Source organism: Gordonia sp. SL306 (assembly GCF_026625785.1).
Taxonomy (GTDB): domain Bacteria; phylum Actinomycetota; class Actinomycetes; order Mycobacteriales; family Mycobacteriaceae; genus Gordonia.
On record NZ_CP113063.1, the window covers coordinates 3,898,761 to 3,955,289 of the forward strand.

The 56,529-nt window shown below is 66.5% G+C and carries 53 protein-coding genes (2 of these 53 running past the window's edge); 29 read left to right on the forward strand and 24 right to left on the reverse strand.

The genetic code is table 11. From position 1 onward, the window contains the following. Together rsmA and OVA31_RS17885 are read left to right on the forward strand one after the other, a co-directional pair. Window positions 1–500, forward strand: partial view of a 16S rRNA (adenine(1518)-N(6)/adenine(1519)-N(6))-dimethyltransferase RsmA gene (gene rsmA / locus OVA31_RS17880; RefSeq protein ID WP_420714068.1) — the 3' portion only. The gene continues 400 nt to the left of window position 1, outside the view; 500 of the gene's 900 nt are visible here — the last part of the coding sequence; its start codon lies off the left edge, out of view; the stop codon is at window positions 498–500. Window positions 501–696: 196 nt separating this feature from the next. Continuing rightward, complete coding sequence (locus OVA31_RS17885) at window positions 697–1,632, forward strand: 4-(cytidine 5'-diphospho)-2-C-methyl-D-erythritol kinase (RefSeq protein ID WP_267627955.1); 936 nt, start codon at window positions 697–699, stop codon at window positions 1,630–1,632. A 32-nt stretch (window positions 1,633–1,664) separates the two neighbouring features. Here OVA31_RS17885 and OVA31_RS17890 read toward each other — a convergent pair whose 3' ends face one another. Further along, window positions 1,665–2,384, reverse strand: a complete 720-nt coding sequence (locus tag OVA31_RS17890; RefSeq protein ID WP_267627956.1) for a glycoside hydrolase family 25 protein — start codon at window positions 2,382–2,384, stop codon at window positions 1,665–1,667. A 102-nt stretch (window positions 2,385–2,486) separates the two neighbouring features. Here OVA31_RS17890 and OVA31_RS17895 point away from each other — a divergent pair, with 102 nt between their 5' ends. Both OVA31_RS17895 and OVA31_RS17900 read left to right on the forward strand, forming a co-directional pair. Beyond that, on the forward strand, window positions 2,487–2,975 hold the full coding sequence (locus OVA31_RS17895; protein WP_267627957.1) for a hypothetical protein: 489 nt from the start codon (window positions 2,487–2,489) through the stop codon (window positions 2,973–2,975). 5 nt (window positions 2,976–2,980) lie between these two features. Then, entirely contained in the window at window positions 2,981–3,649 is a 669-nt protein-coding gene (locus tag OVA31_RS17900) for a lipase family protein (protein WP_267631590.1), read from the forward strand. A gap of 77 nt (window positions 3,650–3,726) precedes the next feature. Here OVA31_RS17900 and OVA31_RS17905 read toward each other — a convergent pair whose 3' ends face one another. Then, a complete protein-coding gene (locus OVA31_RS17905; protein ID WP_267627958.1) occupies window positions 3,727–4,173 on the reverse strand; it encodes an endonuclease domain-containing protein in 447 nt (148 codons plus the stop codon). A 616-nt stretch (window positions 4,174–4,789) separates the two neighbouring features. After that, the gene (locus tag OVA31_RS17910; protein WP_267627959.1) at window positions 4,790–5,998 is read right to left on the reverse strand and encodes an IS30 family transposase; all 1,209 of its coding nucleotides are present in this window, start codon (window positions 5,996–5,998) and stop codon (window positions 4,790–4,792) included. A 155-nt stretch (window positions 5,999–6,153) separates the two neighbouring features. On the opposite strand from OVA31_RS17910, the gene OVA31_RS17915 reads away from it, so the two are divergent. After that, window positions 6,154–7,956 carry an ABC-F family ATP-binding cassette domain-containing protein gene (locus tag OVA31_RS17915; RefSeq protein WP_267627960.1) on the forward strand — a complete coding sequence of 601 codons (1,803 nt, stop codon included), beginning with the start codon at window positions 6,154–6,156 and terminating at the stop codon, window positions 7,954–7,956. Next, window positions 7,956–8,744 carry an aldose 1-epimerase gene (locus OVA31_RS17920; protein ID WP_267627961.1) on the forward strand — a complete coding sequence of 263 codons (789 nt, stop codon included), beginning with the start codon at window positions 7,956–7,958 and terminating at the stop codon, window positions 8,742–8,744. Before OVA31_RS17915 ends, OVA31_RS17920 begins: the two co-directional genes overlap by 1 nt. 9 nt (window positions 8,745–8,753) lie before the next feature. Here the strand turns inward: OVA31_RS17920 and galK are convergent, their stop codons facing one another. From galK to OVA31_RS17935, 3 genes are read right to left on the reverse strand one after another with little or no spacing between them, the layout of a single operon-like run. Further along, the gene (galK, locus tag OVA31_RS17925) at window positions 8,754–9,827 is read right to left on the reverse strand and encodes a galactokinase (protein ID WP_267627962.1); all 1,074 of its coding nucleotides are present in this window, start codon (window positions 9,825–9,827) and stop codon (window positions 8,754–8,756) included. A gap of 5 nt (window positions 9,828–9,832) precedes the next feature. After that, window positions 9,833–10,984 (reverse strand): galactose-1-phosphate uridylyltransferase, encoded by a 1,152-nt coding sequence (gene galT / locus OVA31_RS17930; protein WP_267627963.1) that lies wholly within the window; start codon window positions 10,982–10,984, stop codon window positions 9,833–9,835. After that, window positions 10,981–11,775: a DeoR/GlpR family DNA-binding transcription regulator gene (locus OVA31_RS17935; protein ID WP_267627964.1), complete on the reverse strand. Its 795-nt coding sequence runs from the start codon at window positions 11,773–11,775 to the stop codon at window positions 10,981–10,983. Before OVA31_RS17935 ends, galT begins: the two co-directional genes overlap by 4 nt. 122 nt (window positions 11,776–11,897) lie before the next feature. Between OVA31_RS17935 and OVA31_RS17940 the strand changes: the two genes are divergently transcribed. Continuing rightward, window positions 11,898–13,601, forward strand: a complete 1,704-nt coding sequence (locus OVA31_RS17940; protein WP_267627965.1) for a sodium:solute symporter family protein — start codon at window positions 11,898–11,900, stop codon at window positions 13,599–13,601. Window positions 13,602–13,625: 24 nt separating this feature from the next. Then, the gene (locus tag OVA31_RS17945) at window positions 13,626–13,889 is read left to right on the forward strand and encodes a hypothetical protein (RefSeq protein WP_267627966.1); all 264 of its coding nucleotides are present in this window, start codon (window positions 13,626–13,628) and stop codon (window positions 13,887–13,889) included. Between the two features lie 58 nt (window positions 13,890–13,947). Here OVA31_RS17945 and OVA31_RS17950 read toward each other — a convergent pair whose 3' ends face one another. The 3 genes from OVA31_RS17950 to OVA31_RS17960 form a co-directional block, all read right to left on the reverse strand. Then, complete coding sequence (locus tag OVA31_RS17950) at window positions 13,948–14,790, reverse strand: SGNH/GDSL hydrolase family protein (protein WP_267627967.1); 843 nt, start codon at window positions 14,788–14,790, stop codon at window positions 13,948–13,950. A gap of 158 nt (window positions 14,791–14,948) precedes the next feature. Beyond that, window positions 14,949–15,683, reverse strand: coding sequence for an alpha/beta fold hydrolase (locus tag OVA31_RS17955; RefSeq protein ID WP_267627968.1), 735 nt, complete (start codon window positions 15,681–15,683; stop codon window positions 14,949–14,951). Window positions 15,684–15,750: 67 nt separating this feature from the next. Next, complete coding sequence (locus OVA31_RS17960) at window positions 15,751–17,304, reverse strand: ABC-F family ATP-binding cassette domain-containing protein (protein ID WP_267627969.1); 1,554 nt, start codon at window positions 17,302–17,304, stop codon at window positions 15,751–15,753. 234 nt (window positions 17,305–17,538) lie between these two features. Here OVA31_RS17960 and OVA31_RS17965 point away from each other — a divergent pair, with 234 nt between their 5' ends. Further along, window positions 17,539–18,543, forward strand: coding sequence for an enoyl-CoA hydratase/isomerase family protein (locus OVA31_RS17965; protein ID WP_267627970.1), 1,005 nt, complete (start codon window positions 17,539–17,541; stop codon window positions 18,541–18,543). 9 nt (window positions 18,544–18,552) lie between these two features. Here the strand turns inward: OVA31_RS17965 and OVA31_RS17970 are convergent, their stop codons facing one another. Beyond that, entirely contained in the window at window positions 18,553–19,341 is a 789-nt protein-coding gene (locus tag OVA31_RS17970) for a hypothetical protein (RefSeq protein WP_267627971.1), read from the reverse strand. 4 nt (window positions 19,342–19,345) lie between these two features. Further along, window positions 19,346–20,953 carry a peptide chain release factor 3 gene (locus OVA31_RS17975; RefSeq protein WP_267627972.1) on the reverse strand — a complete coding sequence of 536 codons (1,608 nt, stop codon included), beginning with the start codon at window positions 20,951–20,953 and terminating at the stop codon, window positions 19,346–19,348. A 127-nt stretch (window positions 20,954–21,080) separates the two neighbouring features. Here OVA31_RS17975 and OVA31_RS17980 point away from each other — a divergent pair, with 127 nt between their 5' ends. Continuing rightward, window positions 21,081–22,058 carry a type IV toxin-antitoxin system AbiEi family antitoxin domain-containing protein gene (locus OVA31_RS17980; RefSeq protein WP_324290124.1) on the forward strand — a complete coding sequence of 326 codons (978 nt, stop codon included), beginning with the start codon at window positions 21,081–21,083 and terminating at the stop codon, window positions 22,056–22,058. Here OVA31_RS17980 and OVA31_RS17985 read toward each other — a convergent pair. Then, window positions 22,013–23,029, reverse strand: coding sequence for a beta-ketoacyl-ACP synthase III (locus OVA31_RS17985; RefSeq protein ID WP_267627974.1), 1,017 nt, complete (start codon window positions 23,027–23,029; stop codon window positions 22,013–22,015). The two genes, OVA31_RS17980 and OVA31_RS17985, sit on opposite strands and share 46 nt — an antisense overlap. 52 nt (window positions 23,030–23,081) lie before the next feature. Further along, entirely contained in the window at window positions 23,082–23,750 is a 669-nt protein-coding gene (locus tag OVA31_RS17990) for a PadR family transcriptional regulator (protein ID WP_267627975.1), read from the reverse strand. 226 nt (window positions 23,751–23,976) lie between these two features. Between OVA31_RS17990 and OVA31_RS17995 the strand changes: the two genes are divergently transcribed. Next, window positions 23,977–25,014, forward strand: coding sequence for an ATP-binding cassette domain-containing protein (locus tag OVA31_RS17995; protein ID WP_267627976.1), 1,038 nt, complete (start codon window positions 23,977–23,979; stop codon window positions 25,012–25,014). Then, a complete protein-coding gene (locus tag OVA31_RS18000; RefSeq protein WP_267627977.1) occupies window positions 25,011–25,772 on the forward strand; it encodes an ABC transporter permease in 762 nt (253 codons plus the stop codon). Before OVA31_RS17995 ends, OVA31_RS18000 begins: the two co-directional genes overlap by 4 nt. A 136-nt stretch (window positions 25,773–25,908) precedes the next feature. Here OVA31_RS18000 and OVA31_RS18005 read toward each other — a convergent pair whose 3' ends face one another. The 3 genes from OVA31_RS18005 to OVA31_RS18015 form a co-directional block, all read right to left on the reverse strand. Next, window positions 25,909–26,928, reverse strand: a complete 1,020-nt coding sequence (locus OVA31_RS18005) for a beta-ketoacyl-ACP synthase 3 (protein ID WP_267631591.1) — start codon at window positions 26,926–26,928, stop codon at window positions 25,909–25,911. Between the two features lie 205 nt (window positions 26,929–27,133). Then, a complete protein-coding gene (pth, locus tag OVA31_RS18010) occupies window positions 27,134–27,700 on the reverse strand; it encodes an aminoacyl-tRNA hydrolase (RefSeq protein WP_267627978.1) in 567 nt (188 codons plus the stop codon). 20 nt (window positions 27,701–27,720) lie between these two features. Then, a complete protein-coding gene (locus OVA31_RS18015) occupies window positions 27,721–28,365 on the reverse strand; it encodes a 50S ribosomal protein L25/general stress protein Ctc (protein WP_267627979.1) in 645 nt (214 codons plus the stop codon). A gap of 273 nt (window positions 28,366–28,638) precedes the next feature. On the opposite strand from OVA31_RS18015, the gene OVA31_RS18020 reads away from it, so the two are divergent. Next, entirely contained in the window at window positions 28,639–29,082 is a 444-nt protein-coding gene (locus OVA31_RS18020; protein ID WP_267627980.1) for a limonene-1,2-epoxide hydrolase family protein, read from the forward strand. 9 nt (window positions 29,083–29,091) lie between these two features. On the opposite strand, the gene asnB is transcribed toward OVA31_RS18020, so the two are convergent. Both asnB and arsC read right to left on the reverse strand, forming a co-directional pair. Further along, a complete protein-coding gene (asnB, locus tag OVA31_RS18025) occupies window positions 29,092–30,933 on the reverse strand; it encodes an asparagine synthase (glutamine-hydrolyzing) (RefSeq protein ID WP_267627981.1) in 1,842 nt (613 codons plus the stop codon). Window positions 30,934–31,065: 132 nt separating this feature from the next. Then, window positions 31,066–31,407, reverse strand: a complete 342-nt coding sequence (gene arsC / locus OVA31_RS18030; RefSeq protein WP_267627982.1) for an arsenate reductase (glutaredoxin) — start codon at window positions 31,405–31,407, stop codon at window positions 31,066–31,068. Between the two features lie 160 nt (window positions 31,408–31,567). Here arsC and OVA31_RS18035 point away from each other — a divergent pair, with 160 nt between their 5' ends. From OVA31_RS18035 to OVA31_RS18065, 7 genes are all read left to right on the forward strand, one after another. After that, window positions 31,568–32,350 carry a crotonase/enoyl-CoA hydratase family protein gene (locus OVA31_RS18035; protein ID WP_267627983.1) on the forward strand — a complete coding sequence of 261 codons (783 nt, stop codon included), beginning with the start codon at window positions 31,568–31,570 and terminating at the stop codon, window positions 32,348–32,350. Beyond that, window positions 32,347–34,329, forward strand: a complete 1,983-nt coding sequence (locus OVA31_RS18040) for an acetoacetate--CoA ligase (protein WP_267627984.1) — start codon at window positions 32,347–32,349, stop codon at window positions 34,327–34,329. The genes OVA31_RS18035 and OVA31_RS18040 overlap by 4 nt, the downstream gene beginning before the upstream one ends. Beyond that, a complete protein-coding gene (locus OVA31_RS18045) occupies window positions 34,326–35,288 on the forward strand; it encodes a 3-hydroxyacyl-CoA dehydrogenase NAD-binding domain-containing protein (RefSeq protein ID WP_267627985.1) in 963 nt (320 codons plus the stop codon). The genes OVA31_RS18040 and OVA31_RS18045 overlap by 4 nt, the downstream gene beginning before the upstream one ends. Beyond that, entirely contained in the window at window positions 35,285–36,781 is a 1,497-nt protein-coding gene (locus OVA31_RS18050) for an acyl-CoA synthetase (protein WP_267627986.1), read from the forward strand. Before OVA31_RS18045 ends, OVA31_RS18050 begins: the two co-directional genes overlap by 4 nt. After that, on the forward strand, window positions 36,781–37,668 hold the full coding sequence (locus OVA31_RS18055) for an amidohydrolase family protein (RefSeq protein WP_267627987.1): 888 nt from the start codon (window positions 36,781–36,783) through the stop codon (window positions 37,666–37,668). Before OVA31_RS18050 ends, OVA31_RS18055 begins: the two co-directional genes overlap by 1 nt. A 5-nt stretch (window positions 37,669–37,673) precedes the next feature. Then, a complete protein-coding gene (locus tag OVA31_RS18060; RefSeq protein ID WP_267627988.1) occupies window positions 37,674–38,099 on the forward strand; it encodes a MarR family winged helix-turn-helix transcriptional regulator in 426 nt (141 codons plus the stop codon). 70 nt (window positions 38,100–38,169) lie between these two features. Then, window positions 38,170–39,876 carry an MFS transporter gene (locus tag OVA31_RS18065; RefSeq protein ID WP_267627989.1) on the forward strand — a complete coding sequence of 569 codons (1,707 nt, stop codon included), beginning with the start codon at window positions 38,170–38,172 and terminating at the stop codon, window positions 39,874–39,876. Between the two features lie 89 nt (window positions 39,877–39,965). On the opposite strand, the gene OVA31_RS18070 is transcribed toward OVA31_RS18065, so the two are convergent. Further along, window positions 39,966–40,769: a FadR/GntR family transcriptional regulator gene (locus tag OVA31_RS18070; protein WP_267627990.1), complete on the reverse strand. Its 804-nt coding sequence runs from the start codon at window positions 40,767–40,769 to the stop codon at window positions 39,966–39,968. A 102-nt stretch (window positions 40,770–40,871) separates the two neighbouring features. On the opposite strand from OVA31_RS18070, the gene OVA31_RS18075 reads away from it, so the two are divergent. Genes OVA31_RS18075 through OVA31_RS18095 form a run of 5 tightly spaced genes read left to right on the forward strand, consistent with a single transcriptional unit; the run spans window position 40,872 to window position 46,045 of the window. Continuing rightward, complete coding sequence (locus OVA31_RS18075; RefSeq protein ID WP_267627991.1) at window positions 40,872–42,017, forward strand: acyl-CoA dehydrogenase family protein; 1,146 nt, start codon at window positions 40,872–40,874, stop codon at window positions 42,015–42,017. Further along, window positions 42,014–42,985, forward strand: coding sequence for an acyl-CoA dehydrogenase family protein (locus OVA31_RS18080; protein ID WP_267627992.1), 972 nt, complete (start codon window positions 42,014–42,016; stop codon window positions 42,983–42,985). The genes OVA31_RS18075 and OVA31_RS18080 overlap by 4 nt, the downstream gene beginning before the upstream one ends. Further along, on the forward strand, window positions 42,982–43,764 hold the full coding sequence (locus OVA31_RS18085; protein WP_267627993.1) for an enoyl-CoA hydratase/isomerase family protein: 783 nt from the start codon (window positions 42,982–42,984) through the stop codon (window positions 43,762–43,764). The genes OVA31_RS18080 and OVA31_RS18085 overlap by 4 nt, the downstream gene beginning before the upstream one ends. After that, the gene (locus OVA31_RS18090) at window positions 43,761–44,966 is read left to right on the forward strand and encodes an acyl-CoA dehydrogenase family protein (RefSeq protein WP_267627994.1); all 1,206 of its coding nucleotides are present in this window, start codon (window positions 43,761–43,763) and stop codon (window positions 44,964–44,966) included. The genes OVA31_RS18085 and OVA31_RS18090 overlap by 4 nt, the downstream gene beginning before the upstream one ends. After that, a complete protein-coding gene (locus tag OVA31_RS18095; RefSeq protein ID WP_267627995.1) occupies window positions 44,966–46,045 on the forward strand; it encodes an acyl-CoA dehydrogenase family protein in 1,080 nt (359 codons plus the stop codon). Before OVA31_RS18090 ends, OVA31_RS18095 begins: the two co-directional genes overlap by 1 nt. A 32-nt stretch (window positions 46,046–46,077) precedes the next feature. Here the strand turns inward: OVA31_RS18095 and OVA31_RS18100 are convergent, their stop codons facing one another. The 5 genes from OVA31_RS18100 to OVA31_RS18120 all read right to left on the reverse strand — a co-directional run bounded on the left by OVA31_RS18100 (window position 46,078) and on the right by OVA31_RS18120 (window position 52,387). Continuing rightward, window positions 46,078–47,775 carry a class I adenylate-forming enzyme family protein gene (locus OVA31_RS18100; protein WP_267627996.1) on the reverse strand — a complete coding sequence of 566 codons (1,698 nt, stop codon included), beginning with the start codon at window positions 47,773–47,775 and terminating at the stop codon, window positions 46,078–46,080. A 36-nt stretch (window positions 47,776–47,811) separates the two neighbouring features. Beyond that, complete coding sequence (locus OVA31_RS18105; protein ID WP_267627997.1) at window positions 47,812–49,011, reverse strand: FAS1-like dehydratase domain-containing protein; 1,200 nt, start codon at window positions 49,009–49,011, stop codon at window positions 47,812–47,814. A 14-nt stretch (window positions 49,012–49,025) separates the two neighbouring features. Beyond that, entirely contained in the window at window positions 49,026–50,015 is a 990-nt protein-coding gene (locus tag OVA31_RS18110) for an MDR family oxidoreductase (RefSeq protein WP_267627998.1), read from the reverse strand. Between the two features lie 93 nt (window positions 50,016–50,108). After that, complete coding sequence (locus OVA31_RS18115) at window positions 50,109–50,888, reverse strand: SDR family NAD(P)-dependent oxidoreductase (RefSeq protein WP_267627999.1); 780 nt, start codon at window positions 50,886–50,888, stop codon at window positions 50,109–50,111. Then, window positions 50,885–52,387 (reverse strand): class I adenylate-forming enzyme family protein, encoded by a 1,503-nt coding sequence (locus OVA31_RS18120; protein WP_267628001.1) that lies wholly within the window; start codon window positions 52,385–52,387, stop codon window positions 50,885–50,887. Before OVA31_RS18120 ends, OVA31_RS18115 begins: the two co-directional genes overlap by 4 nt. 55 nt (window positions 52,388–52,442) lie before the next feature. Between OVA31_RS18120 and OVA31_RS18125 the strand changes: the two genes are divergently transcribed. The 4 genes in view from OVA31_RS18125 to OVA31_RS18140 are tightly spaced (at most 17 nt apart) and all read left to right on the forward strand, a layout consistent with a single transcriptional unit that may run on beyond the window. Further along, entirely contained in the window at window positions 52,443–53,645 is a 1,203-nt protein-coding gene (locus OVA31_RS18125; RefSeq protein ID WP_267628002.1) for a CaiB/BaiF CoA transferase family protein, read from the forward strand. Beyond that, the gene (locus tag OVA31_RS18130) at window positions 53,638–54,531 is read left to right on the forward strand and encodes an HpcH/HpaI aldolase/citrate lyase family protein (protein ID WP_267628003.1); all 894 of its coding nucleotides are present in this window, start codon (window positions 53,638–53,640) and stop codon (window positions 54,529–54,531) included. The genes OVA31_RS18125 and OVA31_RS18130 overlap by 8 nt, the downstream gene beginning before the upstream one ends. Continuing rightward, a complete protein-coding gene (locus OVA31_RS18135; protein ID WP_267628004.1) occupies window positions 54,528–55,799 on the forward strand; it encodes an acetyl-CoA hydrolase/transferase family protein in 1,272 nt (423 codons plus the stop codon). The genes OVA31_RS18130 and OVA31_RS18135 overlap by 4 nt, the downstream gene beginning before the upstream one ends. Window positions 55,800–55,816: 17 nt before the next feature. Beyond that, window positions 55,817–56,529: the 5' portion of an enoyl-CoA hydratase/isomerase family protein gene (locus tag OVA31_RS18140; RefSeq protein WP_267628006.1), read on the forward strand. It continues 49 nt past the right edge of the window; the window shows 713 of its 762 coding nt (coding positions 1–713); it begins with the start codon at window positions 55,817–55,819; its stop codon lies off the right edge, out of view.

The following is a 56,529-nucleotide window of genomic DNA, read 5'->3' on the forward strand; positions in this document are numbered from 1 at the left end:
CGGTCGCCCCGACGGCGCTCGTCGCGAATCTGCCCTACAACGTCGCGGTGCCCGTGCTGCTCCACCTGCTCGCCGAATTTCCCAGTATCGCAACGGCTTTGGTGATGGTTCAGGCCGAGGTGGCGGATCGTCTCGCGGCCGGCCCCGGCAGTCGGGTGTATGGGGTACCGAGCGTCAAAGCGCGCTACTACGGCACGGTGGCCCGCGCCGGCGCGGTCGGGCGCAATGTGTTCTGGCCGGAACCGAAGGTCGAGTCCGGCCTGGTACGCGTCGAGCGCACCGACACCTACGCCGACGATGCGGCGATCCGCCTGAAGGTGTTCGCGGTCATCGATGCCGCCTTCGCGCAGCGCCGCAAGACCTTGCGATCGGCGCTGGCGACCTGGGCGGGCAGCGCTCCCGAGGCCGAGCGGCGGTTGCGTGCGGCCGGGATCGACCCCGGTCTGCGTGGCGAACGGCTCGATGTGGACGACTTCGTCCGACTCGCGTCGATCGACTGACCTGGCGACCCAGCCAGACCCCCCGATCCCGCCGACAGCAACCGGAATCCCGCCGACAGCAACCCCGATCCTGCCGACAGCAACCGGAATCTCGCCGACAGCAACCGGAATCTCGCCGACAGCAACGCCGATCTCGCCGACAGCATCACGAGTCGCGTCCACCCGACTGCCCGCGCGTCCATTAGGCTCGTTACCTGTGTCTCGAGCCTCGTTGTCGGTGGTGTCCGACGCGGTCACCGTGCGTGTACCGGCCAAGGTGAATCTGTACCTCGGCGTGGGTCCGCTCCGCGATGACGGTTACCACGATCTCGTCACCGTCTTCCAGGCGCTGTCGCTCTACGACGACGTGCGGCTGAGTCCGGCCACCGAACTCCGTGTCGCCACCACCGGCGAAGGCGCCACCGACGTACCGGCCGACGGCACCAACCTCGCCGCGTTGGCGGTCACGGAGGTGGCGCGGCGGGCCGGACGCACCCCGAAGGTCGCCATCGACGTGACGAAGCGGATCCCGGTCGCAGGTGGGATGGCCGGCGGCAGCGCCGACGCGGCGGGCGCACTGGTCGGCGCCGACAAGCTGTGGGGTCTCGAACTCGAGCGTCCGGAATTGTCGGAGATCGCGGCCGGGTTGGGCAGCGACGTACCCTTCGCCCTGCACGGCGGCACGGCGCTCGGTACCGGTCGCGGCGAGCAACTGATGCCGATCCTGGCACGCGGTCAGTTCCATTGGGTGCTGGCGATGTCGAAGTCGGGGTTGTCGACGCCTGCCGTCTATCGGGAGCTGGATCGGTTGCGGGAGAGCCGGTCTGATTCCGACATCGTCGCCGAGCGTCCGGATGCGTTGATGGCGGCGCTGACCTCCGGCGATCCGAGCGTGGTCGCGCCGTTGCTGCGCAACGATCTTCAGCCCGCGGCGCTGAGTCTGCAACCGGCCCTGCGTCGTACCCTGCGAGCGGGCGTCGATGCCGGCGCACTCAACGGGATCGTCTCAGGGTCCGGGCCGACGTGCGTGTTCCTCTGCGCCGATGAGGCCTCGGCGGTCGACGTCGCCGCCGAACTGTCGGGTGCCGGGGTTGCACGGGCTGTGCGGACCGCCAACGGTCCGGTGCCCGGTGCACGAGTTGTCACCGAGTAGCGCCCCGGCAGGTCGCCCGTCGACTGATCGGGTCAGCTCCCGAAGACGTTGATCGCGTTGCCGTACGCGCGCAATGACGCGATGGAGCCGTTGTACCGGTTGAGGTCGACCCGGGTCGGCACGCCCGGCAGCCTCCCGGAGTCGGTGAACTGCCAGAACCTCCATGTCCGCCAGCCACCCCGCGGCATCTCCGGTGCGCCGCGTCCGTTGTACGACGCGATCCAGAGCGGGTGGTCGCCGAACTCGCGGGTGGCGCCCATGGCGGTGTTCCAGAATCGCGGGTACGTGTAGAGGATCGTCTTTCGGCCGGTCAGGGGTTCGAGGACCGCGAAGAACTCCCTGACCCAGGCAGCGAGCGCACGAGGACCGAGACCCCCGGAATGTTCGAGATCGAGTACCGGCGGGAGGTCGAGGATGCCGTTCTGGCCGAGCACGACCGTTGCGTAGAACGCCGCCTGCTGAGCCGCGGAACGGGTCGGGTCGGCATAGTGATATGTCCCCCGGACCAGGCCGGCGGCCCGCATCGCCAGGCTGTCCTGGACGAAATACGGATTGACGTACCAGGTGGATTCGGTCGCCTTCACCATCGCCAGCTGCTGACCAGACGCGCGAACCGCGAACCAGTTGATGGATGCGCCACCCGGATGCTGATGGCTGGAGACGTCCGGGCCGACCTGCGGAGCCCCGACCGCCACCGGCGCAGAACCCATCGCGCCGGCGAGACCGACGGCACCGGCGATGATTGTGGTCATGATCGATCGTCGAAGGATCACGGCTTCACGCTAGGGGAGATGCGCTGACCTCGCAGTCCGATTGGGTACTTCGATCGTGATCGGATGGGTAATGTCCCAGTCGTGCGAGCACACAAGAGAGCCGGTCGGACGCTGGCGGCGGCGGTCATGGTGGTCTCGATCGTCGCGACGATGATCGTCGGAACAGCGTCGGCCGCGCCGGCTCCGGGTGCGCGGATCGGTTCGGTGCTCCAGGATTCCGCGCTGTCGTCGGGGCAGTTGCCGAGCGGTGCGGCACGCGGACATCGGCTGTTGTACGTCACACGCGATCAGCATGGGAAGCCGGTCAGCAGCACGGGCGCCCTGTATCTACCCGGCGGGCGCCCGCCTGCCGGGGGTTGGCCCGTCTTCTCCTGGGCGCACGGCACCAGCGGCATCTCCGACAACTGCTCGCCCAGCGTGTCGTCGGGGGCGCGGCGCGACACGCTGGAGCCGACGATCAGCAAAGCTCTCCGGTCGGGTTATGCGGTGACCGCCACCGACTATCCCGGTGTGGGTAGCGGGGGAGTCGCGGAGTACCCCTCGGCGGCCGCGCCGAGGGGTACTCGGTGATCGACATGATCCGCGCCTCCCGGGCAGTGGACCCGTCGGTGTCGCGAAGGTGGGTGTCAAGCGGCCATTCGCAGGGTGGACACTCGGCGCTCTGGGCCGCACAGCTGGCACCGCGGTACGCGCCGGATCTGCCGTTGCTCGGCACCGTCGCCTTTGCGCCGGCGTCGAACATCGAAGGCGTCGTACCACTGATGGCGCCGGGGGTCGGTGACCTCGGCAGGTTCAACGCCTTCAGCGGACTGATCCTCTACATCTTGTCCGGACTCGACCACGCACGGCCCGATCTGCACGTCACGGGATATCTGACGCAGGCGGGACGGACGTGGCTCGGACGGGCGCAGCACATGTGTGTGGGTGAACTCGGCAAGGCTCTCGTCGGTGTCCCGCCCGGCACTCTGGTGGCCAAGCCGTTCACCGATCCGACGTTCACCGCTGCGCTCGCCGACTATCTCGCGGTGCCACCCGGTGGTTATCGCACTCCTGTGCGGATCGAGCACGGCGTGTCCGACACCACCGTCCCGTTTCCGCTCAGTCTCGCCCTGACATCGCAGATGCGTTCGGCCGGAACGGATGTGACACTCATCCCGTATCCCGGTGTCAACCACATGCAGGTGGTGACGGCAGGCATCCCGGATGCGTTCCGGACGATCAACGGATATTTCGGCCGGTCGTAGGCGAGTCTCCACCCGCCGATCGTGCGCAGTTTCCCGTCGATCGTGCACGAATTCCCGTCGATTGTGCACCCCAGCCGTCAGAAGTAGGCCCCGCGCGATCGGAGTGCTGTCTCGATCTCGTTGACGACGCTCCAGGGCCTGGTCCGTAGGCGTTCGGCATCGACCCTGATGATGATCCACCCGAGTTCCCGGAGTCTGGCATCCCGTGCGGCATCGTGGGCACGCTGTTCCGGGGATGAGTGAAAGTCCACACCGTCGAACTCGATGCCGATCTTGGGTACCCCGTAGCCGAGGTCCAAGCGTGCAAAGACGTGCTCGTTCTCGTCCGCCACCTCTATCTGGGTTTCGGGAGTGGGGAGGTCGGCCCGGATGATGACCAGGCGGACCCAGCTCTCGGGCGGCGACTCCGCCTTGCCGTCGATCAGCGGGATCAGTCCCCGTAGTTGACGGATGCCGCGCCGGCCATCCCGGCCGTCGGCGTAGGCGGGCGAGCTCGTCCAGTGAGAACCCGGTGGCCCGGGCAAGGTCGTCGAGATGGCCGAGCGCGCGCCAGTCGGGTGGGATTCGGCCCAGGTCGAACGCAGTACGGACCGGTGACGTGACCGCGATGTCATCGATCGTGGTGACGTCGGAGGGCTCGAGATCGGTTCGATGACTGTGGCTGCCCCGGCCCCGTCTGCCCGATCCGGACCGGTGTCGAATGAGCTGAACAACGAAATCCTCGTCGTACCAGCGACTTCCGTGCATGATTGCCGCTGCCGTGCCGCCGACGACGGGATTCCCGTCCGCGCTGCGAGCCGTGACCCGAATACGCTCGCACGCGGTCAGGATCGCAGATCTCTCGAGGTAGTGGTCACCATGGAGGCAGGTGAACGCGGCGTCGAACTGTTCGGCCGACATCCCGCTGCGTTCGAGCGCGGCGCGGCGGCGTAGTAGGCGCTTGTCTTCGCTGATCTGTTTCTGCATAGAGGTTCGACGCAGCGCGCGCCGAATCGGTTGCACCGTCCGCCTGATGTCCGGAACCCGTGGGCAACGCGCACGATGGGCGGGAATCTGTGCCCGCTCGACGAGGAACTGTGCCCGCTCGGCGAGGAACTGTGCACGATGGGCGAGGGCGGATTCCAGCGGTCGTCGCAACACCTATGGCTGGTTGTGGGAGGCTAGCAGGTCGGTGAAGGCTTCGGCTGGGGTGCGAAATCCCAGGGCTGCGCGTGGCCGGTTGTTGAGTGCGGTCGCGATCTGGTTGAGGTGGTCGCTGCTGTGGACGGACAGGTCGGTCCCTTTCGGGAAGTACTGCCGGAGAAGGCCGTTGGTGTTCTCATTGGTGCCACGCTGCCACGGCGAGTGCGGGTCACAGAACCACACTTGCAGATTGTGATCGACCGCGATGTTGGTGTGTACGCCACGCATCTCTGACCCCTGATCCCAGGTGATCGACCGCCGCAGATGGGCGGGTAGATCACCGATCCCGATGGCCAGTGCGGTGCGCAGGTCCTGCCCGGTCCGAGTCGTGGGCAGGTGGAGCAGGATCGTGAATCGGGTAGTGCGCTCGACCAGGGTGCCGATCTGCGAGTGCCCCTCGCGGCCCAGAATGCAATCACCTTCCCAGTCGCCAGGAACCGCCCGATCCTCGACCGCGGCCGGGCGGTTAGCGATCAGCAACTCCCGCGGCACGATGGTCGACCCCGTCCGGGCCGTCCGCGGCTTACGCACGCTACGCCCCGACCTCAATGATGCTGTGACCTGCTGTTTCATCTCACCGCGAGGAAAAACGAACAACGTTCGATAGATCGCCTCAGGACTGATACGCATCCTCACATCATCCGCGAACTCCGTTACCAGCCGAGCACTGATCTGTGCCGGGGACCAATGCTCGAGGCCACTGAGCTTGTCCCAGACATAGGCGCGCAGCACATCGTTGGACTCGAGCTTGCGCAGCTTAGGTCTGGCCCGTCGATGCTGCGCTCGCCGCTGGGCATAGCCCGCGGCGTAGGTGCGATGCTGCGGCCGATTCCGCCGTAACTCGCGGCTGATCGTCGACGGAGCCCGCGCCAGATCACGCGCGATCTGGCGCACCGAAAGTCCCACAGCGTTCTTATTCGCAATCAGGTCACGCTCATCAGCCGACAGATACCGCGACTGCGGCCCCGACCCATGCTCATCACACGCGGCCGGCCTGCTCACAGTAGGAATCACCCCACCATGCTTGGCCATCAACTTATGCCCCAACCGCACCGAGATCCCCGCGTGTCGCGCCGCGGCCGCCGTGCTCATCCCACCCGCCCGCCCCTGCCAGAACTCCCACACCGGCAACGCCGGCATCGACTGCCCACGCTTCAACCGCCCCATCACAACTCCCTTCACTCAGGGTGTTGCGACGATCCCTTGAGGCCATCGAGGAACTGTGCCCGCTCGGCGAGGAACTGTGCACGATGGGCGGGGGGCGGTGGGCTCGAGGGGCCGCACCGAGGGGTGCCCGACGACCCGTTGCTAGGGTCTACAGAGTGGCACCTTCGAACCCGTCTGCGCTGATCAACGCGGACCGCATCAGCAAGAGTTTCGGCATCAAACCCTTGCTCGAATCCGTGTCCCTCGGGGTTCACGAAGGCCAGCGGATCGGTGTCGTCGGCCTCAACGGCGGCGGTAAGACGACCCTTCTCGAGATCCTGGGCGGCATCACCGAGCCCGACAGCGGTCGGGTGTCCCGGGCGGGCGACGTCCGGGTGTCGACGGTGACCCAGCGTGGCGAACTGCCTGCGGGTGCGACCGTCGCCGAAGTCGTGGTCGGCGGGCCGGAGGTGGCGGTTCACGAGTGGGCAGGTGACCCGCGAATCCGTGGCATCCTCAATGGCATCGGTATCGATGGTCTGCTGGATGCGCGGGTCGACGAACTCTCCGGTGGACAGCGACGACGTGTCGGGCTCGCAACGGCTCTGGTGTCCGAGTCGGATCTGCTGATCCTCGACGAGCCGACCAACCATCTCGACGTCGAGGGCGTGCAGTGGCTGGCCGACCACCTCGTCGCCCGCCGGAGCGCGCTGATCGTCGTCACGCACGACCGGTGGTTCCTGGACACGGTCGCGACTCGCACCTGGGAGGTCCACTCCGGGCGCGTCGACGAGTACGAGGGTGGCTACAACGACTGGATCTTCGCCCGCGCCGAGCGCACCCGGCTCGCCGACACGATGGAGGAGCGTCGTCGCAATCTGGCACGCAAGGAACTGGCCTGGCTGCGCCGCGGCCCGCCGGCCCGGACCTCCAAGCCGCGCTACCGGATCGAGGCCGCCGAGAAGCTGATCGCCGACGTCCCGCCGCCGCGCGACAGCGTGTCGCTGTCCGCCTTCGCCAAACGCCGCCTGGGCCGGGTGGTCGTCGAACTCGAAGACGCTCGGGTGGCGACGCCCGCGGGCGACGTGCTGCTCGACGACCTGACCTGGCGGTTGACGCCCGGCGAACGCGTCGGCCTCGTCGGCGTCAACGGCTCCGGCAAGACGACCCTGTTGCGCGCCCTCGCCGGCGAGATCGACGTCGCCCCGGGGCGTCGCAAAGAGGGCACGACGGTCTCGATCGGCTGGCTGCGGCAGGAACTCGACGATCTCGACGAGGATCAACGCGTACTCGACGCGGTTGAGGCAGTGGCGACGCGGATCATGCTGGGGGACAAGGAGATCTCCGCGAGTCAGCTTGCCGAGCGCCTCGGCTTCACCCCGGCGCGCCAGCGCACGCCTGTCGGCGACCTGTCGGGCGGCGAACGCCGACGGCTGCAGATGACCCGGGTACTGATGGCCGAACCCAACGTGTTGTTGCTCGACGAGCCGACCAACGATCTCGACATCGACACCCTGCAGCAACTCGAGGATCTCCTCGACGGCTGGGCGGGCACGCTGGTGGTGATCAGTCACGACCGGTACCTGATCGAACGGATCTGCGACAGCACCTGGGCTCTGTTCGGCGATGGGAACCTGACCAACCTGCCGGGCGGCATCGAGCAATATCTGCAGCGACGACGTGAGATCACCTCCGCCGCACCGCGTCGCACGTCCATGTCGAGCGTATCGACCGCCGCACCCGCACCCGCCCCCGCGATCAGTGCTTCTGAACATCGGGACGCGCGTAAGGCGATGAATCGGCTGGAACGCCAGATCCAGCAGCTGGACACGCGCGAGAGGCGCCTGCACGACCAATTGCTCGATGCAGCAACCGATCCCGAGAAGCTGATGGAACTCAACGCGGAACTGAAAGACGTCGTGGAGGCCAAGGAGACCGCGGAGGCGGAGTGGCTCGAGGTCGCCGAAAAGGTCGAGTGATGGTCGCCGGCGGAGAACTACTGCTACGGACATCCGGCGCCGAAGCGCGGGTCAACCCACAAGGTGGACGACTCACCTCCCTGCGTATCGCGGAGGTCGAGCTCCTCCAGCAGGGCGAGCCGTACGGATGCTTCCCGATGGCCCCGTGGTGTGGACGCATGCGGGGCGGCATCCTCGACTTCGACGGCAGGCGTCATCAATTCGAACTCAACGATCCGCCGCATGCCCTCCACGGGCTCGCACGCGACCACCGGTGGGAGACCGAAGCGTCCGGCACGGATCATGCGACACTGACTCGACGCCTGGACCCGCACTGGCCGTTCGAGGCGACCGTCACCCAGGATTTCGCACTCGAACCCGGTGAATTGACGATGCGGTTACGGGTTTCGTCGGCAGACGCGCCCTTTCCCGCGCAGGCGGGCTGGCACCCGTGGTTCCGTCGCTACCCGATGTCCGGCAACTCCGCGCCTCTGGCAGTGGATTTCGCGCCAGCCTGGCAGGAAGAGCGCGGTCCCGACTACCTTCCGACCGGCACACGGCTGGCGCCGCAGCCGCCACCGTGGGACGACTGCTTCGGTATGCCCTCGGGCGTCGACGTCGCCCTGGAATGGCCCGACCTCCTGCGTCTGCGGATACGCAGCGACGCGGAATGGGTGGTGATCTTCGACCATCGACCGTTCGCGATCTGTGTGGAACCGCAATCCGGGCCGCCCGACGGCCTGAACACGATGCCCCGGGTGGTGGCACCGGGACGCGATCTGGTGGTCACCACGCGCTGGACGTGGTGAGGGCCCGGGTCAGATCAGGTGTGCGCCACGGCCCGGTCGCACCCGACGAACCGTCGGGGCGGGATGTCCGGCGGCGGTGATCGCCGCGGGCAGGTCGGCGCAGATCCGTTCCGCTGCGTCGGCGGGTGCCAATGCGATCACGGATCCGCCGAATCCACCGCCCGTCATCCGCGCGCCGTGGGCGCCGAACTGCTGCGCGGTGACCGCGATGAGGTCGATGTGGGGAGTCGTGATCTCGAAGTCGTCGCGCATCGAGTCGTGTGAGGCATTCATGAGTTCGCCGACCGCAGCGAAGTCCGCGGCCCGCAAGGCGGACGCGGCCGCGAGGACCCGCGCATTCTCGGTCAGGATGTGGCGTGCGCGAACCCGGTTCAGCCCTTCTGGCAGACCTTTCCACGCATCGTCGGCCGCCTCACGCAGCGATGCGACGCCGAGTTCGGCTGCTGCGGCCTCGCACGACGTACGCCTCGCCGCATACTCGCCTGCGGCGTGCCGGTGGGGTGCATGGGAGTCGATCACCAGCAGTTGTGCGGAATCGTCGACCGGCATCGGCACCGGCTCCACCTCGAGCGATCGGAAGTCGATGAGCAGGGCGGTGTCCTGTTGGCCGAACAAACTCGACAGCTGATCGAGCAGACCGGTCGGTGCTCCCACGTAGTCGTTCTCCGCGTGTTGCGCGAGCCGAGCCAGCTCGTGTCGGGACAGATCCAGGTCTGCGGTGATCGCCAGCAGCACTGCACATTCGAGCGCGGCAGACGACGACAGTCCGGCGCCGACCGGAACCGTGGATTCGACGTGGAGACGTCCGCCCGCCACCTCGTGGCCGGCGGTCCGGAGGGCCCAGACGCAACCGGCGATGTATGCGCCCCAACCGGTTACGTCGCCCGGCGCGGTCGTGGGACCGATGGTGGCGACACCGGACTCGTCACCCGATTCCGCGACGATCGTTCCGGCACCGGTGTCGGGGGCGAAGTCGGCTGTGGTGCCGAGGTCCAGGGCGATCGGCAACGCGAATCCGAGGTTGTAGTCAGTGTGTTCGCCGATCAGGTTCACCCGCCCCGGGGCGTAACTCTGTATTCGCATGTTGCTCACGTCATTGCCCCACGCAGGTCGGCGGCGACGTCCTCGGGTGTCTTGTCGGTGACGAATGCGTCGCGCCCCGATTCGGAACCGGCCAGGTACTTGAGCTTGTCGGCGCTGCGGCGCACGGAGAACAACTCGGCGTGGAGGTAGCCTTCGGCCGCATCCGCCCGGTATTGGTGCCACGACGCGATGTAGGGCAACGGCTGGCCGTAGAGCGCGTCGTAGGCCCGCAGCACCGTGAGGTACACGCGTGCCAGATCGTCGGCCTCGTCGTCGGTGAGTTCGGAGAGCCGGCGGACGTGCCGCAACGGATAGATGTGGACCTCGGCGGGCCAGCGGGCGGCGAACGGCACGAACGCCGCGGTATGGGCGGTCTGGACGAGAATCCTTTCCCCGCTGTTCAGTTCGCCGGCAAGGATCGATTCGAACAGGTCCGTCCCCGTCTGGTCGCGGTGTGTCGACGCGGCGCGCAGCATGGTCTCGGTCCGGTGTGTGCGGAACGGATACGCATAGATCTGACCGTGCGGATGTGTGAGGGTCACCCCGATCTCCTCGCCCCGGTTCTCGAAGCAGAAGACCTCTTCGACGCCGTCGCGCGCGAGCAGATCGTCGGTGCGCTGGGACCAGACGTCCACCACCAGCCGGGCACGCTCGGGCGTGAGTCCGGAAAACGAACCCTCGTGGTCGCTGCTGAAGCACACCACCTCACAGCGGCCGTGACCCGGCGCCTCGACCGTCAGATCGCCGGGCCGATCCGGGAGCCGGAACCCGCTGCCGGCATGTGCCGCCGCCAGCGAGGGGAAACGATTCTCGAACACCACCACGTCGTAGTCGTCGGCGGGCACCTCGCTGGAACGTCCGGAGGGATCCGGGCAGAGCGGGCACATCCGTCGCGGCGGTTTGTAGGTCCGCTCCTGCCGCGCGGGAGCGATCATCACCCAGTCGCCGATCTGCGGGTCGCGTCGGATGCGGGTGGCCGAATCATCAGGGCGCGCTGGTAGATCGCGATGGTCGACGCCTGGAACCGGCGGGTTCTCGGCGGTCGAGAAGAACAGGATCTGCCGGTCGTCGGCGAGGGTCGCCTGCTGCGGCGTCGGCAGCGGGCGCCCGATCCCGTCCTGGTTCGCACGATCTCCGGTCACGTCATCTGGGGTCATCGAGGTATTCCTTCGGCGATGGTGAGCACGACGATGTCGGCGAGTTCGCTGCGTGCCGTGGCGGGCAGGCCGTCGTCGGTCACCAGTCGGTTGATACGCCCGAACTCGGCGAACAGGTGCGCGCCGATCTCGCCGTACTTGGTGTGGTCGGCGAGCACGACCGTCGACCGCGCGGTGGTCAGGAGCTTTCGATTGGTCTCGGCCTCACCGAGATTGGGGGTGGTGAAACCCGCGGACGGGTCGATGCCGTGGGTTCCGACAAAGGCCCGGTCGGTCCGGTAGTGCTCCAGTGCGGCATTGGCGATCGGCCCGACGAGGGCATCCGATGGTGTGCGCTGTCCACCGGTGAGCTGGACACTCGCGGCGTCGAGATAGGAGTCCGAGGGGTCGGTCAGCAACTCGAAGATCGAGACCGAGTTCGTCACCACGGAGATGTCGCGGCCGCGGAGCAATCGGGCCAGTTCCAGCGTGGTGGTACCGGCGCCGATCGCGACGGTCATACCGTCCTCGATCAGCGGTAGTGCGGCCAGCGCGATGGCGCGCTTGGCATCCGGTTCGCGAGTCGCCTTGAGCGACGACGGCGGTTCGAGTCCTCGTCCGGTGAGGTCGCCGTCTGTCCGCACAGCGCCGCCGTGGACCTTGCTCAGTTCCCCGTCGCTCTCGAGGTGGTCGAGATCCCGTCGGATGGTCATCTCGGAAACACCCAGTTCAACGGCGAGGTCGGTGACCCGCACCGCACCTCGGGAGACCACGGCAGCCAGCACGTGTCCCCGTCGCTCCGCTGCAAGCATGGCGAGATACTAGCAGGAACGCACTAAAACGAACATCTAGTCACAATTCCGCACCGGTGTGGTGTTATCTTCTGTTAGTTTCTGACAGTCATCGACATGCCGAGCGCAACAAGGGGGTTGCCGTGCACCTGGCATCCGACTCCATTCTCCGGTTGAACACCGGGTGGATGGACTACGTCCTCATCGCCATCTACTTCGCTTTCGTTCTGGGGATCGGGTATCTCGCCCGCAGCCAGATCGCCACCAGCATGGACTTCTTCCTGTCCGGCCGACGGTTGCCCGCCTGGGTGACCGGTATCGCGTTCGTCTCGGCGAACCTCGGCGCGGTCGAGATCATGGGCATGTCCGCCAACGGCGCCCAGATCGGTCTGGCGACCATGCACTACTACTGGATCGGCGCTGTGCCGGCGATGGTCTTCCTCGGCCTCGTGATGATGCCGTTCTACTACGGCTCCAAGGTCCGCAGCGTCCCCGAGTTCATGCGCCGCCGGTTCGGTACCGGCGCGCACCTGGTCAACGCGCTCAGCTTCGCGGTCGCCCAGGTGCTCATCGCCGGCGTCAACCTGTTCCTGCTGGCGACCGTCATCAACGCAGTACTCGGTTGGCCGCAATGGATCTCGCTCATCGTCGCGGCTGCGGTGGTGCTCACCTACACCGCACTGGGCGGGTTGTCGGCGGCCATCTACAACGAGGTCCTGCAGTTCTTCGTGATCCTCGCCGCGCTGGTTCCGCTCACCGTCATCGGCCTGATCAAGGTCGGAGGCTGGAGCGGCCTCAAGGACAAGGTGATCGACACCCACGCGTCCGACGGAACGGTGACCGCCACGGTCCACGAGCAGTTGTCGTCGTGGCCGGGACAGGCACTCAGTGGGTTCTCCTCGCCGGTCTGGTCGGTCGTCGGCATCGTCTTCGGCCTGGGGTTCGTGTTGTCGTTCGGCTACTGGACGACCAACTTCGTCGAGGTCCAGCGGGCCATGGCCTCCGACTCGATGTCGGCCGCGCGGCGCGCTCCGATCATCGGTGCCATCCCGAAGATGTTCATCCCGTTCGTGGTGGTCGTCCCCGGCATGATCTGCGCCGCGGCGATCGGCGACATGATCCACCTCAAGAACACCGGATCGGGCAACGGGATCACCTACAACGACGCCATGTTGCTCATGATGCGCGACATCTTGCCGAACGGATTGCTGGGCGTCGCGGTCGCGGGCCTCATCGCATCGTTCATGGCGGGTATGGCGGCCAACGTGTCCGCCTTCAACACGGTCTTCAGCTACGACATCTGGCAGCAGTACGTGGTGAAGAACCGCGAGGACCGCTACTACATCACGGTCGGACGGGTCGCGACGGTCGCAGCGGTGTTGCTGGCGATCGGAACGGCAACCATCGCCTCGGGCTACTCCAACCTGATGGACTACCTCCAGACGCTCTTCGGGTTCTTCAATGCGCCATTGTTCGCCACCTTCATCCTCGGCATGTTCTGGAAACGGATGACCCCGACCGCAGGTTGGGTGGGTCTCGTCAGCGGCACATCGGCCGCGGTCGTGGTGTTCATCCTGCAGGAGACGGGCGTGATCGACCTGCCGGGGCAGGGCATGCCGTTCGTGGCAGCATCGATGGCCTTCATCGTCGACATCCTCGTCTCGGTGGTGGTCTCGTTGGTGACACGTCCGAAGCCAGAGTCCGAGCTGAAGGGCTTCGTGTACTCATTGACCGACAAGTCGACGCTGACGGGCGACGACAGCTCGACACCATGGCTCGCGCGGCCGGTGCCGCTCGGCGCCGTGGTGATCGGCCTCGTCATCATCCTCAACATCGTCTTCCACTGACCGAACAGACCAGGAGCGTTCATCATGAGCGACAAGAAGACCCGAACCGTCGCGCGGCTGTTCGACATCCGCAACATCGTCGGTGCCCTGATGGGGATCTACGGTGTCATCCTGTTGATCGCCGGATTCGTGCCATCGAGTGCGGAGGCCGGCGCGGGTTCGACACAGCGCTCGACCGATCCGATCGACATGTCGGTGGGCAGCGGCGCCAACCTCTGGGTGGGTGCGATCCTGCTCGTCGTCGCCCTCATCTTCATCGGATGGGCGGCGTGGCGACCGCGTTCGTGACGCAGGACAACTGACAATTCCGATGTCGGGCCCGGTTCATCGGGCCCGACATCGGCGGTCAGCGCCGGATCGCCCCGTTCACCATCGCCGCGATGGCGATCGCGCCTGCCTGGTTGATGTGGTACGGGTACGCGATCCGGTTGGACATCGCGCTCTCGTACCACGGGGTGATCACGTTGCACGGATCATGGCCGGCGGACAGCCGATTGGCGTCCACGAAGGTGCCGTCGACCTTGGCGGCGGCCCGGCGTAGCGCATCACCCGCACGGTTGAAGACCTGATTCATCCACCGGACGTCGGGGTCACTGATGGGCACCATCGGCCAGCAGCCGTGGTTCCCCATGAACCCGCCGATACCGACGACGATGATCTGGGCGCGCGGGGCCTGCCTGCGGATCGCCCGCAGGGCGGGGGTCACGCGATTCTCCATCCGGGCAATACGCCAGCGGGCCTCACCGTTGAGCCGGGTGCGGCAGAACCGGTCGGTGAGCGGTGCTGTGGTGCACTTGCCGACGAGCGCGCCCCAGCGCATGTCGTTGCCGCCGATGCTCACGCTCACCACCTGGGCGTCCCGTGGGACCATCCGCACCTGCGGTGGCTTGTAGCCGGCGTTCGTCCGTTGCCCGGCCGTGTAGAGGTTCGGTGCCTGGGCACCCGCGCATGACGTGTCGACGAAGTGCCGGGGCAGCGCCAGCAGCGCGACGATCGCCGGGTAATTGGCCGCAGAGCGTTTGCATCCGAGGAAGTAGTCGGGCGTCGGGGTGAAGAAGCCGCCCGACGCCCGGGAATCACCCATCGCCACGTAGGTCCCATTGGTGTACCGGACGGGTGTCGTATCCGGTGCGGCCTGAGCGGATGGTGCCGCCACCAGGCTGGTCAAGGCGACGACAGCCGCCGCCATGGAGATCAGAATTGCAGGACCACCACGAAATACACGCCGACTCACCAGCACACCTCACAACGACAATTTGCTCTCTTCGATGCCCACCACCGCAGGTCATCAGGGATTGTATGCGAGGTCACACAGATCGGGTGCGGCAAGAGCAAACCTCGGCGTTCTCAGGCTGTCCGAATCGGATCACACCGGTGGGCGAAACCGTCGATGAGCGAAGCCGTCCGTTCTGGCTGGATCAGCGGGAACAGATGGGCGGCACGGGGGATGATCCGCAGCTCAGCGCGGTCCGAGACAGCTCTGAATCGTTGTTCGTGGATGCGGAACTGGTCCCAGCCGCCATTGATGAACTCGATCGGACCGGGGTACCGGGCGACCTCGGCGAGCGCATCGAATCTCGACAACTCGCCGACCACGTCGCGGATCGAATGAAGCGCCAGACCACCCGCCTCCATGTCCTCGGCGACCCGCGTGCCGACGGCGACCCGGGTGAGTCCCTTGCTGATCACGGCCGCCTGGCGTGGGAGGAATCCGGTCGCCGCGCCGAATGCCCGGAACGGTGCGGCGAGAAGCCGACTCGGCTGCGTCGTCGCGCACATGGCGACCAGGCCTGCGACTGCCGCCGGGTGCCTGCCGGCCACGGCCATCGAGACGTACCCGCCCAGTGACATCCCGGCCACCACCGCCGGTTCCCCGAGGTCGCGCACCGCGTCCAATACTGCCGCGACGGCATCGTCGATCGTGAAGGTCTCGGCGGATCGGGTGCCGTGACCGGGCAGATCAGGGGTGACGACCGGTCGGTCGGTGATCTCCGCCGCGATCCGGTGGAGTGCGGCACCACTGACCCGGAGGCCGTGGACGAGGACGACGGGAACGGGCGACACCTCACGCGATGGGCTCATCGGGAGCCAGTATGCCCGCCACCGGTCGCCATGTCGCGGCCAGACGGCTCGACATTTGCCTTCCTGATCAGGTCGCGGGCACCTCGACCGTGCGGTCGATCGCGACGGCGTCGAGGAAGCCGGCGTCGTGCGAGACCACCAGCAGCGCACCCGACCACTCCCGGATCGCGTCGACCAGTTCCTCGGTGGTGTCGATGTCGAGATTGTTGGTCGGCTCGTCGAGGATGAGGAGCTTGGGGGTCGGGTCCGCGATCAACGCCGTGGCCAGCGCGACGCGGAGTCGTTCTCCGCCCGAGAGTTCGCGCAGCGCCCGGTCGGCGCGGGCACCCCGGAACAGGAAACGTGCGAGGTGTGCGCGGACCTCCTGGACGGGGATGTCGGGGTGGGCGTCGGTGACCGCCTGGGCGATGGATTTACGGTCGTCGTCGAACGCGATCCGCTGTGGCACATAGGCATACGGCACCACCACATGGCCGGTCGCGATGAGGTCGGAGATCAAGGTGGTCTTCCCGGACCCGTTGCGTCCGGTCAATGCGATGCGCTCGGGTCCGTCGATCCGCAACCGCTCGTCGTCGATCACCTGTGCGCGCGAGGAGATCTCGACCAGTGGCATGGTGATTCGTGCCGTGCGGTCGTCGCGGATCCCGTCGCGTGCCGCGTCGAGTCGGGTGGTCGCCGCGGACACATCGTCGCGATGTGCGTTGCGCAGCTTGCCCGCCGACACCTGGGCCGCGTCGCGACGGAGGTGGGCGATGATCTTCGGCACCCGCTTCTCCCGTTCGGCGGTGGCCGCGGTGCGAGCCCGTCGATCGAGCTTGATCTGCGCCTCCACCATCTCGCGACGCTGTTTGCGTACGTCGTTGGCGGCGGTCGCGACCGCCGCCTCGGCGGACTCCTGCTCGGCGTCGAGGGTTTCCCGGTACAGCGAGTACGGACCACCGAAGAGCCTGATACCTCCCCGGTACAGCTCGAGTGTGGCATCCATGCGCTCGAGGAGCTCGAGATCGTGGCTGACCACAACGACCGTTCCCGAGAATCTGTCGATCACGTCGAACAGCCTTGTGCGCGATGCGCTGTCGAGATTGTTCGTCGGCTCGTCGAGGAGTAGTACCGCCGGGCGGCGGATCAGCTGTGCGACGAACGCCAGGAGAGTGGCCTCGCCCCCGGAGAGCGCTCCGATCCTCCGGTCGAGATCCGTCGGCAGACCGAGCGCCGACAACTGGCCGACCGCCCGGTCCTCGACATCCCAATCGTCGCCGACGGTGCCGAAGTCCTGCTCGTCGACCGACCCGCCTTCGATCCGCCGCAGGGCGGAACGGATCTCGTCGATGCCCAGGACGGTGGCGACCGAGAGGTCGGGGTCGTCGTAGGGATGCTGGCCGACCATGCCGACGTCGCCGCGGACCGAGACACTGCCGCGCTGTGGGGTCAGCTCCCCGGAGATGAGACGCAACAGGGTGCTCTTGCCTGCACCGTTGGCGCCAACCAGCGAATAAACCGCGTCGGAGACGCTCAACGAGATCTGGTCGAAGACGGCGGTGCCGTCGGGCCACGCGAATGCCACGTCGGACAGGGTGATCGAGGGGTGCGGCGCAGTGCCGGACATTGAGGATGCAGTCATGAGGGGACTCCTGAGGTGGTGGGCGATGGCCTGCCGATGCCAGAGCACGGCGGCGGTTTCGGGCCTACCTCAGATGTTCATGACTGAGACATCACTCCTCGGGTCGTAGGGTGTCGGCGTGCCGACGTCGCCGTCCACGGTAGCGCGATGGGGCCGTCCTTGCCAACCGCATTTCCGTCGCCCCGCCGACGTCCCGCGACGATCACGGCTCGGCGAGGCAGCTACCGTGGCCCCATGTCGTTCATTCGGACCTCGGTCGTCAACGGTGTCGGTGAGGTCATCCTCGACCGGCCCAAAGCCCTCAACGCCCTGGATCAGACCATGATCGACGACATGCACCGCGTGCTCACCGAATGGGAGGACGACGACGGGATCGAAACGGTGCTCGTGACCTCCGCCGGCGATCGTGCCTTCTGCGCCGGCGGCGACATCCGGGCGATCCGCGAACACGCGGTCGCGGGGGAGCACGATGCGGTCACGCAGTACTTCGCCGCCGAGTACCGGCTCGACCAGCTGGTGGCGAATTACGCGAAGCCGTATGTGGCGGTCATCGACGGGGCGGCCATGGGCGGTGGCCTCGGGATCAGCGTGCACGGTGAGGTGCGGGTGGTGAGCGAGAAGGCGGTGATCGCCATGCCGGAGACCGCGATCGGGTTCTTCCCCGACATCGGCGCGACGTACTTCTTGCCCCGCCTGCCAGAAGGGGTCGGGATGTGGCTGGGGATGACCGGTGCTCGGATCCGCGGCGCCGACGCGGTGGAGATCGGCCTGGCCACCCATTTCGTCGAGTCCGCCGACCTCGGCGAGGTCACCGACCGACTACGTGACGGGGAGCCGCTCGTCGAGGTCCTCGCCGGCCATCACGATCGTCCGGCGCCCGAGATCCCGTTGCGCAAGGTGGGCGAGTACTTCGCCGACGAGAACGTCTCGGCGATCATCGGAGGTCTCAAGGGCGCTGTCGGCGACGAATGGGCAACCGAGATGGTCGATCTGATCGAGCAGGCGTCCCCGACCAGCCTGTGGGTCACCGCAGCGATGATCGAGGCCGGCTCACGATCCACTCTCGACGAGTGCTTCGACCGGGAACTCCATGCCGCCGAACAGATCACCCGGACCGGCGACTTCGCCGAAGGTGTGCGAGCGGTTCTCGTGGACAAGGACCGGCGGCCCGAGTTCGCGCCGGGTTCGGTCGACGACGTCGACCCGGATGTGGTGGCGCGCATCGTCGGGGTGGTGTGACCGGCCCTGTCACGGTGTCAGTTCGAACCATCCGGACAGGGTGACGCCGGTCGGTGAGCCGATCGCGGTGGGCGTCGTCGATGAGGTGGCGGTGCTCGGTGATGCCGGCGTCGATTCGTCGGCGTCATAGGTGACGTCGTCGTCGGGCGCGAACGGGTTGGCGTCGTTGCGCGTGGCCCGCTGACAGGTGAATGACGCGGCTGCGCGTCGGGACGACATCGCGGTGATCTTCAGCGGGCACGAGTTCGAGTGGTAGTAGGCGCCGTCCACGGAGACGCCGACTGCGGCGTTGATCGGTTTCGACAACGGTCCCACGGTCGGCCGGGTGGAGCCGATCGGGGGCAGCACGCCGCCGGTGAGGTCGCTGGCCAGGAACTCGAGCTGTGCGCCGTCGGTGCCAGGTCCCTTGAACACGAACAGCAGGGTGTCGGGCGGCACTTCCGGGCGCGGATTACCCCACTTGCTGAACCCGAGACACTCGGTGTCGCCGTCGCCCACCTCGGCCGACGCCGGGGCGCCCGCGGGGTTGTCCCGATCGGTGGCGGGGGAGTCGACCATCGCCACTCGTAGTGCGCCGGAACGGAAGTCGAGGTCGGCCCCGGTACGGTCGATCCGACCGGATTCCGGCGTCTCAGTGCATTCGGCGGCGTCCAGATGGGCAGACGCGGTAGGAGTGGGCGATGCCGACGAGGAGGTCGGTGTGTCCTGGCCGTCGCCGGTGCCGCAGGCGGCGATGACGGACACGGTCGCCGTGGCCGCGAGCCACCAGGCGGTGCGGCGGGCCGTCGGGGTCACCACGGAATCAGTCCGCTGCTGCGACAAGTGGTTCGAGCGTGAGGTCGGGGTGCTCCTTCTCGATGTACTGCAGTCGCCACTTGTCGCTGAACAGCGCCAGGAGTGCACCGTCGCTGCGGGTGAAGACCTCGACGCCGCGTTGCCTGCCGAGTTCGGCCGCGCTGTCGGCATCGGTACGTCGCGCCAGGCTGTAACCGAGCGGCTCGATCGTGGTGGCGACGTTGAACTCCGACTTCATCCGTGCCGTGACCACCTCGAACTGCATCGGGCCGACGGCAGCGAGGACCGGGGAGGCGTCGCCACGCAGATCGTTGCGCAAGACCTGCACCACGCCCTCGCTGTCGAGCTGGTCCATCGCCTTACGGAACTGCTTGTACTTGTCGGCGGTGTTCACCCGGAGCGCCGAGAAGTGTTCCGGCGCAAAGGACGGTATCGGCGGGAACTGGACCCGGGGATCAATGAACAGGGTGTCGCCGGGCGCGAGGGCCGTAGCGTTGACGAGACCGACCACATCGCCGGGGTAGGCCTGGTCCACGGTCGACCGATCGCGGCCGAAGACCGCCTGGGCATACTTGGTGGCGAACGGTTTTCCGGTCTGCGCGTGGGTCACCACCATTCCACGTTCGAACTCGCCGGAGACGATCCGCATGTACGCCAGGCGATCCCGATGACTCGCGTCCATCCCGGCCTGCACCTTGAAGACGACTGCACTGAACGGTTCGGTGACGTCACGCACGGTGCCGTCGACGTCCGCGCGCCCGGTCGGCGGGGGTGCGAGTTCGACCAGCGTCTCGAGCAGCTGGCGCACACCGAAATTGAGCATCGCCGACGCGAAGATCATCGGTGATGTCTGACCGGCGAGGAACATCTCCTGATCGTGGTCCTGGCCCATCTCGGTGAGCAGTTCGCTCTCCTCGAGGGCGGTGGTCCACTCGTCGCCCTCCCGGGCGGCCGCGTCGTCGGCGCCCATGATCTCCTCGGGGGCCACCTTCGCGCCGCCGGCAGTGCGGGTGAAGCGGATGTACTCGCCGGTGCGGCGGTCGAGGAGGCCGCGGAAGTCTCCTGCGATGCCCACCGGGAAGTGCAGCGGTGTCGGCGTGAGGCCGATGCGCTCGGTGATCTCGTCGATCAGCTCGAGCGGTGTCTGGCCCGGACGATCCCACTTGTTGATGACGGTGATGACCGGGATGCCCCGGTGGCGGCACACCTGGAACAGCTTGAGCGTCTGTGGCTCGAGTCCCTTCGCTGCGTCGATGAGCATCACGGCGGCATCGACGGCGGTGAGGACCCGATAGGTGTCCTCGGAGAAGTCGGCGTGACCCGGGGTGTCGACCAGGTTGATCACGTTGGGCAGGTCGTCGAGGCCGTGCTCGCCGACGAAATTGAACTGCAATGCGGTGGAGCTGACCGAGATGCCGCGGGCCTTCTCCATCTCCATCCAGTCGGAGACCGTGGACTTGCGGCCCGCCTTCCCGTGGATGGCGCCGGCCTCGCTGATCATCCGGGCGTGCAGGGCCAGCGCCTCGGTCATCGTCGACTTGCCCGCGTCCGGATGCGAGATGATCGCGAAGGTGCGACGACGGCTCGCTTCGCGGGCGACGGCTTCAGAACTCACTCGAGAAGGCTACCGTTCGGGCGCTGGCCAGGCCAAAATGCGCCAAAAGTTGCCGCTTGGTTCGCTCCACGGACCAAGCGGCAACCTGAGTGGGTTGATGGAACGGCCGCTACGCCGTGTGCGTCGAATGTGTGTGAATCCAACACGTGCAGTTCGGCGTCACCTGGCCGATCGAGATGGTGTCATCACCCTGAGGGAAGCGCTCGGATGCGGGTTGAGCCGTGCGGCGGTGAAGCGCAAGGTGGCCTCGGGCGAGTGGGCGCGTGAAGCGACCGGCGTATATCGGGCTGCCGACCATTCGCGGACGCCGCGCGCTCGTGTTCGGATCGCCGTCGCATCTGTCGGCACACGTGCAATTCTCTGCGGACCGATCGCCGCGTGGTGGCACGGCCTGGTCGACGACTTCCCGGAATCCATCACCGTCGCGTCGGAGACGAAAGGGCATCACCGCGGGGCGGTGGCGTGGGTGCGCATACGACATCGCAAGTACGACGCCGTCGATGTCGTCGAATCGGACGGCGTCAGGGTGACGGCGGTCCCGGTCACTGTTCTCGACACCGCCGCCGAAACCGGGAGGTCGCAGGCGGTCGACAACACATTGCTCCGTCGCCGCGTCAGCCTCGACGAACTTGCCGGCGCACATGCGAGGTATCCGAGGAGGGTGGGAGTGGCGTCCACCCGCCGACTCCTCGAAGCACTCGAATCAGGTGCGCGTTCGGAGGCCGAACGCGCGGCGGTGGCCGTATTCCGCAGCCGCGGTATATCCGGGTGGTGTGCGAACACGATGGTGTGCGGCTTTCTCGCCGACTTCGTCTTCGAGGCAGAGAAGGTGATCGTCGAGATGGATGGGTTCGCGTTCCATCGAGATGCCGAGGTCTTTCAGCGTGATAGGACGAAGCGCAACACCTGGCTGGCTGCGGGCTTCACGACGCTCAACTTCACGTGGGATGACATCACGACCCGACCCCACGACGTCGCAGCGCGCGTGACGGACTCGCTCGGCCAGAATTTGCCCTCAGGTCCGCTCAGCGGACCAAACGGCAACGTCAACCGACCGGATCACTCGAACGGAACGGGCGGCAGTTTGACGACCTGCGACGCATAGCTGAGCCCGGCTCCGTAACCGAGGAGCAGAGCCGTCTCGCCCGGCTTCGCGGCGCCGGTCGACAACAGTTCCTCCATCGCCAGCGGGATCGATGCCGCGGAGGTGTTGCCGGTGTGCTCGATGTCGTTGGCGACGACGGTACCTTCGCGCAGTTTCAGGTTCTTGGCGAGCAGGTCGTTGATGCGCGAGTTCGCCTGGTGCGGGACGAAGACGTCCAGATCTTCGGCGCCGACTTTCGCCGCGTCGAGGGCGCGCTGGGCGACCTTGCCCATCTCGAAGGCGGCCCACCGGAAGACGGCGGTGCCCTCCATGCGGAGGTACGGGCGATGGGTGCGGTCACTGTCGAGGAAGGTCACCCAGTCGATGTCCTGCCGGATCGCGTTGAACTGTGAACCGTCGCTGCCCCAGATCACCGGTCCGAGCTGCTGGTCCTCGGTCGGCCCCACGACGACGGCACCCGCGCCGTCGCCGAAGATGAAGCAGTTCGTGCGGTCGGTCATGTCCATCGTGATCGACAGCTGTTCGGCTCCGATGACGAGGACATGTGTTGCACTGCCGCCGCGGATCATGTCCGACGCCACGGCCATGCCGTAACCGAAGCCGGCGCAGCCGACCGTGATGTCGAAGGATGGGACGCCGTTGGCGCCGAGCTCGGTCGCGACCTTGGTGGCGCCTGCGGGGGTCAGCAAGAGGTGGGTGTTGGTCGCCAGGATCACGGCGTCGATGTCGGATCCCGAGAGCAGCGCATTGGCGATGGCCTTGCGCCCGGCGTTGACCGACATCTCCATCACGGTCTCGTCGCGCCGCGCAAAGCGTCGCGTCTTGATCCCGGTGCGGGTGTAGATCCACTCGTCGGAGGAGTCGATCTGCTCGCAGATCTCGTCGTTGGTGACCACCCGCTCGGGGCGGTACGCACCGATGCCGAGCATGCCGATGTTGTTGATCCCGGCAGTGTCTGCGATGACAGCCATTGAGTGTCCCTTTCACTATGTGACCCGCCATAGACGGTCTCACATCGGGGCCCTACTGGGAAGTAGCGTTGCGCGCGGGCTGCCGCTGCCCGATCATCTCGCGATATCGATCGCGGTCGGCGGTCATCTGGTGGCCGGGATCGTCGGCGGGTGGCGTCCAGCCCTCGGAGCTCAGGTCGAGCCGTCCCGATCGCAGATCCTCGACGACGTCGGTCAGCCAGAGCAACTCCGCCCGGGCCTCGGCACCCCACAGCTGTAATCCGCGGAGGGCGTGTGGCGGGACGTGCGGGTGGTCCTCGGCCCGGCTGTCGACGGGGAACTCGATCACTGCGGCGTCGAGAGCCCGGCGGCGACTCTCGAGGAGCTCGAGAGCCTTCTCCTGGCCGAGCATGGGCAACATCCCGAATGCGGCATGGAACTCGCGGCGGTCGAACACATTGACCGCGACGATCGCATCGGTCAGCAGTCGGTCGAACTCGGCGCGACCGGCCTCGGTGAGCTCGTAGACCGCGACGTCCCGCGCGCCGTCGGCGAGGTCGTGGCGGACGGCGAGGTGATCGGTCACGAGCCCGCCGAGGCCGTGATAGATCGAGCCGGGATTGACGTTGGCCCACTGGTCGACCTGCCAGGACATCAGTTCGCGCCGGATCTGATAGCCGTTCACCGGCTCGAAGAGGGCAACGGCACCCAGGAGCAGTAATCGAGTGGTCGTCGCTGCCATGCCCACGAGGGTAGGTCCAGATCCGCGCTCGTACCAGGACCGTTGTTGTCCTCGATTCGATGAATCCTCGAGGTGAGGCAAGTCAGCCTCTCTGAGCTGCGAGCGTCGGATCTCGCCGTTGACTTCCGACGTACAGATTGAGATAGTCGACACTGTTCAAACTTGAACAGTCGGAGATCCGAACGGTGGCGGCTCGGGAGTTCCGACGGACGCGAAGGGGACAGGCATGATCCATGCACGCGGGCTGGTGCAGACATTTCACACCGGCCGTGGAAAACAGAAGCGGGAGGTCCGCGCCGTCGACGGCGTCGACCTCGACATCGCGGAAGGGGAGGTCGTCGGCTTCCTCGGTCCGAACGGTGCAGGTAAGACGACCACACTCCGGATGCTGACCACGCTGTTGCGGCCCACGGCCGGTACGGCGACCGTCAACGGGTACGACGTCGTGAAGGACTCGGTCATGGTGCGGCGCAGCATCGGCTATGTCTCCCAGGCGGGCGGCACCTTCAGCCAGGCCCAGGCCGGCGACGAGGTGGTCGACCACGGGATGCTCTACGGGATGACGCGCTCCGCGGCAACGGCCCGCGGCAAGGCCTTGTTCGCGCAACTACAACTCGACGGCCTCTGGGATCGGATGCCCAAGAACATGTCCGGTGGACAGAAGCGTCGCCTCGACATCGTCATGGGCCTGGTCCACGATCCGACGCTGGTGTTCCTGGACGAGCCGACCACCGGTCTCGACCCGCAGGCACGGGCCAACCTCTGGGAGCACATCCGGCGACTGCGCTCGGACACCGGTGCCACGGTCTTCCTCACCACGCACTATCTCGACGAGGCCGACGAGCTGTCCGATCGGATCATCATCATCGACAACGGCCGCATCGTGGCTGCCGACACGGCCGACAATCTCAAGGCCACGGTGTCGGGTGATCTCGTCGATCTCGAACTCTCCGACGACGCGATGGTGGCCGTCTCCGCAGAGAAGCTCGGTGCCATCGGCAGCGATGTGGAAACCGACGGACGCCATGTGCGTGGCCGGGTCCGTCGCGCGGGTCGCGAGGTGCCGGGCCTGCTACGCGAGTTCGACGCCGCGGGCATCAACCTCGATTCGATCGAGGTGATCCGACCGACCCTCGACGACGTGTTCCTCACCCTCACCGGTCGTTCCCTCCGGGACGCCCAGGACGAACAGTCGGCCGACGATTCCGTTGTCGCCGAAGGATCTCCGGCCCACGAGCCGGCCCAAGGAGTCTCACAGTCATGACTTTTCTCCGCGAGAGCAACATCGTGTTCCGTCGTCAGATCCGGATGAACCTGCGCAACCCCGCGTGGGTCCTGATCGGCGTCATGCAACCGATCCTCTATCTGTTGCTGTTCGGTCCGCTGCTCACACCGTTGGTGAGTCAGTTCCCCGGCGGCGCCGACAACGCCTACACCTTCCTCGTTCCCGGACTTCTCGTTCAGCTGGGGATCTTCGGCGCGTTCTTTGCGGGGTTCAGCCTGATCGGCGAGTGGCGTGAAGGTGTCATCGAGGCCGAGCGTGTCACCCCGGCGAGTCGCACCGCGTTGCTGACGGGACGTCTGTGGCGCGATGTGCTCCAGCTGTTCGTACAGGCGGTCATCCTCGTCGTGCTCGGCCTGATCATGGGGATGCGCGGGTCGTTCGTCGGCATCGTCGTCGGCATCCTGATCACCATGATCGTCGGCGGCGCGTGCGCGGCCGCGTCGAATGCCCTGGCCCTCACCACCAAGAGCGAAGACGTGATGGCGCCGGTCATCAACATGGTGATGATGCCCGTGCTGCTGCTGTCGGGCATCCTGCTCCCGATGACCCTCGGGCCCACCTGGCTGCAGAAACTGAGCGACTTCATGCCGTTCAAGTGGGTCGTCGACGGCGTGCGTGATTCGTTCGCCGGCGACATCGCGACATCATCGGTCGCCTGGGGGCTGATCACCGCGATCATCCTGGGAGCACTCGGAACCTGGTGGGGGACTGCGGTGTTCCGCAAGGAGAACGCGTAGGGGCGCGAGATCTCGATAACGGCGCCTCGCTGCGCTCGGTGCCTACTCGATCAGCAGGAGTTACCGCTGGTTGAGTAGCCGCGCGAGCGCAGCGAGCCGGCGTATCGAAACCCGCTGTGCCCGCATGAGAACGGCCTCAGTCGAGGCTGCTCTCCCGCGGAGCCGGGGGAAGCGTCACGACGGCGCCGGCGTAGCTGAGTCCGGCACCGAAGCCGAGCAGCAGTGCGGTCTGCCCACCCTTCGCCTTGCCGCTCGCGAGCATCTCCTCCATGGCCAGCGGGATCGAGGCCGCAGACGTGTTGCCGGTGTTCTCGATGTCGTTGGCCATCGGGACGTCGTCGGCGAGTCCGAGGTTCTTCTTCATCAGTTCGTTGATGCGCGCGTTGGCCTGGTGCGGCACGAAGACCTCGATGTCGTCGATTCCCACACCCGAGGTCTCCAGCACGGTCGACAGGGCTTTCGGCAGGGTGATCGCTGCCCAGCGGAACACCCGCGGACCCTGCATCGTGACGAACATCCGGCCGACCGGCTCGGACTCGGGGTCTTTGTGCTGGAACTCCTCGGCGCGGTCCATGTATTCGGGGATGTCCCAGTTCTGGCCGATCGCCTCGGCGTTCTCGCCGTCGCTGCCCCAGACGGTCGGCGAGATCCCGTTCTCGTCGCTCGGCCCGACGACGACGGCCCCTGCGCCGTCACCGAAGATGAATGCGGTGTTGCGGTCGGTCGGCTCCATGACGACCGACATCGTCTCCACCCCGACGACGAGCACGTACTCGGCCGACCCGGCGCGGACGGTGTCTGCCGCGATTCCGAGCCCGTAGCCGAAGCCGCCGCAGCCGGCCGCGACGTCGTAGGCGGGGATGCCGTTGAGCCCGATGTCGAAGGCCACGATCGGCCCACCGTGCGGGATCTTGGTCTTCCAGCTGTTGGTCGCCAGGATCAGGGCACCGATCTTCTCCTTGTCGACTCCGGAGTTGCGGATCGCGCGTTCGGCGGCTGCGGCCGCCATCGACCGTGCCGTCTCATCGCCACTGATCCAGCGACGATTCCGGATGCCGCTGCGCTCGAAGATCCACTCGTCGCTCGAATCGAGCTTCTCGCACACCTCGTCGTTGGTCACCAACCGTTGAGGTCGATACGCGCCGATGCCCAGCATCGCGACGTTCTGGTGCCCGCTTCTCGCCGCAATTCCCACCGCTGTCTCCATCCCTCGTCGATCGATCGACTGCGATTGTAGGCCTTCATTACCGAGAAGTAAGAAAGCTTTCGTCGCCTTTGCGATCCCGTATCCGATTCGACGCCGATCTCCGCGCGCGAGTCGCCGGACGAGGGGATCACCGGGTGTGCGCGGGGCTACCCGCTCACCAGGTGTGGACGACGTTCTGCGCGGCCTCCAGGCCCTGAGAGATCAGCATCTCGGTGGCGTCGATGCCATGCGCGATCAGTAACTCGACGTCGGCACGAGCGGCCGACGGAAAGGGCTTCAGAACGAAATCGGCCGGGTCCTGCCGGCCGGGTGGTCGTCCGATGCCGAGCCGGACCCGGTGGTAGTCACGTGACCCGATCGATTGACTGATGGATCGCAAACCGTTGTGGCCGCCTTCGCCACCGCCTTGCTTGAGCCTGACCAGACCGAGATCGATGTCGAGTTCGTCGTGCAGCACGATCAGGTCACCCGGCGGGACCGAGTAGAACTTGGCCAGGGGGCCGATCTGTCGTCCGGCCTCGTTCATGTAGACCCGGGGTTTCGCGACGAGGGCCTGGTGGCCGGCGACGGTGAGGGGCGCAACCTGCGCGCCCGACTTCTTGTGCAGCTTCCACCGCTCGCCGGCCGAGGCGACGAGGCCATCGGCGACCATCGCGCCGATGTTGTGCCTCGTCTTCTCGTATTTCGGGCCGGGGTTGCCCAGCCCGACAATCAGTTTCACTGATCAGTTGTGAACGAGGATCACTCTGCCGATTCTTCGGCAGGAGCCTCGGTCTCTTCCTCGGTGCCCGGGGTCTCCGCGCCGGCCTCTTCGGCCTCGTCCTCGAGCTGCGAGGCGGTCGGTGCCTCGTTGACGGCGACGATGAGGGTCTCCGGATCGCTGATCAGCGTGACGCCCTCGGGCAGGTCCAGGTCGGATGCGTGGACCGCGTTGCCCGGCTCGACGCCCTCGACGCTGACGACGAACTGCTCGGGGATCGACAGCGCGTCGGCCTCGATCTCGATGTAGCTGGTGTCCTGGGTGACCAGGGTGCCCGGGGCCGCGTCGCCCTCGACGACGATGTAGACCTCGACGGTGACCTTCTCGCCGCGGCGGATCACCAGGAGGTCGACGTGCTCGATGTAGTTGCGGATCGGGTGCACGTCGATCTGCTTGGTCAGCGCGATCTGGCTGGTGCCCTCGATGTCGAGGTCGATGATCGAGTTGGTGCCGGTGTTACGCAGGATCGCGGCCAGCTCGAGCGCCGGGAGATTGAGGTGCTGCGGATCGGTGCCGTGGCCGTAGAGCACGGCGGGTACGTTGCCCTCGCGGCGGGCACGACGGGCGGCGCCCTTGCCCTTCTCGGTGCGAGTGGTGACCGTCAGCTTTGCGGTCTGAGTAGCCATGTGGTTCTCCTCGTTCGGCGGTTCGGGTGAACCGCGGTGGTTCGGTGGGTGGGTCGCGGCGAGCGACATCGACCCCGAACCATCCAGCGGGCCTACAGGTGCCCGCGGAGGAGATCCGCGATGATCGCGCCGATAACGGTGATCGCTCACCCTCGCCGAGACAACGCAGGAAAGAATAGTCGATGGCCACGGCCGATGTCACATCGTGCCCGGTGTCCGCACCGCTGGTCGGAGGGTGTTCCCGTGACCCGTCGTCACAGGCATACTGGCCCCATGACCTCACGAACACCGATCGACATCGTCACCGAGTTCCTCGACGAGTTGGCACGGGGAGACTCGGCGGCCGCCCTCGAGAACGTGGATGAGAACATCGCCTACACCAATGTCTCGACACCGACCGTTCACGGTAAACGCAAGGTGGCGAAGGTATTCAGTGGACTCGACAACCTCTCGTGGGCCGGCTTCAACTATCGGATGGTCAATGTCTCCGCCGACGGTCCGGTGGTCCTCACCGAACGCGTCGACGAACTGCGGATCGGCCGCGTCGCGATGCAGTTCTGGGTGTGCGGCCGATTCGAGATCGCCGAGGGGCGCATCACGGTGTGGCGGGATTACTTCGACTACTGGGACATGACCAAGGGCCTGGTGAAGGGGTTGGTCGCCGCGGTGATCCCGGCCGCGCAGAGGCCCCTGCCCGCAAAAACGCTCACCGCGTAGCCGTCGGCGTCAGGCGACCTGCAGGTCGGGTGAGTACATCTCGATCCAATGGTAGAGATCGAGCACCCGATCCATCTGGGTACGGACCTCGGGCGACACATCATGGGCAGACTCCGCCGTCATGGCCTTGACGGCGCGGCGGTCGACGAGATCGAACACCTGATGGCCCCGCTCGGCGGCGATGTCGTCCAGCTGCTGCTGCAGGGTGATGGTGTACTTGAGGTCCTGGGTCGACGGGTACGGGCTCTTGGTCCGATCGACCACCGACTGCGGTAGGACGTGCTTAGTCGCGTGACGCAGCAGGCTCTTCTCGCGACCGTCGAAGGTCTTGAACGCCCATGGTGTGTTGTAGACGTATTCGACGAGCCGGTGATCGCAGAACGGAACACGTACCTCGAGACCGACCGCCATGGATGCGCGGTCCTTGCGGTCCAGCAGCATTCGGACGAAGCGGGTGAGGTGGAGGTGGCAGATGACCCGCATCCGGCGTTCCTCCGACGATTCACCGTCGACGGTGGGGATCGCCGCGAGGGCGGTGGCGTACTGGTCGTCGACGTAGGAGTCGATGTCGAGGGTCTGCTGCATCTCGGGAGTGAGCATGGCGTAGCGCGAACGGGTGAGCGCACTGCCGAACGCCAGCCACGGGAAGGTCTCGGCGTTGCGTGAGCCCTCATCGAAGAACCACCGGTAGCCGCCGAACACCTCATCTGCCGATTCTCCGGACAGCGCGACCGTCGATTCGGCCCGGATCGCCTTGAACAACAGGTAGAGCGAGCTGTCCATGTCTCCGAGGCCGGCCGGGATGTCGCGGGCTCCGATGACCGCCCTGCGCACGGCGGGATCGGTGAGATCCGCGGGATCGAGCATGACGTCGCGGTGCATCGACCCCACATGCGTTGCGACGTCACGGACATACGGCGAGTCGGGAGTGTCCCGCATCTCGTCCGGCCGGAAGTTCTCCTCCTGATTGACGAAATCGACCGCATAGCTGTGTACGCGACGGCCCTCTTCGCCGAGGTGGGCGGCGGCGAGACCGGTGAGCGCGCTCGAATCCAAGCCGCCGGAGAGCAATACGCATCGCGGGACGTCGGCGATCAGTTGCCGGTTCACGATGTCGGTCATCAGCTCGCGCACATGATCTACGGTCTCATCGACGTCGTCGGTGTGCTCGTGCGCGGGCAGCGACCAATAGGTCCGGGTGGCGCAGCCATCGCGTGAGACAGTGACGACGGTGCCCGGCTCGACCTCGCGGATGTGCTTCCACATCGACCACCCGGGCGCCTTGGTGACCGCGAAGAGTTCCCGGAATCCATCGGCGTCCACGGTGTGCGGCACCAGCGGATTCGCCAGGATCGCCTTGGGTTCCGATCCGAACACCACGCCGTCGTCGGTCTGCGAATAGTAGAAGGGCTTGATGCCCAGTCGATCCCGCACCATGACGAGCTGCTCGGTTCGGCCGTCCCAGATCGCGAAGGCGTACATGCCGTTCAGTCGGTCCACCACTTCGGTGCCCCACTCGAGGTATCCGTGCAGCACCACCTCGGTGTCACTCTCGGTGTGGAACTCGTGACCGGCGTTGGCCAGCTGCCCACGGAGTTCGCGGAAGTTGTAGGTCTCGCCGCTGTAGACGATTGCGACGTCGCCGGACGGCGTGTTCGCCACCATGGGCTGTCGCCCCATCGGCAGATCGATGATCGCCAGCCGACGATGGCCGAGGCCGACGTGTCGGTCGACGTAGGTCCCCACGTCGTCCGGACCGCGATCGCTCATCGTCGCGGTCATCTCGTCGAGAATGTTCTTCTTGCTTGCCATCTCGTGGGTGTAACCCACCCAGCCGGTTATTCCGCACATGAAACGCGCCCCACCTTCAGTGATTAGCGGTGCTAAATAAATTCGCAATTCCGTTGTAACACGGAACTAATCTGAAGGGCGACGCGCCTTTTCGCTCTCGCGAGGAATGTCCGAAAGGTCGTGTCGGTGGTGTCAGAGAATCTCGTCGAGCCTGTCCACCGGTCGGGCAAGACGAGTTCCCTTGTCGGTCACCACGAATGGTCGCTCGACCAGAATCGGGTGCTGGACCATCTCGGTGAGCAGCTTGTCCTCGGGCAACGACGCGAGATCGAGTTCCTTGTAGAGCGATTCGCGTTTGCGGACCGCGTCGCGGGCGGTCAGACCGGCATCGTCGAGCAGTTGGGTCAGCTGATCGCGGGTATATGGCTGATCGAGATACTTGACGACGGTGGGTTCGATCCCGGCGTCGCGGAGCTTCTCGAGCGCCTTGCGGGAAGTCGAGCACTTCGGGTTGTGATAAATCGTCGCGTCCACGTCGAAAACCATACTCGCTGTTCACGAGCTCGTAGATGGTGCCGCTGCGCGGCAATCACCGAAGGGCGGTGTTCGTCACCCGGTGCCGGTTCTCGGCGGGCGCGTTGACGCACGGCGTCGAGAGAGTAATAATCAGGAAACCTGATTATTAGGAGTCGGCATGGAAACAGCGCTACCCCCGTCACTGCGGGTCGAACGAGACGGCCCGGTCGCGATCCTGACACTCGCGCGGCCGGAGAAGCGGAACGCCCTCAACGACAAGATGGTGAGGGGGATCGAGGACTTCTTCCGACACCTCGAACCCGGGATCAGGGCGGTGGTCCTCGCTGCGGACGGCGACCATTTCTCCGCCGGCCTGGATCTGTCCGAGATGGTCGAGCGAAGTACCTTCGAGGGAGTCGCCCACTCGCAGATGTGGCATCGCGCGTTCCGTGAGATCGAGCAGGCGCCGGTACCGGTCATCGCGGTGTTGCGCGGGGCGGTGGTCGGCGGTGGACTGGAACTGGCCGCCACCGCACATCTTCGCGTCGCCGAACAGTCGACGTTCTATGCGCTGCCCGAAGGGCAGCGCGGGCTCTTCGTGGGTGGCGGGGCCTCGGTGCGGATCCCACGGTTGATCGGCACGTCGCGGATGGTGGACATGATGCTGACCGGTCGCCGGTACAGCGGCGAAGAGGGTGAGCGCATCGGACTCAACCAGTACCTCGTGCAGGATGGCGCCGGACTCACGACGGCCATGGATCTCGCGCGACGCGTCGCCGACAATCCTCCGCAGACGAACTTCGCGGTCACGGCGGCGTTGCCGCTGATCGCCGAGGCCAATCCGCGCGAAGGTTCGATGATGGAGTCGCTGGTGGCCGCGCTGGCCCAGGGCACCGACGACGCGAAGTCGCGGATGTCGGACTTCCTGACCGGACGCGGCGCCAAGGTGGAACGACCGTGAGCGCGACGACGGCGAGCGGTGAGGTGACCTGGACGCCGCCGGTCGATGTCCGTCAGGGGACCGAGATCGGACGATTCCTCGGCTGGTTGGAACTACGTCGAGGACTCACGTTCGAAGACTATGAGGACCTCTGGCGCTGGTCGATCGACGACCTCGCGGGGTTCTGGTCTGCGATCTGGGAGTTCTTCGGAGTGGTCAGCCATGCTCCGTACGACACCGTGTTGGCGGACGACTCCATGCCGGGTGCGTGCTGGTTCCCCGGCGCGACCCTGAACTACGCCGAGCACATGCTCGGCACCTCCGAGGACACCGACACCGTCGCGATCCTCGGCCGTTCGCAGACCCGCGACGATGTCGACCTGACGTTCGGGCAACTCCGCGAGCAGGTGGCCCGCGCTCGAAAAGTGCTGCAGGATCTTGGTGTTCGACGTGGTGATCGAGTGGTCGGGTACCTTCCGAACATTCCCGAGACCCTGGTCGCATTCCTCGCGACCGCCAGCCTCGGTGCCACCTGGGCGAGTTGTGCCACCGAGTTCGGCGCGCGCAGCGTGATCGACAGGTTCGGACAGGTGGAACCGGTGGTGCTGCTGGCCGCCGGCGGCTACCGATACGGCCGCAAGGACATCGACCTGTCCGAGCGCGTTCGCGACATCCGCGCCGGACTGCCCACTGTGCGGGCCGTCATCGACATCGAGTACGGACCGTGGCGGGTGGCGGATGCGCTGTCGTGGTCGGCGCTGCTCGACGAGGCCGGCCACACCGGCGGTCCCCGTGAGGCCCAGTTCGAACCGGTGCCCTTCGACCATCCTTTGGTGGTGCTCTTCTCCTCGGGTACCACCGGCAAACCCAAGGCGATCGTGCACGGCCACGGCGGGATCTTGTTGGAACACCTCAAGAACAACGCACTGTCCTGGGATCTCCAACCATCCGACCGCATCCTGTGGTTCTCCACGACGGCGTGGATGATGTGGAACGCTCTGGTCTCGGCGTTGCTCACCCGGGCAGGCATCGTGCTGCTCGACGGTGACCCCACCTATCCGGACCTCGGCTGGCAGTGGCGGATTGCCGAACAGACCGGTGTGACGCTGATGGGTGCCGCCCCCGGGTACCTCATGGCGTGTCGGGGAGCGGGACTCGACCTGCACGATGCGGATCTGAAGATCCGGATGGTTGCGTCCGCGGGTTCACCGCTGCCGCCCGAGGGCTACGCCTGGATCCGTGCGCAACTCGGTCCCGAGGTGATGCTGAATGTGGGGTCCGGCGGCACCGACGTGTGCAGCGGAATTGTGCAGAACAACCCGTTGCTGCCCGTGCACGCCGGACAGATCTCGGGCCGGGCCCTTGGCGTGGCCGCTTTCGCATTCGATGACGACGGCCGTGAGATCATCGATACCCCTGGCGAATTGGTCATCACCCGGCCCATGCCGTCGATGCCGGTCGGGCTCTGGGGCGACTCCGACGGCACACGGATGCGGGACACCTATTTCGATCGTTGGCCCGGAGTCTGGCGGCATGGAGACTGGATCACGTTCGGTCCCGACGGGAGCTGTGTCGTGTCTGGTCGGTCTGATGCGACGTTGAACCGTGGGGGGGTTCGGCTGGGTACCGCTGAGTTCTACCGGGTCGTAGAGGAGCTGCCGACAGTGTCGGACAGCCTGGTGGTTCACCTGGAGGATCCGGCGGGCGGCAACGGTCGGTTGATCCTCTTTGTGGCGCTCGCCGACGGAGCCGACCTCGACGAGGATCTGCGCCGACGCATCGCGAGCGAATTGCGCAGTGCACTGTCGCCGCGGCATGTCCCGGACGACATCATCGAGGTGGATTTGGTGCCACGCAACCGGACCGGCAAGAAGCTGGAGATTCCGGTCAAGCGGATTCTGCAGGGCGCACCACCCGATCAGGTTGCCAGCAAGGACTCGTTGGCCGAGCCGACCTCTCTGGACGCGTTCGCCGCCTTTGCCGGGCAGGCGCAGCGATGAACGGACAGGCCGCTGCCGTCCAGAGGGTGGTCGTCGTCGGTGCCGGTGCGATCGGGCTCAGCTGGACTGCGCTGCTGATCGGCCGCGGGGTCGATGTGGTGCTGGCCGATCCGGCCCAGGAAGCCGAGGAACGGGCCATCCGCACACTGACCACGATGCTGGGGGAAGTCCCCGCCGACCTCTCGCTCGTCGTCGACGCCGCCGAAGCTGTTGCCGACGCGGACTTCGTGATCGAGGCGGGTCCCGAGCGACTCGACCTCAAACGGCGGCTGTTTGCCGATCTCGACGCCGCCGCACCCGCACACGTGATGCTGACCAGTAGCTCGTCCGGTTTGGCGGCCAGCGACATCCAGCGCGACTGCACCCGCCACCCGGAACGGGTGCTGGTGGCGCACCCGTTCAACCCACCCCATCTGGTCCCGCTGGTCGAGGTGGTCGGCGGCCGGCTGACCAGTGAAGAGTCCGTGCTGATGACGATGGAGATCCTCCGTGGTCTGGGTAAAGCGCCGATCCGGCTGCGCCGAGAGCTCCCCGGGCACGTGGTGAACCGATTGCAGGCCGCCCTGTGGCGTGAGGCGTACTACCTGGTCGAACAGGGCGTGGTGTCGGTGACCGACATCGACCAGGCCGTCGCGAACGGACCCGGACTGCGGTGGGCGCTATTGGGACCGCTTGCCACCCAACATCTTTCCGGGGGTGACGGCGGTCTGCAGCACGTGTTGGAGCACCTCGGCCCGCCGATGCTGGACTGGTGGCAGGATCTGGGTACGCCGGAATTCACTCCGGCCCTGATCGACACCCTGGTCCGAGGCGTCACCGAGGAGATGGGCGGACAGGAGCCCGCGGTGCTGGCACGTCGAGATGCGGCTCTGCGGGAGTTGCTGGCCACCAAGGCCGAACTCGACCTCACCGTGATGCCCGGGGCGCGGGAACCGCAGGCGAAAGGCGATCGGCGATGAAGGATCAGGGTCTCGGTTCCTGGGTGACTCGTCGGGCCCGAATGTCCCCGGCGTCGACAGCACTGATCGACGGAGACGCCGCGACGACCTACGCCGAACTCGATCGACGGGTGACCGCACTCGCCCACGGACTGCGGCGGTTGGGCGTGCAGCGTGGTGACCGAGTTGCCTACCTCGGCTTCAACGGCGCCGGTTTTGTCGAAACGTTGTTCGCGGTGGCGAAACTCGGTGCGGTGTTCTTTCCGGTGAACACCCGGCTGGCCGCGCCCGAGCTGCGCCATGTGCTTGCCGACAGCGGTAGCCGGCTACTCCTGCATCAGGAGTCGTTCTCGGCGGCCGTCGCGGCCGCGCACGTCGATGACATGGATCTGCAGATTTACCCGCTGTCCAATGCTCCGACCGCGCTGGATCCGTTGCTGGATCCCGATCAGTCACCGATCGACGAAGCCATCGGTCATGACGATCTGTTCATGCTCCAGTACACGTCCGGCACCAGCGGGCGCCCCAAGGGCGTCATGCTCACCCACGGAAACGTGATCTGGAATGTGTTGAATCTGTTGGTGGACGTGGACCTGGGTAGCAGCGAGGTCGCGCTGGTCACGGCCCCGATGTTTCACACGGCAGCATTGAACCAGGTGTTGCTACCGGTGATCCTCAAAGGTGGGACCTGCTTGCTGGAAGCCAAGTTCGATCCTGCGCGCGCCATCGACGTGATCGCGAATCGCGGCGTGACAATGCTGTTCGGCGTCACGTCGATGTATCAGGCGCTGGCCGAGGAACCCACCTTCGGCACTGCTGACCTGCATACGCTCCGCCACGCCCTCAGCGGTGGCGCACCGATTCCGGAGACGTTGCTACGTACCTACGTAGACCGGGAGTTGCGGATCACCCAGGGGTACGGGCTGACCGAGACCTCTCCGGGCGCCACGATGCTGCGCGAGGCGGATGGGCTCCGCAAGCTCGGCTCCGCCGGCACCTCCTGCTTTTTCAGCGATGTGCAGGTGGTCGATCTCGACGGCCGCCCGGCGGCGGTGGGTGAACCGGGCGAGGTACTGGTACAGGGTCCGAACGTCAGCCCCGGGTATTGGCGCAACGAGACCGCCACCGACGCGGCGTTCCACGAGGGTTGGATCCATACCGGTGACGTGGCGGTGGTCGACGACGACGGGTTCGTGTACATCGTCGACCGACTCAAGGACATGTACATCTCCGGCGGTGAGAACGTCTATCCGGCGGAGGTCGAACGGGCGATCTACGAGCACCCCGACATCCTGGAGTGCGCCGTGATCGGTTTGTCGGACCCGCAGTGGGGCGAGGTGGGACGGGCCTTTGTCCGAGTCAGATCCGGCTCCTCACTCGACCACGAGCAATTGCTCGCATTCTTGGCCGAGCGGATCGCGCGTTACAAGCTTCCGCGATCCACGGTCATTCGTGATGAGCTGCCTCGCAACGCCTCCGGCAAGCTCCAGCGCTCCAAATTGAAGGAATTGTGATGACTCGCTACCAGCCCGAGATCGACCTCGACGCGATCAGCGCGATCGACATGCACGTGCACATCGAACAAGACGACCACGGTCATCTCTCCCTGGATCCCATGCTGATGGACGCCTCCGAGGCGTACTTCAAGGGCTCGGACAATCGGACCCCGACCGTGGGGGACATCGCGGCTCGCTACCGCGCGTCGGGGATGGCCGCCGTTGTCTTCACCGTCGACGCCACCACCGCACTCGGCCGTCCGGCGATCTCCAGTGAGGAGATCGCCACCCGTGCGGCGGACGAGGCCGACGTGGTGATCCCGTTCGGTTCGGTGGATCCTCGGCAGGGGGAGAGAGCGATCGATCGAGCCCGGAGCCTGGTGCAGGACTATGGCGTCCGTGGATTCAAGTTCCACCCCAGCCTGCAGGCGTTCGATCCCACCGATCCGGCGTTGCAGCCGTTGTGGTCCGCCCTGCAGGACCTGGGTGTCCCGGCGTTGTTCCACACGGGGCAGAACGGGATCGGTGCGGGACTGCCCGGTGGACGCGGCATCAAGTTGCGCTACTCGAACCCGCTTCTGCTCGACGACGTGGCCGCCGACTTTCCGGGCCTGACAGTGATCATGGCGCATCCCTCGGTTCCCTGGCAGGTCGAGGCCATCTCGATCACCACACACAAATCGAACGTGTTCATCGACTTGTCCGGATGGCGTCCGAAGTACTTCCCGCCCGAGCTCATCCGGGCCGCCGGCGGGATGCTGCATCGCAAGGTTCTCTTCGGCACCGACTATCCGCTCATCAGCCCGGAGCGTTGGCTCGCGGACTTCGCCGAATTGGGCATCAAACCCGAGCGGCACGAGTACATCCTCAAGTCGAATGCTGTGGAGGTCCTTGGCTTAGGGTGACGTCCATGACGCGTCACCAACCCACGTTGCTCTATATGGTCAAGCAAGTCGAGTTGGCGATTCGAGCGCACCTGGACGACGTGCTCAAGCCGCAGGGCCTGACCACGTCGCAGTACACCGCGATGACGGTGCTCGAGCGGGACCCCGGCATGACCGCGGCGCATCTGGCGCGCAATTCGTTCGTGACCGCGCAGAGCATGTCAGACGTGGTGGCTCCGTTGCTGGATCGCGGTCTGATCGAGCGGCATCGGGATCCGGCTGATCGACGCCGCCTGGTGTTGTCGTTGACCGCAGACGGTATGGCACTTCTGGATACCTGCCGTGGGCCGGTGACGGCGGTGCAAACGCGGATGGTGCATGGGATGGACGCGAAGGCCGCCGCCGAGTTCGGCGACGTTTTGCAGAGCTGTCGCAAGAATCTCGTGGACTGAGAGTCACTACTCGAGAGTAATAATCAGGAAACCTGTTAATCAGGCATCCTTTGTGATTTGATTCATGGTCATGAGCGCAATTGACGTGGACCCGGACGTGCCGTCGTCGGGAATGAACCATCGACTTACCGGCGGCACCCTTCTCGCCAGCGTTGTCGCCGTGATGGTGGCCCAGATCGGCTTGTCGATCCCCGCGGTGCTGAACGGCATGATCCAACGTGACCTCGACACCACCTCGGCCCAGCTCACCTGGGTCTCGGCGGCGTTTCTGGTTCCGATCACCCTGCTGGAGCTCAGCTGTGGTGTCCTGGGGGATCTTTTCGGCCGTAAGCGCCTCTTGGCGATCGGATCATCACTGGTCACAGTCGGCATGCTGTTGGCGTACCTCACGCCGACCGGCGGGTCGCACGCGGTGCAGATGACGTTCCTGTTCGGCGGGCAGGTCATCGGCGGAATCGGTGCCGCCGCACTGTTCCCGACCTCGGTCGCGATGCTCGCCGCCGGTACCCACACCGTGAAGGAGCGCTCCAAGTCGATCTCGATCTGGGCAGCGGCGCTGACGGCCGGTGGGTTCATCTCCCCGGTGATGGCCGGCGTGTTGGCCGAGTTACCGCATGACGGTGGCGAGAACGCAAGCTGGCGTTACGGTTTCCTGGGACTCGCCGTCCTCGGTGCCATCAGCACTGTGATCACCCTGGCGTTCGCCAGGAACTCGTCGTCGCCCAAGGGACGGTCGTTGGACATCCCGGGTCAGGTCACCGTCGCCATCGGCCTGTTCGCTCTGGTGTTCGGTGTCATCCAGGGCTCCGAGGGGGACTGGAGTTCACCGCTGGTGGTCGGCAGTTTTGTGGCCGCAGTCGTGTTCCTGGCCGCCTTCGTCGTCATCGAGCGGCGGACCGCCCAGCCGTTGGTCCAGCTGGATCTCTTCGCCAACCGTGTCTTCGTGGTCACTGCGATCGTGACCGTGCTGTCGATGTTCGCCTACCTGGGGACCGCGTACGCCACGAGCATCCGGCTCTCGGCGATCCAGGGCTATTCGCCGCTGATGACATCTGTCGGCTTCGTGTGCCTGAACATCATGGGTGTGGTCCTCTTCCCGGTCAGTTCCCGGTTGTTGCAGCACTACAACCCAGGCTGGATCCTGGCCGTCGGTGCAGCCTTGATCGGCGTCGGGGATGTTGCGCTCGCGCTGATCCCGGCGACGAACTTGTCCATCGCCGCAATTGCCTTCCCACTACTGGTGATCGGTGCCGGGTTCAAACTCGCGGTCACCTCGATCACGTCGGTCTCGGTCAACAGCGTCCCGACGTCGAAGGCGGGTATGGCCAGTGGCATGACCAGCATGATCCGTGACTTCGGCCTGACCCTGGGGCCCTCGGTGATCGGTGCGATAGCGCTGACCCGGGCCGCCTCGGAGATCTCCCAGAACGTCGCGGCCTCACCGCAACTGACGTCCGCGCTCGATGCGTTCAACGCATCGCCGCAGAACGCGCCTGCTCCGGCGCAGGCGGAGTTGCAAGGAGCGGTGAACGCCGTGAACTCCGGTCCGATCGGGGCGAACGGTGTGCCCTCGACGGTCACCATGCCTGACGGTTCGATCCACCCGCTGAACCCGATCAAGGATGTCGCCTTCCATGCCCTGTCCAACGGCTACGCGATCGGCTACCTGGTGTGTGGAATCGCCGCCATCCTGGCCGCGGTGATCGCGGCTGCGCTGTTGGGTGGGCGGCCGCACCACAACGTGTTCGCCGACGAAGAACACGCTATGGATCACTGACTGAGTGGCCCGCCGTCGAGTGGGCGAAGAATCCGGTGCCGCTGTCTGTTCATCGACGGCGGCACCGGGCGTAAGTGAGTATCTGTGGCCTAGATCCGTGACCTGCGTCCCGGATGGATGGCCTGCCGTGACATCGCCGCCGACGCGTTCACGATCCGATCGCCGTACCGCTCGAGCACCAGCGCCTGGGTGGCGGCCAGGTGGGCACGCGCCAGGCGCTCGGCCTCGGCGGCGTTTCCGGCTGCGATCTCGTCGACCAGCCGCCGGTGGGCGCGAACCGCCTCCTCGGCCTCCAGCTGCGAGGGGTACTCGCCGTGTCGGGTGCGGGCTTCGGCCCATGCCTCTTCCTGGGCCGACCACAGTGCGACGTAGCTGCCGACGGCATACCGGATGGTTGCGTTGGGTGCGAACGAGACGACCAGATCGTGGAAATCGCGGGCGGTGTGGGTGAACTCCACGCCGTCGGTGACCAGACCGATCGACGAGTCGATCGCGGCGGTGAGCGCCGGGACCACCACCTCGGCGCGATCCGATCGCTTGGCGCATTCGGCGGCGCACAGCGGCTCGAGCATCCGGAGCCCATCCGCGAGGTCGCGGAGCGTGACCTTTCCGGCCTGGAGCGAGAGTCCGAGATGGTAGGCGGCCGAGGTCTCGTCCGGGCGGTGGACGTCGGCGCCGCCGACATTGCCGCGTCGGACCGTCACCAGGCCCTCGGTCTCCAGTATCCTCAAGGCCTCCCGGATCGAGGGATAGCTGACCCCGAAATCCTTCACGAGTTGTTCTTGCGTGGGCAGACGGTAGTCCTCGACATCCAGGATGAGGTCGCGAAGCTCGGCAGCGACGGTCTCGGCGATCCGCCGTTGCGGAACACGACCGTTCCTGATCGTCGTCACGCGGGCCGCGATTCGTTCATGCGGCCGAGTCTAATCCAAACCAGGCGATCTTTACCATTCAAGTATTCCAATCCTTGTTATGATTGAAGTAATGTGCCCCGCATGGACTTCACGATGGGCGAAGCGGCGGCCGGACTCCGTGACCAGTTGCGCTCACTGATCGCCGAGCGCGTGCCGGCCGATTTCCGTGGCGCCTTCACCGACGATCCGGACGATCTCGGCGTCGCCCAGGACTTCTGTCGATTCCTGGCCGACCGCGGTCTGTTGTGTCTGGCGTGGCCGGAGGAGTTCGGTGGACGGGGAGCCTCGGTGTGGGAGCAGACCGTCGTCCGCGAGGAGATGTGGGCGCACCACGAGCCGCGTGGTGCGCAGTACATGGGCGTCAACTGGGTGGGGCCCACGATCATGCGACACGGCACCGAGGACCAGCGACGACAGCACCTGCCGCCGATCGCCCGAGGCGAGGTGATCTGGTGTCAGGGCTTCAGCGAGCCGGGGTCGGGATCCGACCTGGCGTCGCTGCGGACGGCGGCTCGACGAGAAGGCGACGGGTGGCGGATCTCCGGACAGAAGATCTGGACGTCGTACGCCACGATGGCGCAATGGTGCTTTCTGCTGGCGCGGACCTCGACCGGGGAGCGCAGACAGCAGGGGCTGACAGTGTTCCTGGTCCCCATGTCCGACCAGGCCATCGAGGTCCGGCCGATCCGATCGATGCTGGGGCCACATCACCTCAACGAGGTCTTCTTCGACGAACTCCAGGTGACCGAGGCCAACGTCCTGGGCACCGTCGACGACGGCTGGTCGGTGGTGCAGGAGGTGCTGTCCTTCGAGCGTGTGGGTATCGCCCGCTACGCACGATGTGAGCTCCTGCTACAGCAGGCGCCCGAGGTGCTCGGCGATCGTTGGGAGGCGCTGCCGTCCGATCTCCGGACACGATGGGCCCGGGAGTTGGTGCGGTGTCGTCGGGCTCGACTGCTCGCATACCGGGTCGTGTCGATGCAGGCCGATGGGCGGGTGCGCCCGGGCGACTCCGCGCTCTACCGGATCGCCGTCACCACACTGGACCAGTCGAGCGCGGACGTCCTCGCGGAGATCGCCTCGTACACGGCGGGCGACCCGGGTGCCGAGCGATTCCGCCTCGACGTCGAGGATCACTGGAGCTACTCCCAGGCGGCGACCGTGTCGTCGGGGAGCATCGAGATGCAGCGAATCCTGTTGGCCCGAGATCTGGTGGCGGCCTCGTGAACATCGACCTGAGCACCGAGGCGATCGACTACGGCGTGGCCGCGCTGGGAGCCTTCGCGTCGGCAGGCGGTGACCGGATCGTCGAGGATGCGGAGCGTGATCCACGAGGGCGTTCGGCCGTCGTGGAGCCCGTTCTCGCCGGACTCGGGGCCTGGGATCTCGATCCTCGTGGTGACGCCGACGAACTCGAGGCGGCGGCCGCACTCTGTCGTAGCGCGGGCTACTGGGCAGTGCCCTACCCGGTCGCCGAACGGCTCTCTGCGCCGAAGGACCTCGACGTCGACGGGCTCGTGGTGGTGTCCGATCACGACCCCGCGGCGCCCGTCACCGATCTCGACATCCGGCTGGCGACGGTGACTCTCTCCGGACGGCGCAGCATCGCGCTCGCGCGGCCGACCGAACGATCGCCGCGCACGTCGGGGTTCGTCACCGGGCTGGTCCTGGACCCACTCGACGACGACGGGACCGCCGACATCGCTCTCGGGCTCACCCTGCCGATCTGGACTCTGCTGGGGATGCTCGACCGCGCAATGGAACTCACCCGCAGCCACGTTCTCCTACGTGAACAGTTCGGTCGTCCACTGGCGAAGTTGCAAGGTGTCCAGTTCCAGCTGACCGACGCCGAGGTGGAGCGGGCCGGCGTCGAGGTCCTGGCGAAGTATGCGCTCTGGAGCATCGAGTCGGGTCACCCGGAAGCCGTCGACGATGCACTCGCGTTGCGCCTGGCAGCCATCGAGGCCGCCGACACCGTGTTCCGTATCGCGCACCAACTGCACGGCGCCACCGGCTTCTGCGACGAGACCAGGCTGTCCTGGTTGTCGCGCCACAGCCTTCCGCTGCGTCGGCTGCCGCTCGGTCTCTCGGCAACGGGTGAGGCGCTCACCCATAATCTCGGCCGACGTGGTCTGACCGGGTTGTTCGGTGGCACTGCGGAATCGACGACGACCAGGGAGTCGGTGGCACCATGACCTACGATCTTCCCGACGAACTGACGGTCCGGAGCGACGGACCGATCCGCGTGGTGACGATCAATCGCCCCGGCGAGCTCGGTGCGGTCAACAAGTCGCTGCACTGGGCGCTGGCCAATGTCTGGCGACAACTCGCCGCCGACCGCGAAGCGGCCGTCGTCATCCTCACCGGATCGGGGCGGGCGTTCAGTGCCGGAGGCGATCTCGGCTGGATCACCTCCTTCCTCGACGATCCGGTCGCGCGCGACGACAGCATCCGTGAGGGCGCCGAGATCATCGACGAGATGCTGAGATTCCCGCTGCCGGTGATCGCCGCGGTCAACGGCCCGGCCGTGGGGCTCGGCTGCAGCATGGCTGTGCTCTGTGACGTCGTGCTGATCTCGGAGAGTGCATATCTCGCCGACCCGCACGTTGCGGTGGGACTGGTCGCCGGTGACGGCGGAGCCGCCTTCTGGCCGCTGCTCACACCCATTCTGAGGTCACGGGAATACCTCTACACCGGTGACCGGATCCCCGCGGCCACCGCCGTCGAACTGGGTCTTGCGACACGGGTCACGCCGGGCGACGAACTCATGGACGAGGCACGCGCGCTGGCGACTCGTCTCGCCGCCCAGCCGCGGGAAGCGTTACAGAGCACCAAACGCATCGTCAACATGCACCTGTCGCAGGCGCTCGGCGGTCCGCTGCAGGCCGGTTTCGCGGCCGAGGTGGTCACCATGGTTTCCGATGAGCATCGGGAACGCCTGCAGGCGATGGCGACTCGGGCGGCCCGCCGATGACGGAGTTGGCGTCGGCAGTTCGTGATCAGGGCTCCGAGGATTTTCGAACCGAGGTCCGCGACTGGTGCCGCGTACACGTGCCGAACGACTGGCGAAGCGCGCAGACCGGGGCGTCCGGCGAGACGTTCGTGGCCTTTCAGAAGGACTGGTTCGCCACGCTGCGGAGTGCGGGATACGCAGTGCCGCACTGGCCGAAGGAGTGGGGTGGCGGGATGTCGGTCGCCGATCAGGTGGTGCTCTACCAGGAGTTGGCAGCGCATGACGCACCGCGTCTGGTCCTTCCGTTCGTCTCGATCCACCATGCCGCGTCCACCTTGCTCGCGGCCGGGACCGACGAGCAGCGCTCGCGGCACCTGCCCGCGATACTCGACGGTGAGATCTGGTGTCAGGGCTTTTCCGAGCCAGGGGCAGGCTCGGACATGGCGGCACTGTCGACGTCGGCGCGCCGGATCGGCGACCACTACCTGGTGAACGGTCAGAAGCTCTGGGCCAGCGGCGCAATGCATGCCGACTGGTGTCTGCTCCTCGCGCGCACCCACCCCGACGCGCCCAAGCGCCACGGGATCTCGTACTTTCTGCTCGACATGGCCTCACCCGGCATCGACGTCCGGCCGATCCGTCAGGCCACCGGGGAATCGCACTTCTGCGAGATCTTCCTCAGCGACGTCGAGATCCCCGCGACGCAGCTCGTCGGCCCCGAGAACGAGGGCTGGCGGGTGGCGCAGGAGACCCTCGGTGCCGAACGAGGGATGACGATGCTCGAACTTGCCGAACGCCTCGGCCACGGCGGCTTCCCGTGGCTTGTCGACCTCTGCCGTCAACCTGGACCGGACGGCGCACGGCCGCTGGATGATTCACGGGTGGCCGATCGCCTTGCGGCTCTCGAGACCGAGATCACCGGTCTCCGCCTGCTGTGCGCGGAGTTCGTCGCCGATCACAGCGGGCCGGCTGACGCCTCCATCGTCAAGCTGTATTACAGCGAACTCCTCCAGCGGGTGATGGACTTCGGGGCCGAGATCGGTGGGCTCGCAGCTCAGACACAGCTGCGCAAACCGCTGTCGAGCGGATGGGAATCGGGAACCTGGGTCCTCGATTTCATCGGGTCGTGGGAGTGGACCATCCCGGGCGGGACCAGCGAGATCCAACGCACCATCATCGGGGAGCGTGGCCTCGGTCTGCCCCGTGAACCGAAAGGAATCTGATGTCGACGCGGGCCGACGAACTCGCCGAACTCCACGACGAACTCTCCGCGGTGGCTCGGGACGTGCTGTCCACCAGGTCATCCGGTGCAGCGGTGGATTGGCATCTGATCGCGGGTTCGGGGTGGCTCGGACTCGAGGTGCCGGCTTCTCACGACGGTGCGGACGCCACCTTCGCCGAGGTGTCGGTGGTCCTGCGGGAGATGGGTCGCGCGGCGGCGAGCGGCCCGTATCCGGCGGTCGCCGGACTGGCCGTGGGCGCCCTCGGGACCGTGGAGCCCGGCGACCGGTGGGACCGGCTGCTCCGGCAGACCGTGTCGGGCGACGTGGTGCCGGTCCTCGCACTCGACGCTGACCACCCGGACGGCAGCGATTTTCACCTCGACGGCACCGCGGGCGGTCTGGTGCTCGGTGGCGACGCAGACTTCGTCCTCGGTGCTCCCGACGCCGATCGACTCCTGGTCCCGGCGATCACGTCGGCAGGGGAGACGGTGATCGTCGACGTCGACCCGCGGGTCGACGGCCTGAACGTGCAGGCCCGACCGGTGGTCGACGCCACGCGGACCTTCGGACGGGTCACCGCGGCGGATGTGCGAGTTGACGACGATTCGGTGTGGCGGTATCGCGACGGTGTCGATGCCGCAGTCCTGCTGTGCGATCGGGCGGCGACGGCCGTCGCGTGTGACAGCCTCGGTCTGGCCGAGGCGATGCTCGAGACGACCGTGGCCTACGCCGGGGTGCGTGAACAGTTCGGACGGAAGATCGGGTCGTTCCAAGCGGTCAAACATGCCTGTGCCGACATGCTCGTCGACGTGACAGTGGCGCGCACGCTGGTCGGCTCTGCGGTACGGCAGGTGAGCGACGGCTCACCGGGGTCGTCGGTTGCGGCCGCCATGGCCGCGTCCTTCACCGGCGAGATGGCGGTGCGGATCGCAGGCAAGTCCATGCAATTGCACGGCGGGATGGGATACACCTGGGAGAGCGGCATTCACGTGTATCTCAAACGCGCGACGCTGAATCGCACGTTGTACGGGTCGCCCGCCCGCCACCGCGCGCGGATCGCGCAACGATATCGATCCTGATCACCATCGCGGCCGCGCGCGGCGGGCCGCACTCACGTCGACAGGCGCTTGGTCGCGAGGTCGCGGAGGTCGCTCGACTTGATCTTCGCGCTCCCGGTCAGGCTGATCTCGTCGTCGTCGAAGAACAGCACATGGCGCGGGACCTTGTAGCTTGCCAGCTGCTCGCGCAGGTAACTGCGGATGCCCTCGGATTGGAGGTCGGCGTCCGCGTGGGGCACGATGCAGGCCACCACCACCTCGCCGAGGGTGTCGTGCGGAACGCCGACAGTGCGGGTGACCTTCACGCCCGGATGCGCGACCAGCACCTCGTCCACCTCGAGGGGGGACACGTTGGCGCCGCCGGTCTTGATGATGTCGGTGAGGCGACCTTCCCAATACAACCGGCCGGAATCGTCGAGGTATCCGCCGTCCCCGGTGTGGAAGAAGCCTTCGTCGTCCAGGGTCTCGGCCAGCGGCGTCCCGAGGTAGCCGAGCATGAGAGTCGGTCCCTTGACACAGATCTCGCCGCGTTCGCCGACCGGGACCGTGTCGCCGTGCAACGCGTCGACGATCTTCACGGTGTTTCCCGGCAGCGGCTCGCCGCTGCTGCCGCCGATCACATCATCCGGCGTGTTGGCCGCGAAGCACGTTGTGATGGTGAAGGTCTCGGTGTTCCCGTACGCATGTCCGGGCTCGGTGTAGTCCGTGGACACGGTGGCATGTCGTGCGAGCGCGGTGTGGCGGTCGACGAACTGCAGACTGCTCAGATCGACCGATTCCCAATTCGGGGCGGCCTCCAGTGCGGCCCACTGGTGGGGCCAGGCCAACGGGAAGTTCACCTTCTCGGACTCCATCAGCTCCAGCGCCCCGGAAGCGTCGAACATCGACTGCAGCACGAGAGACCCGCCGCTGGCCAGCGTGGATCCGAGGGCCATGCCGAAGTTCCCGGACCAGAAGAAGCCGTTGGCCGACCAGCATCGCACGTTGTCGTCGGGAGTGAGTCCGTACATACGGCGGAATCGCCACATCTGGATCGTGACGCCACGATGCGCGCTGACGATGCCCTTGGGGCGGCTCGTCGAACCCGACGAGAAGAACAGAACCGCGGTGTCGCTGGGCTGGGTGGTCGCCGCGGTCGACTCGATCAGTTCGCGTGGCTCGCCGCCCCCGAGCGCCAGGAAGGACTCCCAGTCGTCGATACCGACGTGTCCGGTGGCATCGCCGACCGTCGCCACGTAGGTCAGGAACGGATAGGTCGTCGACCGCAACGTCCCCGGTGTCGCGGTCGCGAGCTGTGGTTCCAGCTCGGTGAGGACCTCGGCGAGATCGACTTTCCCGACCCTGCGCTCGAACAACAACACCGAGACAGCGGACACCTTGAGCAGATGATCGAGTTCGGCAGGAGTCGAGAAGGTGCTGAGCGTGACTGCGACACCGCCGGCCAGCGAGGTCCCGAAGACGGCGGAGAGCCATTCGGCGCGGTTGGTCATCAGTACACCGACACGACTGTCCTTGCCCACACCGCGGGCGCGGAGTGCGCGTGCCACCTCGACCGACCGTTCCCACAGGTCCGTGTAGGACCAGCGGACCGCACCCTGCGCCGTCCGCATGACGAGAGCCTCCCGGTCGCCGAACTTCTCGGTCACCTCGCGGAGAAAGCCTGGCAGCGTGAGGGTTCCGAGACCGGGCTCGTCACCGAGCGGGGGACCTGTGGCGACCGACGGCGCAACGACTGTGGACGGGGTGCTCATGGCTGACCTCGCTTGGATGACAGGTGTGATGCCGCCTCAGCGCGGCAGTTCGACCTCGGCGGTACACGACACCAGGCCGGCGCCGTCCTGGTTGGTGAGCTTCAACTTGATCTGGACGAGCGGGACGCCCCATTCGGACTCGGGCTGCTTGTCGATGACCTCGGCGTCGAAGTAGGTCACGTCCCCCTCGAAGGCCGGAGCCCGGAAGTCCGCCTTGGTGTGGCGGACCATGCCGTCGTAGCCCGCCCAGTTGGCGAGGAAGTCGGTGCACCACGCGCCCATCGTCGCGCCATACCCGTAGGCGCGCGCCATGCCGACCTCGCCGGCCTTCTCGGCGTCGATGTGGCCCCGGGACGGGCCGACGTAGAGCCCGTCCCGCTTGCGCGGATCGATCTTCGCGTCCTCTTCGTCGAACCCGAAGCCCTCGCCCCAGCCCGGATCCTGGTAGACCCACGGGTCGTCGATCCCCTCGGGCGCAACCCATTCGAACGTTCCCCAGATGTTGAACAGGAACGCGCGGTACTCGGTGGTGAACGACGCGATGCTGTGCGGCCCGATCACCCGGCGGGGCAGTGTGTCGCCGACCTTCACCTCGTCGAACCGTGGTGACACCCCAAGACGATTCGACAGCAGCCACTCGCGTCGCAGCGCCTCGAGCTCGATCAGCTCGTCGTTGGTCCACTTCTTGACGACGCCGACCTGGTTGTCGTACATGCCGCGCTTGGTGGCCTCGGCGGTGAGGTAACGGATCGCCGTCGAGCGTTCCCGCGCCACGAGGGCGCCGTGCTGATTGGTGTGGGTGGTGTCGCCACGGGAGAACATCGTCGGTCCCGCGAACTTGGTGTCCGCGACCTTGTAGTCGTGAAAGCGACGTTCCTGGAACAGCTTGTCGCCCGGTCGCACGGGCGTGCCGTAGAACCACCACTCCTCACCGCCGAAGATCAGATGGCTGTTGGGGATGTGCCCGACACAGGCGGGTGCCGCCCCGTGGCCGTAATCCAGTGCCACCGCGATGGACTGGGGTGCGATGATGCCGCAGTACCGGGACTCCCGAGCGAACTCCTGGTTCCAGTGGATCGGGTTCGGGTTGTCCATCGCCATGGCCCACCGGCGGATGTCGGACGTAGTGCACGGATCCCACAGCTGCCCACCGCCGATCGGCTTGCCGACCCGATGGTCGACATCGGACAGATCGAGCTCGGTGGCCTCGGTCTTCGATTCGGTCGTGCTGCTCAACGTGTTCTCCCGATCTATCGATTGACGTCGATGACGATTCGGCCGCGAATCGTGCCGTCCATGAGTTGTCCCGCCGAGGTGATCGCGTCCGCGAGGGACACCTCGTGCGCGATCGATTCCAGCGCATCAGGATTCAGGTCGCGGGCCAATCGATTCCAGGCGGTGGTGCGGCGCTGCTTGGGTGCCATCACACTGTCGATGCCCAGCAGGGACACACCGCGCAGGATGAACGGCGCGACCGACGCCGGGAAATCCATGCCCTGCGCCAGGCCGCATGCTGCGACCGCACCGCCGTACCGGGTCTGCGCGCAGGCGTTGGCCAGGGTATGGCTGCCGACGGAATCGACGACGCCGGCCCAGCGCTCCTTCTGCAGAGGCTTGCCCTTCTCCGCGAGTTCGGCCCGATCGACGATCGTGGTGGCCCCCAACTGCTCGAGGTATGCGGACTCGGTGGTCTTCCCGGTGGACGCGGCAACGGAGAAACCGGCCTTGGTGAGCAACGCGATCGCGACGCTGCCCACGCCGCCGGTCGCACCCGTGACGAGGACCTCGCCCTGATCGGGTCGCACGCCTGCGTCGAGCAATGCCTCGACGCAGAGGCTTGCGGTGTAACCGGCGGTCCCGATGGCCATCGCCTGACGCGACGTGAACTCCGCGGGCAACGGGATCAGCCAATCGCCCTTCAGCCGAGCGCGCTGGGCGAAGCCGCCCCAATGCGACTCGCCGACGCCCCAACCGTTCAAGACCACTCGATCACCCGCGGACCAGTCCGGATGCGAACTCTCGGCGACGGTGCCTGCGAGGTCGATGCCGGGCACCATCGGAAATGACCGGACGACGGGGGAGCTGCCGGTGATGGCGAGCGCATCCTTGAAGTTCAGCGAGGAGTAGTCCACCGCGATCTCGACATCGCCTTGGGGGAGCTCGGATGCCTCCAGGTCCTTGACCGAGACCGACTGGCCGGACTCGCCTTTCTCGATGACAACAGCCGAAAACTTCTGCAAAGCCGTTCCTTCCCAAGGGAGAAAAGTCGTTGAGGCCGACGTTACGTCAATCCTCATAAGGATAGCAATACTTGACTGGTTGACGATCTCTCGTCAGCGTGCGGTCCAGCCGCCGTCGACGACGATGGTCTGTCCCGTCACATATGCTGCCGCATCTCCGGCCAGCCAGACCACGGCTCCGACGATGTCGTCGGCCGATCCCTGCATGGGCAGCGGGGTGTTGCGCCGGAGGTATTCGGCGGCTCGCTCACTCTCGTACAACGGGCTGGTGATCTCGCTGCGGAAGAAGCCCGGCGCCACCGTGTTCACCCGGATCGAATGTCGTGCCCACTGGACGGCCAGTTCGGCGGTCAGCCCCGACAGGCCGGCTTTGCTGGCGGCGTAGGACGCCTGGGGGATGCCGGGTATGCCCACCCGCCCACTGATCGACGAGATGTTCACGATCGAGCCGCGTCCGATGGCCCGCATGTGCGGGAAGACGTTCTGCGCCAGTAGGAACGGCGCCATCAGGTTCAATCCCATGGTCTGTCGGATGGCGTCGACGGGTTCGGACTCGGCCCGCTCCTCGGTGAACATGCTGCCCGCGGCGTTGACCACGATCTCCGGCGGCCCGAGGGCCTCGGCCACCTCCGGCACGATGTCTCCCACCCGATCGAGATCGGACAGGTCGCAAGCGATGGGCACGCCGTCGATGCGTTCGGCGATCTCGGTCAGTCGGTCGCGGCGGCGGGCGACCACCGCGACGCGCGCCCCGGCTGAGGCCAGCGCCTGCGCCACGGCCGTGCCGAGTCCCGACGACGCGCCGGTCACGATCGCCACCCGGCCGTCGAGGTCGAACATCTCGGCGGGGCGGTGGCCGGGGCGCGGTGTCACGTGCTGCTCCTGCTCGTGGATCTCTCGACGAGGTCGATCAGGTCGGTCCGTTGCACCTTACCCATCGCGTTGACCGGCAGGGCGTCGATCTGGGACCAGATCTCCGGGACCTTGTAGGGGGACAGAGCTTTTCGGCAGCGCTCGGCGAGCGAGTCGAAGTCGACGGGCTTGCGTCCCTCGCTCTCGATCACGGCGGCGACCCGCTGGCCGAGGCGTTTGTCGGGCACCGGGTACACCGCTACCCGGGTGACGTCCGGGTCGGACCCGATGACGCGTTCGACCTCGAGCGGATACACGTTCGCGCCGCCCCTGATGATGACCAGCTTCTTGCGGTCCAGGACCGTCAGCCAGCCATCCCCGTCGACGGTTCCGATATCCCCGGTCGGCACCGGTCCGGGTTCGGCGGGACGCAGACCGTCGTGCTGCCAGTACCCCAGCATCGGGCGCCAGGCATCCGCCCACGGGCCGTCGGTGCGGCCGGTGACCTTCAGTTCGCCGAGCTCGCCCGCGGACAGCCGCCTGCCGTCGTCGTCGTAGGCGGCGACGTCATAGTGATCAAGCACCTGCCCGCTCGCCCCGGCCCGCCAGTCCTCGCCCACCGGATCGATCGACACGACTGCGGGCGCCTCGGTGAGGCCGTAGGTCGCGCGGGGCATGATCCCGTGGGCGGCGGCGAAGTCTGCGCGCAGTTCGTCGGAGGTGTCACTGCCGCCGCTCCACACCTCCTCGAGCGAACCCAGATCGATGTGCGGACGTCTGGCCAGGTCATAGAGCTGTGCCGGGGCGCCGTTCCACACGGTCACGCCCCGGCCGGCGATCCACTCGGCGACGCCGTCGACGTCCCGGCGGTTCATCACCACGGCGCAGCCCCCGCACTGGGCGGTGAGCAGGGTGGACAGCACCATCAGATTGAGGATGGTGAGCGGGAAGCTGTCGCCCTTGCGCAGCGTCCGGTCGAAGCCGCGCCCGGCCCGGAGTGCGGCACCCGGGAGCAACAGATTGCGCTGGCTGTGCACCACTGCCTTGGGTCGTCCGGACGTTCCGCTCGTGAACGCGATACCGGCAGGCGCGTCGATGTCGATGTCGACCGTCGGTGCCGTCTCGTCCCCGTCGAGCAGATCGGACCATCGCCCGGCGTCGACAACCTCGGGGGAGACCAGGCGGCACCTCTCGCCCGCCAGGATCACCGACGGCCGGCAGAGTTCGCGGACGTCGTCCTGCTCCTCTTCTGACAATGCCTCCCCGATGCCGGCCCAGATCGCGCCGATCCGCTGGGTGCCGTGAAAGGCCGCGACGATGTCGAGATCATTGGGCAGACATGCGGCGACACGGTCTCCGGGCCGTACCCCGAGTGACCAGAGCGCGCCGGCGACGCGACGTGCCTGCTGATCGAGTTCGGCGTACGACCACACCCCGGACACCGCCTCGACGGCCGGGGACTCCGGATGGGACGAGAGGGTGGGGTCCAGAACTTCGCCTATCGTCTTGAAATTCTCCACCCGCTACTAATACCACTATCCTTGTAAACATTGATCTGATAGTTTTTGTCCGGTGATGGCTGGCGAACACACGGGGGACGGCAGGCGACCGGCGCACACCGGTCCGCTGTCGGGGGTGCGGGTGGTCGATCTGACGGCCATGGTGATGGGCCCCTATTGCACGCAGATCATGGCAGACATGGGTGCGGACGTGGTGAAGATCGAGCCTCCCGCGGGCGACAACACCCGGTACATCTCGGTGGGTCCGGAGCAGGCGATGGCCGGGGTCTTCGTGAATGTGAACCGCGGAAAGCGCAGCGCAGTCATCGATCTGCGATCGTCGGACGGCAAAGCGGCACTGCGCGAACTGATCGCAGACGCCGATGTGTTCATCCACTCGATGCGGGGCACCGCGATCAAGCGGCTCGGCTTCGGCTACGACGAGGTCGTCGCGATCAACCCGTCGATCGTCTACACCAACTGTTACGGATACGGTCGTCGCGGCCCCGACGCGGATCGGACGGCCTACGACGACACCATCCAGGCCGAGTGTGGGCTGCCTTTTGTACAGCAACAGCTCACCGGGGAGGTCGGCTACGTCGGCACCATCATGGCCGACAAGGTCGCAGGCATGACCGCGTTGTACGCGACGATGATGGCACTCTTCCATCGCGAGCGGACCGGCGAGGGTCAAGAGGTCGAGGTCAGCATGTTCGAGACGATGGCGTCGTTCATGCTCGTCGAGCACGCGAACGGTGCCATGTTCGATCCACCCCTCGGACCGGCGGCCTATCCCCGGGCGGTCGCCCCGAATCGAAAGCCCTATCGCACCAAGGACGGTCACATCTCCGCGCTGGTCTACAACGACAAGCAGTGGTCGGTGTTCATCGATGCGGTCAACCCGCCGTGGGCCGGCGACCACTTCGCCACCCTGGCGCAGCGTGCGGCTCAGATCGACACCGTCTATGCGTTGCTGGGGGAAACCTTCGCCGAGCGGACCACGCAGGAATGGCTTGACCTGCTCCGGTCGCTCGACATCCCGGCAGCGCCGGTGAACAGTCTCGACGATCTCTTCGACAACGATCACCTGAATGCGGTCGGATTCTTCGAGGATGTGGAAACGCCGAATGGAACAGTGCGTTTCCCGGGGTCCCCGGCATGGTTCTCGCGCACCCCGGGAAAGGTGGCGGGCCCGGCTCCGCGGCTCGGTGCCGACACCGAGGAGGTACTCGACGAGATACGGCTCCGGTCTGGTGTGCGAGAGGAGGACGATGTCTGAGATCGGGGGAGAGATGAGGGTCCGCTCGTGGCTGTTCGCCCCGGGCGACAGCGAGAAGAAGATGGCCAAGGCGACCGCTGGCCCGGCCGACATGGTGATCTTCGATCTGGAAGATGCTGTCGCCGAAGACGAGAAGCCCACATCGCGGCGGTTGATCTCCGCATTCCTCTCCGACATCCCGGAGTCCGGGCGACGCCGTCTGTGGGTGCGAATCAATCCGCTCGACGGGCCACACGCGCTGGCCGATCTGGCTGCGGTCATGCCGGCCCGGCCGGGTGGGATCATGCTGCCGAAGGCGCGCGGACGCGGCGACGTCGAGCTCCTCGATCACTACCTGTGCGCGTTGGAGGTGGCGTCCGACATCGAGCTCGGATCGACCAAGGTCATCGTCCTGGTCACCGAGACCGCCGAGGCGATGTTCACCACCGGCGACTATCAGGGGGCGCCACGAGTGATCGCCTTGACCTGGGGCGCAGAGGATCTCGCGGATGCCGTCGGCGCGAGCGAGAACCGGGACCCCGACGGCGGCTACGCGTTCACCTACCAGCTCGCGCGAAGTCTCTGCCTGCTCGGCGCGGCGGCCGCCGGGGTGGCGCCCATCGACACCATCCAGGGCGATTTCACAGATCTCGACGGCCTGCGGGCGCGGGCGGAGCAGGTCCGCCGCGACGGCTACCTCGGGATGCTGGCCATCCATCCCGCGCAGGTCGAGGTGATCAACGAGGCCTTCTCGCCCTCGACGAGTGAACTCGAGGCCGCTCAGGAGATCGTCGATCTGTTCGCGTCGAATCCCGGGGTGGGGGCGATCGGATATCGCGGCGCGATGCTGGACCGTCCGCATCTGGCCCGCGCCGAGGCCCTCCTTGCGGCGAGGCGGCGTCCGTGACGGTGGTGACCCAGCCCCAGAACCTCGATCTGGCAAGCGTTCTGCGGCAGGGGGACAGCATCGTCATCGGTCAGGCTTGCGGTGAGCCGACCACCCTGCTCGAAGGGCTGGTCGCGCAGGGCCGCGACATCGGGGGCCTCTCGGCCTTCGTCGCGACGAGTTTCTCCGGCACGCTGACCCCCGAGTCGGCCGCATCCGTCTCGCTGTCGAGCATGGGGGCGATCGGTACCTTGCGGTCGATGAGCAAGGCCCACGCCTTGGACGTCATCCCGTGTCATGTCAGCCAGGTCGCCCCGATGATCACCGCGGGCCATCTGAGATGCGACGTCGCATTTGTTCAGGTCAGTCCGTCAGATGCCAACGGAGACCACAGTTTCGGGCTGATCAGCGACTATGTGCGCGCTGCCGTGGACAAGGCGCGCGTCGTGGTCGCGGAGGTCAACGACCAGGTGCCCTACACGCTCGGCGAACTCCTGCCTGCGTCGAAGATCGATCACGCGGTCCATGTCTCGCGTCCGCCGGTCCAGGTGAGCCCGGCGACGATCAGCGAGACCGATCGCGCGATCGCCGCGTACTCGGCCGCCTACATCGACAACGGATCGGTTATCCAGATGGGTGTCGGGGCCGTACCCGACGCCATGCTGCAGCTGCTCGTCGACCGCACCGACCTCGGAGTGCATTCGGGGATGGTCGGCAACGGGCTGGTGGATCTGGTCGAGGCGGGTGCGGTCACCAACGCGCGCAAGCGGATCGATCGGGGAGTGACGATCACCGGTGCCCTGATCGGGACGACTCGGCTCTACGAGTTCGCGCATCGGAACCCGGAGATCCGGATGTGCGCGACGTCGTACACGCATGACGCCGGGAAGATGTCCCAGCTCGACAACCTGGTGACCATCAACTCGGCAATGGAGGTCGACCTCACCGGACAGGTGAATGCCGAGCAGAGCGGAGCGGCGTATCTCGGTGGTACCGGCGGACAGGTCGACTTCGTCCGGGCAGGGGCGCGATCGGCAGGCGGGCGCGCGATCATGGCCCTGCCGGCGACTGCCAAGGGCGGAACCGTCAGCCGCATCACCGCACAGCTGTCGGGCCCGGTGACGACGGCCCGCAGCGAGGTGGACGTGGTGGTCACCGAGTTCGGTGCGGCCGAACTCCGCGGGCAGAGCATCGCCGAACGCACCCGGCGCCTGATCGCCATCGCCCACCCGGACTTCCAGGAAGACCTGGCGCGGGCAGCCCATCCGATCCAGCGGCGAAGGTTCTAGGTGAGAGGCATGTCCCGATGAGCGACGCCGTTCTGTTCGATGTCGACGACGAGATCGCGATCATCACGCTGAACCGGCCCGACACCAGGAACTGTCTGTCCGAGGATGTCCGTGACGGACTGGCGCAGGCGTGGGATCGATTCGAGAACTCCGACGACCTACGTGTTGCCGTTCTCACCGGGTCCGGGGAGACCTTCTGCGCCGGCGGCGATCTCAAGGAGATGGTGGCGACCGGCATGCAGGTTCCGCCTCGCGACATGTTCGCTCTGCCCTACGACACGGTGGAGTTGACCAAGCCGACCATCGCGGCGGTCAACGGCGCCGCGTTCGCCGGCGGCTGGATGATCGCGCAGGCGTGCGACCTCTGTGTGGCCAGCAGCAGGGCGAAGTTCGCAGTGACCGAGGTGAAGGTGGGTCGGAGCTCGCCATGGGCGTCGCCGCTGATCCACATGATCCCGCAACGGATCATGATGGAGATTCTCCTGACCGGTAAGCCCATCAGCGCGCAACGAGCGTACGAGATCGGGTTGGTCAACCGGATCGCCGAGCCGCACGACCTGCTGGACTCGGCCGTCGGACTCGCGCGCGAGATCCTGGTGGGTGCTCCGCTCTCGGTCCGCGCCGCGCGTGAGACCGTCATGCTCGCGACGGAGATGGGCCGATCGGCCGCATTGCAGGCAGCGCGAGCCGCGTCGGAGACCTGCTACCGCAGCGAAGACGCCCAGGAGGG

Bases quoted from the DNA above. Each gene is read 5' to 3' on its own strand.
- OVA31_RS17890 (WP_267627956.1), bottom strand. From the start codon at position 2,384: ATGACCACAATCATCGCCGGTGCCGTCGGTCTCGCCGGCGCGATGGGT.
- OVA31_RS17900 (WP_267631590.1), top strand. From the start codon at position 2,981: ATGATCCGCGCCTCCCGGGCAGTGGACCCGTCGGTGTCGCGAAGGTGG.
- OVA31_RS17910 (WP_267627959.1), bottom strand. From the start codon at position 5,998: ATGGGGCGGTTGAAGCGTGGGCAGTCGATGCCGGCGTTGCCGGTGTGG.
- OVA31_RS17920 (WP_267627961.1), top strand. From the start codon at position 7,956: ATGGTCGCCGGCGGAGAACTACTGCTACGGACATCCGGCGCCGAAGCG.
- galK (WP_267627962.1), bottom strand. From the start codon at position 9,827: ATGCGAATACAGAGTTACGCCCCGGGGCGGGTGAACCTGATCGGCGAA.
- galT (WP_267627963.1), bottom strand. From the start codon at position 10,984: ATGACCCCAGATGACGTGACCGGAGATCGTGCGAACCAGGACGGGATC.
- OVA31_RS17935 (WP_267627964.1), bottom strand. From the start codon at position 11,775: ATGCTTGCAGCGGAGCGACGGGGACACGTGCTGGCTGCCGTGGTCTCC.
- OVA31_RS17945 (WP_267627966.1), top strand. From the start codon at position 13,626: ATGAGCGACAAGAAGACCCGAACCGTCGCGCGGCTGTTCGACATCCGC.
- OVA31_RS17950 (WP_267627967.1), bottom strand. From the start codon at position 14,790: ATGGCGGCGGCTGTCGTCGCCTTGACCAGCCTGGTGGCGGCACCATCC.
- OVA31_RS17955 (WP_267627968.1), bottom strand. From the start codon at position 15,683: ATGAGCCCATCGCGTGAGGTGTCGCCCGTTCCCGTCGTCCTCGTCCAC.
- OVA31_RS17960 (WP_267627969.1), bottom strand. From the start codon at position 17,304: ATGACTGCATCCTCAATGTCCGGCACTGCGCCGCACCCCTCGATCACC.
- OVA31_RS17965 (WP_267627970.1), top strand. From the start codon at position 17,539: ATGTCGTTCATTCGGACCTCGGTCGTCAACGGTGTCGGTGAGGTCATC.
- OVA31_RS17980 (WP_324290124.1), top strand. From the start codon at position 21,081: ATGTGTGTGAATCCAACACGTGCAGTTCGGCGTCACCTGGCCGATCGA.
- OVA31_RS17985 (WP_267627974.1), bottom strand. From the start codon at position 23,029: ATGGCTGTCATCGCAGACACTGCCGGGATCAACAACATCGGCATGCTC.
- OVA31_RS17990 (WP_267627975.1), bottom strand. From the start codon at position 23,750: ATGGCAGCGACGACCACTCGATTACTGCTCCTGGGTGCCGTTGCCCTC.
- OVA31_RS17995 (WP_267627976.1), top strand. From the start codon at position 23,977: ATGATCCATGCACGCGGGCTGGTGCAGACATTTCACACCGGCCGTGGA.
- OVA31_RS18000 (WP_267627977.1), top strand. From the start codon at position 25,011: ATGACTTTTCTCCGCGAGAGCAACATCGTGTTCCGTCGTCAGATCCGG.
- OVA31_RS18005 (WP_267631591.1), bottom strand. From the start codon at position 26,928: ATGCTGGGCATCGGCGCGTATCGACCTCAACGGTTGGTGACCAACGAC.
- OVA31_RS18015 (WP_267627979.1), bottom strand. From the start codon at position 28,365: ATGGCTACTCAGACCGCAAAGCTGACGGTCACCACTCGCACCGAGAAG.
- OVA31_RS18020 (WP_267627980.1), top strand. From the start codon at position 28,639: ATGACCTCACGAACACCGATCGACATCGTCACCGAGTTCCTCGACGAG.
- asnB (WP_267627981.1), bottom strand. From the start codon at position 30,933: ATGTGCGGAATAACCGGCTGGGTGGGTTACACCCACGAGATGGCAAGC.
- OVA31_RS18035 (WP_267627983.1), top strand. From the start codon at position 31,568: ATGGAAACAGCGCTACCCCCGTCACTGCGGGTCGAACGAGACGGCCCG.
- OVA31_RS18045 (WP_267627985.1), top strand. From the start codon at position 34,326: ATGAACGGACAGGCCGCTGCCGTCCAGAGGGTGGTCGTCGTCGGTGCC.
- OVA31_RS18050 (WP_267627986.1), top strand. From the start codon at position 35,285: ATGAAGGATCAGGGTCTCGGTTCCTGGGTGACTCGTCGGGCCCGAATG.
- OVA31_RS18055 (WP_267627987.1), top strand. From the start codon at position 36,781: ATGACTCGCTACCAGCCCGAGATCGACCTCGACGCGATCAGCGCGATC.
- OVA31_RS18060 (WP_267627988.1), top strand. From the start codon at position 37,674: ATGACGCGTCACCAACCCACGTTGCTCTATATGGTCAAGCAAGTCGAG.
- OVA31_RS18065 (WP_267627989.1), top strand. From the start codon at position 38,170: ATGAGCGCAATTGACGTGGACCCGGACGTGCCGTCGTCGGGAATGAAC.
- OVA31_RS18075 (WP_267627991.1), top strand. From the start codon at position 40,872: ATGGACTTCACGATGGGCGAAGCGGCGGCCGGACTCCGTGACCAGTTG.
- OVA31_RS18085 (WP_267627993.1), top strand. From the start codon at position 42,982: ATGACCTACGATCTTCCCGACGAACTGACGGTCCGGAGCGACGGACCG.
- OVA31_RS18090 (WP_267627994.1), top strand. From the start codon at position 43,761: ATGACGGAGTTGGCGTCGGCAGTTCGTGATCAGGGCTCCGAGGATTTT.
- OVA31_RS18095 (WP_267627995.1), top strand. From the start codon at position 44,966: ATGTCGACGCGGGCCGACGAACTCGCCGAACTCCACGACGAACTCTCC.
- OVA31_RS18100 (WP_267627996.1), bottom strand. From the start codon at position 47,775: ATGAGCACCCCGTCCACAGTCGTTGCGCCGTCGGTCGCCACAGGTCCC.
- OVA31_RS18125 (WP_267628002.1), top strand. From the start codon at position 52,443: ATGGCTGGCGAACACACGGGGGACGGCAGGCGACCGGCGCACACCGGT.
- OVA31_RS18130 (WP_267628003.1), top strand. From the start codon at position 53,638: ATGTCTGAGATCGGGGGAGAGATGAGGGTCCGCTCGTGGCTGTTCGCC.